56 protein-coding genes and 1 pseudogene (2 of these 57 running past the window's edge) are annotated in these 57,671 nt (G+C 38.8%); 34 read left to right on the top strand and 23 right to left on the bottom strand.

Annotated elements, in window-relative coordinates; translation table 11 throughout:
- The 5 genes from H5092_RS01945 to lpxC form a co-directional block, all read left to right on the top strand.
- On the top strand, nucleotides 1–710 hold the 3' portion of the coding sequence (locus tag H5092_RS01945) for a D-alanine--D-alanine ligase (RefSeq protein WP_182732804.1). Its footprint begins 211 nt before the window's first position; 710 of the gene's 921 nt are visible here — the last part of the coding sequence; its start codon lies beyond the left edge, outside the window; its stop codon occupies nucleotides 708–710.
- 1 nt (nucleotide 711) lies between these two features.
- Complete coding sequence (locus H5092_RS01940) at nucleotides 712–1,497, top strand: cell division protein FtsQ/DivIB (RefSeq protein WP_182723920.1); 786 nt, start codon at nucleotides 712–714, stop codon at nucleotides 1,495–1,497.
- Nucleotides 1,494–2,726 (top strand): cell division protein FtsA, encoded by a 1,233-nt coding sequence (gene ftsA, locus H5092_RS01935; protein WP_007582937.1) that lies wholly within the window; start codon nucleotides 1,494–1,496, stop codon nucleotides 2,724–2,726. Before H5092_RS01940 ends, ftsA begins: the two co-directional genes overlap by 4 nt.
- A 21-nt stretch (nucleotides 2,727–2,747) precedes the next feature.
- Nucleotides 2,748–3,992: a cell division protein FtsZ gene (gene ftsZ / locus H5092_RS01930; RefSeq protein WP_058154155.1), complete on the top strand. Its 1,245-nt coding sequence runs from the start codon at nucleotides 2,748–2,750 to the stop codon at nucleotides 3,990–3,992.
- A gap of 106 nt (nucleotides 3,993–4,098) precedes the next feature.
- Nucleotides 4,099–5,010 (top strand): UDP-3-O-acyl-N-acetylglucosamine deacetylase, encoded by a 912-nt coding sequence (lpxC, locus tag H5092_RS01925; RefSeq protein WP_002957999.1) that lies wholly within the window; start codon nucleotides 4,099–4,101, stop codon nucleotides 5,008–5,010.
- Between the two features lie 80 nt (nucleotides 5,011–5,090).
- On the opposite strand, the gene yjjG is transcribed toward lpxC, so the two are convergent.
- The 3 genes from yjjG to H5092_RS01910 all read right to left on the bottom strand — a co-directional run bounded on the left by yjjG (nucleotide 5,091) and on the right by H5092_RS01910 (nucleotide 7,287).
- Complete coding sequence (gene yjjG, locus H5092_RS01920) at nucleotides 5,091–5,765, bottom strand: pyrimidine 5'-nucleotidase (RefSeq protein ID WP_182711439.1); 675 nt, start codon at nucleotides 5,763–5,765, stop codon at nucleotides 5,091–5,093.
- 13 nt (nucleotides 5,766–5,778) lie between these two features.
- Nucleotides 5,779–6,324 carry an inosine/xanthosine triphosphatase gene (gene yjjX / locus H5092_RS01915; RefSeq protein ID WP_096040826.1) on the bottom strand — a complete coding sequence of 182 codons (546 nt, stop codon included), beginning with the start codon at nucleotides 6,322–6,324 and terminating at the stop codon, nucleotides 5,779–5,781.
- A 63-nt stretch (nucleotides 6,325–6,387) separates the two neighbouring features.
- The gene (locus H5092_RS01910) at nucleotides 6,388–7,287 is read right to left on the bottom strand and encodes a phosphoribulokinase (protein ID WP_002958002.1); all 900 of its coding nucleotides are present in this window, start codon (nucleotides 7,285–7,287) and stop codon (nucleotides 6,388–6,390) included.
- A 157-nt stretch (nucleotides 7,288–7,444) separates the two neighbouring features.
- Here H5092_RS01910 and H5092_RS01905 point away from each other — a divergent pair, with 157 nt between their 5' ends.
- The gene (locus H5092_RS01905) at nucleotides 7,445–8,320 is read left to right on the top strand and encodes a hypothetical protein (RefSeq protein ID WP_182732803.1); all 876 of its coding nucleotides are present in this window, start codon (nucleotides 7,445–7,447) and stop codon (nucleotides 8,318–8,320) included.
- Between the two features lie 75 nt (nucleotides 8,321–8,395).
- A complete protein-coding gene (locus tag H5092_RS01900; RefSeq protein ID WP_007376965.1) occupies nucleotides 8,396–8,761 on the top strand; it encodes a hypothetical protein in 366 nt (121 codons plus the stop codon).
- Nucleotides 8,762–8,843: 82 nt separating this feature from the next.
- On the opposite strand, the gene H5092_RS01895 is transcribed toward H5092_RS01900, so the two are convergent.
- The 6 genes from H5092_RS01895 to H5092_RS01870 form a co-directional block, all read right to left on the bottom strand.
- Nucleotides 8,844–11,417, bottom strand: coding sequence for a M1 family metallopeptidase (locus H5092_RS01895; protein WP_058154160.1), 2,574 nt, complete (start codon nucleotides 11,415–11,417; stop codon nucleotides 8,844–8,846).
- A gap of 148 nt (nucleotides 11,418–11,565) precedes the next feature.
- Nucleotides 11,566–12,246 carry a hypothetical protein gene (locus H5092_RS01890; protein WP_182732802.1) on the bottom strand — a complete coding sequence of 227 codons (681 nt, stop codon included), beginning with the start codon at nucleotides 12,244–12,246 and terminating at the stop codon, nucleotides 11,566–11,568.
- A gap of 99 nt (nucleotides 12,247–12,345) precedes the next feature.
- Nucleotides 12,346–12,696 (bottom strand): DUF2750 domain-containing protein, encoded by a 351-nt coding sequence (locus H5092_RS01885; protein WP_002958007.1) that lies wholly within the window; start codon nucleotides 12,694–12,696, stop codon nucleotides 12,346–12,348.
- A gap of 17 nt (nucleotides 12,697–12,713) precedes the next feature.
- Nucleotides 12,714–13,292 (bottom strand): glutathione S-transferase family protein, encoded by a 579-nt coding sequence (locus H5092_RS01880; RefSeq protein ID WP_024605976.1) that lies wholly within the window; start codon nucleotides 13,290–13,292, stop codon nucleotides 12,714–12,716.
- 64 nt (nucleotides 13,293–13,356) lie between these two features.
- Entirely contained in the window at nucleotides 13,357–13,638 is a 282-nt protein-coding gene (locus H5092_RS01875; RefSeq protein WP_002958009.1) for a peptidylprolyl isomerase, read from the bottom strand.
- A gap of 87 nt (nucleotides 13,639–13,725) precedes the next feature.
- Nucleotides 13,726–14,301: a glutathione peroxidase gene (locus H5092_RS01870; protein ID WP_002958010.1), complete on the bottom strand. Its 576-nt coding sequence runs from the start codon at nucleotides 14,299–14,301 to the stop codon at nucleotides 13,726–13,728.
- A gap of 81 nt (nucleotides 14,302–14,382) precedes the next feature.
- Here H5092_RS01870 and H5092_RS01865 point away from each other — a divergent pair, with 81 nt between their 5' ends.
- From H5092_RS01865 to H5092_RS01855, 3 genes are all read left to right on the top strand, one after another.
- On the top strand, nucleotides 14,383–14,871 hold the full coding sequence (locus H5092_RS01865) for a GNAT family N-acetyltransferase (protein ID WP_182732801.1): 489 nt from the start codon (nucleotides 14,383–14,385) through the stop codon (nucleotides 14,869–14,871).
- A 119-nt stretch (nucleotides 14,872–14,990) separates the two neighbouring features.
- Entirely contained in the window at nucleotides 14,991–16,985 is a 1,995-nt protein-coding gene (locus H5092_RS01860) for an ATP-binding protein (protein WP_154903871.1), read from the top strand.
- A 54-nt stretch (nucleotides 16,986–17,039) separates the two neighbouring features.
- The gene (locus H5092_RS01855) at nucleotides 17,040–18,167 is read left to right on the top strand and encodes a PleD family two-component system response regulator (RefSeq protein ID WP_154903872.1); all 1,128 of its coding nucleotides are present in this window, start codon (nucleotides 17,040–17,042) and stop codon (nucleotides 18,165–18,167) included.
- Nucleotides 18,168–18,201: 34 nt separating this feature from the next.
- On the opposite strand, the gene queG is transcribed toward H5092_RS01855, so the two are convergent.
- The 4 genes from queG to H5092_RS01835 form a co-directional block, all read right to left on the bottom strand.
- The gene (gene queG, locus H5092_RS01850; protein ID WP_182732800.1) at nucleotides 18,202–19,335 is read right to left on the bottom strand and encodes a tRNA epoxyqueuosine(34) reductase QueG; all 1,134 of its coding nucleotides are present in this window, start codon (nucleotides 19,333–19,335) and stop codon (nucleotides 18,202–18,204) included.
- 66 nt (nucleotides 19,336–19,401) lie between these two features.
- Complete coding sequence (locus tag H5092_RS01845; RefSeq protein WP_182715725.1) at nucleotides 19,402–20,622, bottom strand: methyl-accepting chemotaxis protein; 1,221 nt, start codon at nucleotides 20,620–20,622, stop codon at nucleotides 19,402–19,404.
- Between the two features lie 45 nt (nucleotides 20,623–20,667).
- Nucleotides 20,668–21,372, bottom strand: a complete 705-nt coding sequence (locus H5092_RS01840; RefSeq protein WP_182694311.1) for a glycerophosphodiester phosphodiesterase family protein — start codon at nucleotides 21,370–21,372, stop codon at nucleotides 20,668–20,670.
- Nucleotides 21,369–22,235 (bottom strand): DMT family transporter, encoded by an 867-nt coding sequence (locus tag H5092_RS01835; RefSeq protein ID WP_024594632.1) that lies wholly within the window; start codon nucleotides 22,233–22,235, stop codon nucleotides 21,369–21,371. The genes H5092_RS01840 and H5092_RS01835 overlap by 4 nt, the downstream gene beginning before the upstream one ends.
- A 159-nt stretch (nucleotides 22,236–22,394) precedes the next feature.
- Between H5092_RS01835 and H5092_RS01830 the strand changes: the two genes are divergently transcribed.
- The 6 genes from H5092_RS01830 to rlmB all read left to right on the top strand — a co-directional run bounded on the left by H5092_RS01830 (nucleotide 22,395) and on the right by rlmB (nucleotide 28,534).
- Nucleotides 22,395–22,565, top strand: coding sequence for a hypothetical protein (locus tag H5092_RS01830; RefSeq protein ID WP_164487629.1), 171 nt, complete (start codon nucleotides 22,395–22,397; stop codon nucleotides 22,563–22,565).
- Nucleotides 22,562–23,662, top strand: a complete 1,101-nt coding sequence (locus H5092_RS01825; protein ID WP_182732799.1) for a sensor histidine kinase — start codon at nucleotides 22,562–22,564, stop codon at nucleotides 23,660–23,662. Before H5092_RS01830 ends, H5092_RS01825 begins: the two co-directional genes overlap by 4 nt.
- Complete coding sequence (locus tag H5092_RS01820; protein WP_182732798.1) at nucleotides 23,662–24,276, top strand: DNA-binding response regulator; 615 nt, start codon at nucleotides 23,662–23,664, stop codon at nucleotides 24,274–24,276. Before H5092_RS01825 ends, H5092_RS01820 begins: the two co-directional genes overlap by 1 nt.
- A 98-nt stretch (nucleotides 24,277–24,374) precedes the next feature.
- Complete coding sequence (locus tag H5092_RS01815; protein ID WP_002958021.1) at nucleotides 24,375–25,109, top strand: enoyl-CoA hydratase/isomerase family protein; 735 nt, start codon at nucleotides 24,375–24,377, stop codon at nucleotides 25,107–25,109.
- Between the two features lie 189 nt (nucleotides 25,110–25,298).
- Nucleotides 25,299–27,794 carry a ribonuclease R gene (rnr, locus tag H5092_RS01810; protein WP_182719874.1) on the top strand — a complete coding sequence of 832 codons (2,496 nt, stop codon included), beginning with the start codon at nucleotides 25,299–25,301 and terminating at the stop codon, nucleotides 27,792–27,794.
- On the top strand, nucleotides 27,791–28,534 hold the full coding sequence (gene rlmB, locus H5092_RS01805) for a 23S rRNA (guanosine(2251)-2'-O)-methyltransferase RlmB (RefSeq protein WP_002958023.1): 744 nt from the start codon (nucleotides 27,791–27,793) through the stop codon (nucleotides 28,532–28,534). The genes rnr and rlmB overlap by 4 nt, the downstream gene beginning before the upstream one ends.
- A 210-nt stretch (nucleotides 28,535–28,744) precedes the next feature.
- On the opposite strand, the gene H5092_RS01800 is transcribed toward rlmB, so the two are convergent.
- On the bottom strand, nucleotides 28,745–30,901 hold the full coding sequence (locus H5092_RS01800) for a TonB-dependent receptor domain-containing protein (protein ID WP_182732797.1): 2,157 nt from the start codon (nucleotides 30,899–30,901) through the stop codon (nucleotides 28,745–28,747).
- A 212-nt stretch (nucleotides 30,902–31,113) separates the two neighbouring features.
- Entirely contained in the window at nucleotides 31,114–31,959 is an 846-nt protein-coding gene (locus H5092_RS01795; protein ID WP_002958025.1) for a LysR family transcriptional regulator, read from the bottom strand.
- A gap of 126 nt (nucleotides 31,960–32,085) precedes the next feature.
- Between H5092_RS01795 and H5092_RS01790 the strand changes: the two genes are divergently transcribed.
- The 6 genes from H5092_RS01790 (at nucleotide 32,086) to H5092_RS01765 (ending at nucleotide 39,660) form a co-directional block, all read left to right on the top strand.
- A complete protein-coding gene (locus tag H5092_RS01790) occupies nucleotides 32,086–32,685 on the top strand; it encodes a hypothetical protein (protein WP_002958026.1) in 600 nt (199 codons plus the stop codon).
- Nucleotides 32,686–32,783: 98 nt separating this feature from the next.
- Complete coding sequence (gene gcvT, locus H5092_RS01785; protein ID WP_002958027.1) at nucleotides 32,784–33,866, top strand: glycine cleavage system aminomethyltransferase GcvT; 1,083 nt, start codon at nucleotides 32,784–32,786, stop codon at nucleotides 33,864–33,866.
- 73 nt (nucleotides 33,867–33,939) lie between these two features.
- On the top strand, nucleotides 33,940–34,329 hold the full coding sequence (gcvH, locus tag H5092_RS01780) for a glycine cleavage system protein GcvH (RefSeq protein ID WP_002958029.1): 390 nt from the start codon (nucleotides 33,940–33,942) through the stop codon (nucleotides 34,327–34,329).
- Between the two features lie 175 nt (nucleotides 34,330–34,504).
- Nucleotides 34,505–37,396 (top strand): aminomethyl-transferring glycine dehydrogenase, encoded by a 2,892-nt coding sequence (gene gcvP / locus H5092_RS01775; protein WP_182715728.1) that lies wholly within the window; start codon nucleotides 34,505–34,507, stop codon nucleotides 37,394–37,396.
- Between the two features lie 946 nt (nucleotides 37,397–38,342).
- Entirely contained in the window at nucleotides 38,343–38,990 is a 648-nt protein-coding gene (locus tag H5092_RS01770) for a L,D-transpeptidase family protein (RefSeq protein WP_149606974.1), read from the top strand.
- The gene (locus H5092_RS01765) at nucleotides 38,968–39,660 is read left to right on the top strand and encodes a hypothetical protein (protein ID WP_149606975.1); all 693 of its coding nucleotides are present in this window, start codon (nucleotides 38,968–38,970) and stop codon (nucleotides 39,658–39,660) included. Before H5092_RS01770 ends, H5092_RS01765 begins: the two co-directional genes overlap by 23 nt.
- A gap of 142 nt (nucleotides 39,661–39,802) precedes the next feature.
- On the opposite strand, the pseudogene H5092_RS20590 reads toward H5092_RS01765, so the two are convergent.
- Nucleotides 39,803–40,048, bottom strand: a pseudogene (locus tag H5092_RS20590) (hypothetical protein); the annotation flags it as partial.
- Nucleotides 40,049–40,353: 305 nt separating this feature from the next.
- On the opposite strand from H5092_RS20590, the gene H5092_RS01760 reads away from it, so the two are divergent.
- The 4 genes from H5092_RS01760 to H5092_RS01745 all read left to right on the top strand — a co-directional run bounded on the left by H5092_RS01760 (nucleotide 40,354) and on the right by H5092_RS01745 (nucleotide 43,246).
- Nucleotides 40,354–41,376: a hypothetical protein gene (locus H5092_RS01760; RefSeq protein ID WP_182732796.1), complete on the top strand. Its 1,023-nt coding sequence runs from the start codon at nucleotides 40,354–40,356 to the stop codon at nucleotides 41,374–41,376.
- Complete coding sequence (locus tag H5092_RS01755; RefSeq protein ID WP_182723929.1) at nucleotides 41,376–41,735, top strand: hypothetical protein; 360 nt, start codon at nucleotides 41,376–41,378, stop codon at nucleotides 41,733–41,735. Before H5092_RS01760 ends, H5092_RS01755 begins: the two co-directional genes overlap by 1 nt.
- A gap of 27 nt (nucleotides 41,736–41,762) precedes the next feature.
- The gene (locus H5092_RS01750; RefSeq protein WP_182732795.1) at nucleotides 41,763–42,092 is read left to right on the top strand and encodes a hypothetical protein; all 330 of its coding nucleotides are present in this window, start codon (nucleotides 41,763–41,765) and stop codon (nucleotides 42,090–42,092) included.
- A 767-nt stretch (nucleotides 42,093–42,859) separates the two neighbouring features.
- A complete protein-coding gene (locus H5092_RS01745; protein ID WP_182732794.1) occupies nucleotides 42,860–43,246 on the top strand; it encodes a hypothetical protein in 387 nt (128 codons plus the stop codon).
- A gap of 226 nt (nucleotides 43,247–43,472) precedes the next feature.
- On the opposite strand, the gene H5092_RS01740 is transcribed toward H5092_RS01745, so the two are convergent.
- Both H5092_RS01740 and H5092_RS01735 read right to left on the bottom strand, forming a co-directional pair.
- Nucleotides 43,473–44,621, bottom strand: a complete 1,149-nt coding sequence (locus tag H5092_RS01740; protein WP_182732793.1) for a hypothetical protein — start codon at nucleotides 44,619–44,621, stop codon at nucleotides 43,473–43,475.
- A gap of 314 nt (nucleotides 44,622–44,935) precedes the next feature.
- Nucleotides 44,936–45,739 carry a DUF2306 domain-containing protein gene (locus tag H5092_RS01735; RefSeq protein ID WP_259398353.1) on the bottom strand — a complete coding sequence of 268 codons (804 nt, stop codon included), beginning with the start codon at nucleotides 45,737–45,739 and terminating at the stop codon, nucleotides 44,936–44,938.
- A gap of 359 nt (nucleotides 45,740–46,098) precedes the next feature.
- Here H5092_RS01735 and H5092_RS01730 point away from each other — a divergent pair, with 359 nt between their 5' ends.
- Nucleotides 46,099–47,115, top strand: coding sequence for an AraC family transcriptional regulator (locus H5092_RS01730; RefSeq protein ID WP_259398352.1), 1,017 nt, complete (start codon nucleotides 46,099–46,101; stop codon nucleotides 47,113–47,115).
- A gap of 446 nt (nucleotides 47,116–47,561) precedes the next feature.
- Here the strand turns inward: H5092_RS01730 and H5092_RS01725 are convergent, their stop codons facing one another.
- Together H5092_RS01725 and H5092_RS01720 are read right to left on the bottom strand one after the other, a co-directional pair.
- Entirely contained in the window at nucleotides 47,562–47,870 is a 309-nt protein-coding gene (locus H5092_RS01725; protein ID WP_024596321.1) for a hypothetical protein, read from the bottom strand.
- Nucleotides 47,871–48,254: 384 nt separating this feature from the next.
- On the bottom strand, nucleotides 48,255–48,500 hold the full coding sequence (locus H5092_RS01720; RefSeq protein WP_002958040.1) for a DUF4235 domain-containing protein: 246 nt from the start codon (nucleotides 48,498–48,500) through the stop codon (nucleotides 48,255–48,257).
- Nucleotides 48,501–48,850: 350 nt separating this feature from the next.
- On the opposite strand from H5092_RS01720, the gene H5092_RS01715 reads away from it, so the two are divergent.
- From H5092_RS01715 to H5092_RS01685, 7 genes are all read left to right on the top strand, one after another.
- Nucleotides 48,851–50,083, top strand: a complete 1,233-nt coding sequence (locus H5092_RS01715) for a cytochrome C (RefSeq protein ID WP_182732792.1) — start codon at nucleotides 48,851–48,853, stop codon at nucleotides 50,081–50,083.
- Between the two features lie 212 nt (nucleotides 50,084–50,295).
- Nucleotides 50,296–50,790: a general stress protein gene (locus H5092_RS01710; protein ID WP_002958042.1), complete on the top strand. Its 495-nt coding sequence runs from the start codon at nucleotides 50,296–50,298 to the stop codon at nucleotides 50,788–50,790.
- Between the two features lie 590 nt (nucleotides 50,791–51,380).
- Nucleotides 51,381–51,950 carry a superoxide dismutase family protein gene (gene sodC, locus H5092_RS01705; RefSeq protein WP_182721471.1) on the top strand — a complete coding sequence of 190 codons (570 nt, stop codon included), beginning with the start codon at nucleotides 51,381–51,383 and terminating at the stop codon, nucleotides 51,948–51,950.
- A 16-nt stretch (nucleotides 51,951–51,966) separates the two neighbouring features.
- On the top strand, nucleotides 51,967–52,200 hold the full coding sequence (locus H5092_RS01700; protein ID WP_039485228.1) for a ChaB family protein: 234 nt from the start codon (nucleotides 51,967–51,969) through the stop codon (nucleotides 52,198–52,200).
- Nucleotides 52,201–52,413: 213 nt separating this feature from the next.
- Nucleotides 52,414–53,028: an ACP phosphodiesterase gene (locus H5092_RS01695; RefSeq protein WP_182732791.1), complete on the top strand. Its 615-nt coding sequence runs from the start codon at nucleotides 52,414–52,416 to the stop codon at nucleotides 53,026–53,028.
- A gap of 85 nt (nucleotides 53,029–53,113) precedes the next feature.
- The gene (locus H5092_RS01690; protein WP_182721473.1) at nucleotides 53,114–54,049 is read left to right on the top strand and encodes a hypothetical protein; all 936 of its coding nucleotides are present in this window, start codon (nucleotides 53,114–53,116) and stop codon (nucleotides 54,047–54,049) included.
- A gap of 37 nt (nucleotides 54,050–54,086) precedes the next feature.
- Nucleotides 54,087–54,428 carry a YajD family HNH nuclease gene (locus tag H5092_RS01685; RefSeq protein ID WP_024604747.1) on the top strand — a complete coding sequence of 114 codons (342 nt, stop codon included), beginning with the start codon at nucleotides 54,087–54,089 and terminating at the stop codon, nucleotides 54,426–54,428.
- Nucleotides 54,429–54,431: 3 nt separating this feature from the next.
- Here the strand turns inward: H5092_RS01685 and H5092_RS01680 are convergent, their stop codons facing one another.
- The 3 genes from H5092_RS01680 to H5092_RS01670 form a co-directional block, all read right to left on the bottom strand.
- Nucleotides 54,432–56,609, bottom strand: coding sequence for a response regulator (locus tag H5092_RS01680; RefSeq protein WP_182721474.1), 2,178 nt, complete (start codon nucleotides 56,607–56,609; stop codon nucleotides 54,432–54,434).
- A gap of 295 nt (nucleotides 56,610–56,904) precedes the next feature.
- Nucleotides 56,905–57,582 (bottom strand): DUF799 domain-containing protein, encoded by a 678-nt coding sequence (locus H5092_RS01675; RefSeq protein ID WP_182732790.1) that lies wholly within the window; start codon nucleotides 57,580–57,582, stop codon nucleotides 56,905–56,907.
- Nucleotide 57,583: 1 nt separating this feature from the next.
- On the bottom strand, nucleotides 57,584–57,671 hold the 3' portion of the coding sequence (locus H5092_RS01670) for a DUF4810 domain-containing protein (RefSeq protein WP_008165258.1). Its footprint extends 260 nt past the window's final position; 88 of the gene's 348 nt are visible here — the last part of the coding sequence; its start codon lies beyond the right edge, outside the window; the stop codon is at nucleotides 57,584–57,586.

Here is a 57,671-nt window from a genome sequence, read left to right as displayed (position 1 = left end):
GTGGTGGCGAAGACGGCACAGTGCAGGGAGCACTTGAATTTATGGACTTGCCTTACACGGGCAGTAATGTACTAGGTTCAGCACTTGCTATGGATAAAGTACGTTGTAAGCACTTATTTAAATCAGCGGGTTTAAGCACAGCACCTTATACCGTAGTTGATGCTAAAAAAGGCTTTGATGCTAAAGCCATTATGGATGAATTTAAAAAGGTCATGGTTAAGCCATCGCATGAAGGTTCAAGCATAGGTATGGCGCAAGCAAGTACATCACAAGAGCTTGAAGATGCACTAGCTAATGCATTTAAGTTTGATAACCAAGTACTTGTAGAGCAGTGGATCACTGGTCGTGAATTTACAATCACGGTGCTTGGCGACGATGTACAACCAGTCATTGAGATGACGACACCTAATGGCTTTTACGATTACCAAGCTAAGTATCAATCAAATACAACCCAGTATCATTGCCCTGCAGATTTATCAGAGCAAGATACTAAGTACTTACAAGCCATATCGCTAGATGCGTTTGATTTAGTGGGTGCAAGTGGTTGGGGTCGTGTTGATGCTATGCAAGACGAGCAAGGGAATTTTTACCTGCTAGAAGTAAATACAGTACCAGGCATGACTGAAAAGTCACTAGTACCGATGGCTGCAAAAGCGAACGGGGCAACTTTTGAGCAATTAGTTGTTCGCATTTTAGAGCAAACGCTTTAATATGCATCCCCTTTTAGAAAAAGCTCAACAACTAAAACAGCAACTTAACTTTAATTGGTCGCTGATTTTTGGAGTGAGTTTTTTTCTGATTGTGGTTATAGGCTTAGTACAAATAACCACAGGTGTATCTGATTGGTTAGTTGAAAATAAAGATGCTCAAATTAAGCACCTTACAGTGCAAGGGCATCCCAAATACACAGATGAAACGGCAATTATAAAAGCAATTAAAAAAGCCGATTTAAGTAGTTTTTTTGAACTTGATGTTAAGCACGTGCAGCAGCTAGTTCAAGACTTGCCTTGGGTTGCTACCGCTTCGGTACGTAAACAATGGCCTGATACTATACAGGTGTATGTAGTTGAACATGAAGTAGTTGCTCACTGGAATAGCGACTTGTTGCTCAACCAAAGTGGCCAAGCATTTCAAGCCAGCAGCGATAAGTTAGATGATAACTTACCGCAGTTATATGGCCCAGAAGGTAGCGAAGAAGAGGCGTGGGTTGCTTTTAAGCAATTTGATGAAATGCTCAGAGTTAATGGTTTAACATTAACAAGTTTGGCATTATCGGAGCGTTTTTCGTGGCAACTTTGGCTAGATAACGGAATTCGCTTAAATTTAGGGCGTAAAGATAAAGCCAAGCGTGTACAACGTTTTATAGACGTTTATCCACGAATGGAACAACGTGCAGATGCACAAGTAGATACAATCGATTTACGGTATGATACCGGCCTTGCAGTAAGCTTTAAGCCAATGCAAGAAGAACAATTACAAAATAAGAGTAAGGCATGACTAAGTCAGCAGAAAGAAACCTAGTAATAGGATTAGACGTTGGCACCTCGAAAGTGGTTGCCACGGTAGGTGAAATCACCGCAGATAACAAGCTCAGCATTGTTGGTGTGGGCAGCCAAGTATCTCATGGTATGGATAAAGGCGGCGTTAACGATTTAAACTTAGTGTCTGAGTCTATTCGACGAGCAATAGACGAGGCCGAGTTAATGGCTGATTGTCGTATAAGCTCTGTGTATTTGGGTATTTCTGGCAAACATATACAGTGTCAAAACGAAAGTGGTGTGGTGGCAATTAATAACACCGAAGTCACTGACGAAGACATTGAAAACGTAATACATATTGCGCGTTCTGTGCCTATTTCAGCAGAGCGTAAAATGCTACATGCATTGCCGCAAGAATACAGCATCGATATGCAAGAGGGCATTAAAAACCCACTAGGCATGAGCGGCGTTCGTATGGAAGCGCGTGCACATATCATTACGTGCTCAAACGACATGGCAAAAAATATCGAAAAATGTGTAGAACGCTGTGGTCTTGAAGTCGATCAACTTATCTTTACTGCCCTTGCGTCTTGCTATTCTGTACTAACAGATGACGAAAAAGAGCTAGGTGTTGCAGTACTTGATATTGGTGGCGGTACTATGGATATCACCATTTATATTAATGGCGCACTTCGTCACTCTGCCGTTATACCTGTAGCGGGTAACCAAGTTACTGGTGATATTGCAAAAATATTTCGCACACCTATATCACATGCAGAGTCACTCAAAGTACAATACGCATGTGCTAGTAGCCAAATGGCAAGTAGCGAAGACACAATTGAAGTACCAAGTGTAGGCGGGCGACCAGCAAGGTTGATGTCGCGCCATACATTATCTGAGGTGGTAGAGCCTCGTTTTAGAGAATTATTTGAGCTTGCGATGGAAGAAATTCGTCGTTCAGGCTTAGAAGACCAAATTGCGGCAGGTCTCGTTATAACAGGCGGAACTGCTAAAATGACTGGCGCTATGGAAGTGGCAGAAGACATCTTCCAAATGCCAGTAAGAATAGGCAAACCAATCGGGATGGTTGGTTTGACAGACTATGTAGATGATCCTTCATACGCAACCGCTGTTGGTTTGTTACAATACGGGCGTACCATGCAATCGATGAATGCACAAAAGTCGAAAGCAGAGGATAACAATAATTGGTGGAACCGCATTACTAAATGGTTCCAAGGCGAGTTTTAAGACTCAAGTCGGAGAGTAAACATGTTTGATATAATGGAACAACACAGCGAAGAAGCTGTAATAAAAGTAATCGGCGTGGGCGGTGGTGGCGGTAACGCTGTTGAGCACATGGTAAAACAACAAATAGAAGGCGTGCGTTTTATAGCCGCTAATACGGATGCGCAAGCATTACGTAACTCTGCTGCCGATATTACAGTTCAACTAGGCACGCAAATAACCTCTGGGTTAGGTGCGGGCGCAAACCCTGAAGTAGGCCGTAAGTCGGCTGAAGAAGATGCAGATACAATTCGTGCCAGCCTTGAAGGCGCCGATATGGTATTTATTGCAGCCGGTATGGGCGGTGGTACAGGTACTGGTGCTGCACCGGTAGTTGCTAAAATTGCTAAAGAACTCGGTATTTTAACCGTTGCAGTTGTAACACGTCCTTTTGATTTTGAAGGTAAAAAACGTGCAGCAGCCGCTGAACAAGGCATTAATGAATTGTCAGAAATTGTAGATTCACTTATTACAATTCCTAACAATAAATTGCTTAAAGTTTTAGGGAAAGGGACTACACTTCTAGATGCCTTCGCTAAAGCTAATGACGTATTATTTGGTGCGGTACAAGGTATAGCAGAGCTAATTACACGTTCTGGTTTAATTAACGTGGATTTCGCCGATGTTAGAACAGTAATGTCTGCAATGGGTACTGCAATGATGGGAACGGCGTCTGCGTCAGGTCCTGATCGTGCACAAGAAGCTGCAGAAGCTGCTATCTCAAGCCCACTACTAGAAGACGTTGATTTAACAGGTGCTAAAGGTATCTTAGTTAATATTACCGCTGGTATGGACATTGCGATTGAAGAATTTGAAATTGTTGGTAATCACGTTAAAGCACTTGCGTCAGAAAACGCAACGGTTGTTGTTGGTGCGGTAATCGACCCAGAAATGACTGATGAGCTACGTGTAACGGTTGTTGCAACTGGTTTAGGCGGCGATCGTCGTCCACAGTTTGGTATTGTTGATAACGGCTTTAAAAAAGCATCAGGTTCTGATGTTGCAAGCACATCAAACCAAACGAGCAGCATGTACGTGCCAAGCTTTGCAAGCCAAGATACAAACGCTGAAGAAAACACGACTAAAGAGCAAGCGCAAAGTAAAGAGAAAGCGCCTTCAACGAGTTCAAGTAGTTCAAGTTCTTCAGCGCAAAATAGTAAAAAAGCAGATAAATCAGAAGGTGGTGATTATTTTGATATTCCCGCTTTTTTACGTAAGCAGGCAGATTAACATTTAATAATACTTTTGTTTGAAATATGTACAAATATTGAAAGGCAAAAGGATTTATGTTAAACTCCGCCGTCTAACTGTAACTGATTTAAAAGTGAGCATACCTATGATTAAACAGCGTACGATTGCACAAGTAGTCAAAGCCATAGGAATTGGACTTCATAAAGGTGAGAAGGTCACAATAACTCTCCGACCTGCGAGCGCAAATACTGGGATTGTATTTCGTCGTGTCGACCTTGATCCGGTTGTTGATTTTGAAACAACACCTGAAGCCGTTGGTGATACGCAGTTGTGTACCTGTTTAATTAACAAAGATGGTGTTCGCTTATCAACTACTGAGCATCTTATTGCAGCTGTTGCTGCAATGGGCATTGATAATCTAATTGTAGAATTGGACAGCTCAGAAGTGCCGATTATGGATGGTAGTGCATTACCATTCATATATCTGTTACAAAAAGGCGGAATTGAAGAACAAAACGTTGCTAAACGCTTTATCCGTATTAAAGAAAAAGTACGCATTGAAGAAGATGGTAAGTGGGCTGAAGTTGAACCATATGATGGTTTTCATATCGACTTTGAGATTGCATTTAACCACCCAGCTATCAATGAAAGTCGCCAACGTATTGGGTTGGATATAACAACGCAAAGCTTTATTGAAGAAATTAGCCGTGCGCGTACTTTTGGATTTATGAAAGATATTGAATACATGCATGCAAACAACCTAGCGCTAGGTGGTAGCATGGATAGTGCTGTGGTACTTGATGAATTCAAAGTTTTAAATCCTAATGGCTTACGTTATAGCGATGAGTTTGTTAAGCACAAGATATTAGACTGTGTTGGTGACATGTTTATGACAGGTCATAATCTTTTGGGTAAAGTAACTGCATTTAAATCGGGTCATGATTTAAATAATAAATTACTACGTAAAATTATGGCTACAGAGTCAGCATGGGAGTGGGCAACATTTGAAACGCCTGTGACGATGCCTGCACCCGGTCTTGAGTTAGCTCCAGCCTAAAAGCAGTAAAAGAACAGCTCGCAAACAGTTATAAAAAATGACGCTAATTAGCGTCATTTTTTTGCGTAAAATTTACTCTATTATAACTCTAAAAGAGCTTGTAACTGATTTAAATGAGTTACTGTATAGGTTGGTTTTATTCCATCGGCTAATTGCTCACCAGGGTGTTGTAACCAGCAAGTATCAATACCTGCATTGTTGCCGCCAAGTATGTCGCTTGCAGCAGTATCACCCACCATAAGTATCTCGCTTTTATCAGGGTTACCCATTAGCTCAAATGTGTGCTCAAAAATCGCTTTATTTGGTTTTGCTATACCCACAAGTTCAGATATTACTAACCATTCAAACATATCTTTTAAGCCAGTATGCTCAAGGCGTACGGTTTGTAAGCGGGCAAATCCGTTAGTAATAATACCTAATCGAGCATTTGGCTTAAGTTTATTTAAAAGCTCAATAGCACCAGGTAATGGCTCGCAAATTTGCGCCATAGCATCTAAAAAAGCATCGTTTAGCTCTTTTGCGGGCACATTGAGTTTTGAAGCCCATTCATTAAAGCGTGTTACTTGTAAGTAATCTGCGCTAATAGTGCCATTTTGATAATCAACCCACAGCTGCTTATTGGTTTTTTGATAATGAATATAGTCGTCTTGGCTAAAATCTACGTTGTAAGCTTTAAACATGCGAGTCATGCCCGCTAAAATATCAAACCTAAATAAGGTTTCGTCTGCATCAAACAATACATAGTTGTATTTCATTAAACTTCCTAAATTAATTTGTTTGGCTGTAGAGATCTACGTGTAGAAAGGGCGCCATAGCTAAAGTGAGTGCTTGTGTATAGGTGCTTTCGCGCGTGGCGTGATTGTTTGTAAGTAACCCAATAGCGCCCCCTTTTTGTTTAACGTTGGTGGTATTAAATGCTTTGTCCATTACATCGCCAAGCTCTTCGCCGTTAAGTAATGCGTTATAAAGCACTTGAGGCAAGGGGAGGTTGCTGCTGCGCCCTACAACCTGATTTAAGGCATTATCAATAACTACGTAAGCAAACGTTGCTGCACCATAGCTAAATTGCTCTGCACCGCCTTCCATTGCCACGTAGTAGTGAGCTTGGTAATGCTCTTTGCAATAATTAACACGGTTTTGTGCGCCAACACGTGTTTCTTCTTCGCCAATAGGTTGATCTGGCACATTGGATAGGGCATCAACACCTTGGCAATCAATTTCATGTTCAGGGAAATACATTGCAAAAATATGTTTAGCCGCGTTAATTTTTACAGGGTTTTTAGAACCCACAATAATTTTTAATGAGTACAACACAATGTCCCTTATTGTTACTAAAATCAGCAGTGTACGTGAGAGAGCTCAATCTTAGAAGAGGAGTTAAATAGGTATATCCAAAGGTGCTAAGTTTTCCAGTGCACGCTTTTTCAAAATAATATCTTTAATAAGTGGAGTAAGAACCAGCTCCATAGCTAAGCCCATTTTGCCCCCTGGTACTACAAGCGTATTAATACGAGACATAAAACTGCCTTCGATCATCCGTAAATAATAAGGAAAATCAACATCATCAATCCCCCTAAAGCGAATAACTACAAAGCTTTCATCAAGAGATGGAATATCTTTGGCGCTAAATGGGTTTGATGTATCAACGGTCGGCACGCGTTGAAAATTAATATGGGTACGAGAAAACTGCGGGGTAATATGATTTATATAGTCATCCATACTGCGCACAATAGAGCCCATAACCGCTTCGCGAGAATGGCCTCGTTCGGATGTATCGCGTATTAATTTTTGAATCCATTCAAGGTTAATAATTGGAACCATGCCTATTAATAAATCGACATGCTTTGCAACGTCTACATCTTGATCAACAACACCACCGTGTAACCCTTCATAAAACAAAATGTCAGTATTATGGTCAAGATCTTGCCAAGGTGTAAATGTACCTGGTAATTGATTGTACGGAACGGCTTCATCAAAGGTATGTAAGTAGCGGCGTAACTTTCCTTGACCTGTTTCGCTATAGTTTTCAAACAGCGTTTTTAAAGCGCCAAAGTCATTGGCCTCTCTGCCAAAGTAACTAATATGTTTACCTTCTTGTTGTGCTTCTCGAACTTTTTTATCCATTTCGGGGCGAGTGTAACGATGAAAGCTATCTCCTTCGACAAAAGCCGCTTGAATATTAAGGCTACGGAAAATATGTTTAATTGCATTCGTTGTGGTGGTTGTACCCGCACCAGATGAACCCGTAATCGCAATAATAGGATTTTTAGCTGACATGTTAATTCTCTTTTTTAGGACCAGGTTTTATAACCAGACTAAACTTAACATTATTTTAAGTCGTTTGGGTATCTTAAGAGTTGACTGACTTAGCTCAAGTGACGCCATCAGCAAATAACGTTATCATGAGGTGCTTAAAATTAAAACGAGAGAAAGCATGAAACTTATTAAACCATTACTTGGATTATTTTCTATAGCAGCGCTGAGCCCAATAGTGGTGCAGGCTAGCATGCCAAAAAGCCAAGTATTACTTGCTGATTTAAATACACCTTTCGGGGTACAAGTTAGTATTGTGAGCGATAAAAATAGTTATAACAACCAACCGCACTTAACAAGTACAGGTTTATACTTTACTCATGAAGTAATTAATAAAGGGCAAAGCCAAACTGATATTGCTTATTATGATTTCACGTCAAAAAAAGTTACCAATATAACTAACTCTCCCGTAAGCGAATACTCACCAACAGTTATGCCAAGTGGTGATGCGATATCAGCGATTGTTGTAGAAGCTGACGGTAAGCAAAAATTGTGGCAATACCCACTCAAAAATGAAGATGCGCCACGTCGTATTTTTGATTGGATTGAACCTGTTGGATACCATGCATGGGGTGTCCAAAATGATTTAGTGATGTTTATTTTAGGAAAGCCTCACACGCTTCAATATACTTCTGTTGCACAAGCGAAGGGGGAAATAGCTGCCAGTAATATTGGCCGAACGCTTATTTATAACAACTTAATGGCTGCATTTTTATTTAGTTACACTAAAAACGAGCAACACATTTTAGCGAGTTTTAATCCACAAGATAAACAAGTTGAAGACCTATTAAGGTTACCGGCTCAAGTTCAAGATTTTATTTTAAAAGATAATGCGACCATTGCTTATGCTATTAAAAACCGCGTTTATCAGCGTAAACTTGATGGAAGTGATGAAGTATCGCAATGGCTTAATTTAAGCACCTACTGCGAAACAAATATAACAAGAATGAGTTACAACAATGAAAAACTCGCTTTTGTATGTGATATAACAAAGTGAAGCAGACAAATAAATTCAGATTTTATTGTGTGTATGCGTTAATCTAATACGCAAATTAACTAATAGGGATTACACGTGGCTTATAGTGCAGACGAGCTGACAGAACAGCTCATTAAATTACAGTGCAGAAGTAATTTTAAGATTAAAAATATTGCAGAGTACATGTTAGTAAACTCTAAAGAAGCATTTTATACCCACAGCGAAAGCGGCAAGGGTAAAATAGTAATTCGCCCAGCATTTGAAGTGTTTAGCGATGATTTTAATGATATCGATGGCGTGACGCGTGCGCAAGGGTACTTCCATAGCAGTGAGATGACACGCTTTCCTACGCGCATTTTTAAAAGCGCTCAACCTATTCACTACGGTGTTGCGTTTAAAATAAATTCTGAGCAAGCAGCCAAAGATTTTATAGCCAAGCTAACTATGATTATTGGTAATTAATAAAGCAAAAATATAAACGTAAAAAGCCGCTGAATTTATTTTCAGCGGCTTTTGTTTTTTTATAGCTCAATAAACCTAATAATTACTTACTTTTTAAAAAGCTATTAACCGATTCAAGTTCACGTGTTTTAAGCGCGATACAATCGTTTGTGCTTTCTTCAAGCTTACTTAATGTACGAGCGTAACCAGCTACATCAGCTACTTTTTCGTTAAAGAAGGTTTTTGTTGTCGCTAAACTTTCTGCATCACAGCTTGCAGTTGTAAAGTACGGCAAGTTAGGTATAAAGAACGGCGGTAAGCTTGCTGTTACTTTATCGTAGTTACTGTAAACCCAATCAATAAATAATGCTTGGCGCTCATCTGTGTAACTTTGACCTGACAAAATAGTACGCATGTCAGATGCCGTTACTTCATCCGTTAAGCTATAAGCTAATACCGCTTTTTGTAACTCAGGTTTACCAAAAAAGCCCATAGCTGCAAGCATGTTTGTGCGTACTTGCGGATCTTTAGTCGTTTTAAACGTTGTCATGAATTGATCAAGCAGCGCTTTGTCACCATGAAAAGCAGCAAGAGTTAAGTACGTACCCGCTAAGTATGGGTCTACCTTTTGTGGATCATTTAAATAAACCTGCGTTTGTTCTTTGGCTTTATTGATGACATTTTGATCTTCACCATCAAAACCTAAGCGTGATACAACGGCTGCACGAAGTTGTGCAATAGCACCATCTTCACCCGCTTTTGCTTCTAAACCATATTTTTTAGCAGCAGGCGTTACTGCACCGCGAATAAATTCAGGCCATAGGTCTTTATTGCTATCGTCTTTAAAAGTGCGCTGTTGCGACACTAAGTAACCTAGTGCGGTATTTGCTACGCGAGGGTGGCTATCGCTTACGAACACTTCAAGTGTTTGCATTAACTTAGCAGCAGATATAACACCAGCATCAAGTAGCGCATCAGTAGCAGATAGTAACGCTAAGCGTTCACGGTCACTCAGTACGCTTGGCGCCTTTTTAACAAGTGCGCTAAATTGTGCATCATCCATTACCCAGCGGTAGTAGCCTAATGCACCTTGGTCGGGATAAATCCACTCTGGTTCAAAGTCTAAATCTAGTGTTTGGCTTTGTTTATTAAGTAATACGTTTGCTGTTTTCACTTTATCGCCAGCACCATATTTAATTGCCACCGGTACATTCCATAACTGCTCTGGCGCATCAACGCCTGCGTTTACAAAGCGGCTTTGTGAAATAGTTACTTTGCTACCTTGTTGAGTTACTTTAACTAGTGGGAAAGAAGATTGCTCAATAAACGATTTTAAAACACTCGCTACGTCTTTATTTGACGCTTTACCAAGTGCTTCCCATAAGTCGGCCGCTTCAGCATTTTTATATGAAAACTCTTTTAAGTAGCTTTGAATACCTTTTTGAAATGCATCTTCGCCAATCCAGTTTTCAACCATAGCAAGTACTGAACTACCTTTACTGTAAGCAAGACCTAAACCGTCCATAATGTCGGCTTCGGTTTTAATTGGCTTACGAATAGGCTTGGTGCTTAGGCGTGCATCAAGTGCCATTACGTTGTTTTGTGGCAGGTCTAAGTGCGATTCAAACTCAGGGTTAAGCTGCTTAGTAATTTTTGCAGCCATCCAGCTAGCAAATGCTTCGTTTAACCATAAGTCGTTCCACCATTTCATGGTTACTAAATTACCATACCATTGGTGAGCAAGTTCATGAGCAATAATTGATACATTACGCTGTTTTTTACTGCGTGTTGCTGCAGCTAAATCAACTAATAAAATATCTTCTCGGTAGGTTACTAAGCCTGAGTTTTCCATTGCGCCAAATGGAAACTCTGGTACCGCTACTGAGTCTAATTTTTTGTAAACGTAAGGAATACCAAAATACGCTTCAAGTGCGCCCAGTACTTTTGGCATGTTTTCTTTTGCGTATTGGGCTAAGTGAATTTTACCTTGAGGGGTAATTACACGACCAGGAATTGGCATGCCTTTAATATCTAATTCTTCAAATGGGCCAACAGCCATCGCGACTAAGTATGAAGGAATTGGCGGCGTTTTATCAAAAAAGTGTGTGGTCATATCGCCATCAACCGTTGTTTTTAGTTCTGGCGTATTTGAATATACTTTTTGTGATGTAGGCGCGGTAATCGTTAACTGAAATGGAATTTTGTAACTTGGCTCATCAAAAACAGGAAATGCACGGCGTGCATCACTCATTTCAAATTGAGTAAATAAGTAAGGTGTGCCTTGGTCTAACGTTTTGTATAAACCAACACTTTGACGGTTATATGGCGCTGAAAAATCAACTTTAAGGGTGTATTTACCTGGTTGAATTTGCTCATCACAGCTAAATTTAACTTTACCTGTTTTAAGCATTTCGTTGTTTAAGTCACAGTTTTCGTCGCCAAGCAGTTGCGCCATTTTAACAGCGTAAGCTACGCCATTTAATTCAATGTATTTTGTTGGTTTTAGTACTTCTAGGGAAATCTCAGTCATCCCTGTGAATGTATCTTGGCTCGGATCGAGTGTTAACGATACCTGTTGTGAACTTGGTTTTGCGAGTTTTTCAATAACGAATTCGTTAGCGTTTGCAGCACCCATTGCCAAAGCAACGCTCACTGTTAAGAGGCTTTTAAGAAACATAGTGATCCCTAGATTGTTGTTGTTAGAAACTACCCTAAATAGGCTTTTTTATGCTCATATTATTAGGGGGTTAGATATCCTAACAGTTTTTTTTAATAGAGTAATTGATTATAACGATGACTTTAAGGGGAAATAGTAACAAAGTTTGTCAGTGGCTTTCGCGTGTTATAAAACGCTGCCAATGCAGGTGTGAGTTAATAATACGTATTTTTTGGATCACGTTATTTAATAAAAGCACGTCCTTAAATTCATTATGTGGGTATTCGTTAAATCCCATGAGATAATTAAAGGCGTCTTTAGAGTTGGCTTGCAGAGCATGTATACGCACTTGTTGCTCAAAGTTAAGACGAAGGCTGCTTATGGCTGTTTTCATACCGAGTTGATCAACGTTTGGTATATCACACTTTTGTAAATAGCCGGTTCGCTCACCTTCACCTGAAAACCAAATACGGACTTTTTCACTGTATCTGCCAGTTTTAGCGGGTAAGTCGAACATTAATCGTTGTTGATTTTGTGATTTTATGAATGCTAAATATTCATTAAACCCGGCATCTATAAGTGCCTGATGCACTGGAACTAAGCGAGGTTTTATCTTACCGTGAGTATGAAAATTAAAACATAAGACATCTTTTTCAAGGGACAGATCATCAAGCGTTAGATAGCCAATTTCATCGCTATATGCACCACTGTAGTATGCAATTAGAGGAAGCCAAAAATGCCAGTGTTTTGGTTGCTCACGTGCAACTTTAAAATCACCGTATATATATCCATTATAAAGAGTGTGCAGTTCCATGGCTGAAAAGGGCCGGCGACCAAGATGGGTTTTCAACGTAATACCTTGAAAATAATGATGTGTTTTATTTTATACCCAACTAGCAGTAGATGCTAGTCGGGTTTTATCCGCTCTTAAAATAAAGCGTATAAAGTATTATTCACTTAATGCGCGAGCTAAACCAGTAGGTTCAATCTCTGTACATACTTGGTCATCATTCCAGTTAATGCCAACAAGTGCGTTATCTTCATTTAAATCTTCAACCCATGCATCTAAAAATTCATCAAGATTTATTTCTACAGGGCTGTAGTCTTTCCACTCTTCTTTACATTGCGCTTTAGCTGCTTCTTCACTTTCCCAAAGCAGTAGTACGTCAGTTTCGTCAAATTGGTTAGAATCGCACACTACAAAGCCATTATCTTCTGCACCAAGTGCCCAAATTACTTCGCTAACACGTACTTTTTCTACAAAGTTAACTAGTTGTGATTCAATTTCGATATCGCTCATGTGTTTACCTTTTTAAATTAGTGACGAGGATTAGTATCTATTGCTGCTTGACGCTTGCCATATTGCTTATGAAAAGCAACAAGCTCTGAATACTGACTAAAGTCAGTTAATTCACGAAAGCAAATCCAATCAAGCAGGCAGTATAAACTGATGTTGAGGTATTCACAGCTTTTAAATTCTTCATCGCTTAAATGGGTATTTAAAAAGCTTAATGTTTGTTCAATTCGTTCGTTTTGCAAATTAAAAAAGAGTTTATCGCTTTTGGTGTCAAATCCAGAGCGTTCACATAGCAACATTTCTACTAGCGAATCGTTACAGGCATTTATAGTCGTAAGTAAGTGCTCTTGCGGCCACGTTAGTTTTGGTTGACCTGTTTTTTCAAGTAAATAGCGCAATATAGAATTAGAGTCACTAAGTGTTAAGTCGCCATCTACCAGAATAGGAATCTTTCGAGCTGGATTTTTACTGGCCATAGTAGGGCGATCTTGCTCAGAAAATATATCAAGACTCACAAGCTCTAGTTTACAGTTGTTTTGTTGTGCCCAAATTCTAATTCGGCGCACGTAAGGTGAAGGTACAGAACCAATTAATTGCATAATTACTCCATAAAAAAGCCGCATAAGCGGCTTTTATAAAACGTTACTTACGATACAGTTAAATTTATTCTGAACGGCTAGTAACTTCAAGTAAATGATAACCAAATTGAGTTTGCACAGGGCCTTGTACTTGGTTAATTGGAGCTGAAAACACAACTTTATCAAACTCTGGAACCATCATACCAGGACCAAACTCACCAAGAGCACCGCCATCTTGACCTGATGGGCAGTTTGAATGCGCTTTGGCTAATTCAGCAAAGTCTTCGCCTTGCTCAATTTTTGTTTTTAAGTCTAAGCATTGTGCTTCACTGTCTACAAGTATATGTCGTGCGCTTGCTACTGTCATAAAATCTCCCGAGTATAGTGTGGTGTTTTTTTTAACCGAATTAAAATATCATTCTAGTTAGTTTCAACTAATTGTACCAGTATAAACTTATTTATCAGAAAGCACAGTTTCAATTGCAGCAATCATTTGTTCTGAATCAGGTGCTGCTTTGCTGTTAAACCGTAAAACCGTCTCACGATCAGCAGACACTAAGTACTTATAAAAGTTCCAATTTGGAGAGCTAGTTTGCTCATTCAAATATTTAAAAATTGGATTCGCTTTACTACCACGCACTTCGCTTGTAGCAAACATAGGGAAGGTTACACCATAATTTACAAAGCATACTTTTGCAGTTTCTTTTTCACTATCCTCTTCTTGAAAAAAATCATCAGAAGGGAACCCTAATACGACTAAACCTTGTTCTTTGTATCGTTGATATAGCGCTTCAAGGCCTTTAAATTGGGGTGTAAAACCACAGTTGCTTGCCGTGTTTACTATTAATAAAGGCTTATTTTTAAATTGGCATAAATTAATAGATTCTTTTGAGCGAAGCTTTCGAATATCGACATTGGTAAAATCTTGACAGTCTTGGGTAGAGGTTTGGTTAATAGTTGATGATGTTTCAGCGTGGAGTGGGGCATTAATAAATAAAGCCATTAATCCTATTATAATTTTTTTTAGCATTACATTACCTAAACTTTTCAATTGTTTGATTGGATAATCATACGCTAATATGAAACAAATTGATCAACCTTTGAATGACCTATGACAACCCGTTTAGCAACTATTGATGATCTTAGTGAAATTGTAGCCATTTATAACGAAACCATTGCAGGGCGAATGGTAACTGCAGATACCGAAGAAGTTACTGTTGACGAAAAGCGTGACTGGTTTAATAGCCATAACGATAAAAGGCCTATTTATGTTTACTGCGAAAATAACCAAGTACTTGCTTGGGTAAGTTATAAATCATTTTATGGGCGTCCTGCTTACGATGGCACAGTAGAGATGAGCATTTACCTTACCCGTAAAGCACAAGGTAAAGGGCTTGGTAAAAAGCTAATGATATTTGCTCAAACACAAGCTAAGCAATTAAATATTAAAGTATTGCTTGGTTTTATTTTTAGTCATAATTTACCCAGTGTTAAATTGTTTAAGCATTTTGATTTTGAAATATGGGGCGAGCTACCAAGCGTTGCCATAATGGATAACAAGCCCTACAGCCTGACTATTTTTGGAAAGCATCTTAAATAAACTGTTTTATGAAACCTTGTAATATTTTTTTACAAAAAAACGATAGGGCTTTATGCCAATTAAATAAAAATAGACTACGCTGTTAGGATATTAAGTTTATTAATTTGAAGTGTGGCTTGATGATTCGAAAAATATTAATTATTGATAGTAGTAGTGTCATCGCGATGCGTGTGAAAGTGCTTTTAGAATTAATAGGGTGTGAGGTCGAATTAATTCATTTCAGCATGCTAGACATGTATACCAATATAGGCGATTACGACTTAGTTGTTGTTGCCCATGGTGTGCCTGTTGATTCTATAAAACCGCTTGTAAGCGAAGTAGCGCAAGAGCGCTTTATGCTGCTTGCGCCAAAAGCACAAAGCGGTGAACAACTAACTGCGTTTAGCGAGCTAAATCATATTGCGCCTGACGCAACCGTGGTCTACCCATTTTTTTCTAATAAAGAAATTACTTCTCTTTTAGAGAGCCTATTAGAATTGGGCTCTAACCATATTTTGCAATTACCTACTATTTTACTCGTCGATCATGTTCCTGAACGTCTCGAAAAAATGAAAAGCAGCTTGATCGGTGCTCATATCGAGACTCATACAGCAACCACCTCTGCAGAAGCTTTAGAAATTACGAAAGAAAAGCAAATAGATATACTGATAAGCGATTTTATTTTAGATGACGGAACAGGTTTAGGAATTTTTTCAAATTTAAAAGTAACCCAACCGCATTGTCGTTGTTTGTTATTTACCTCACGCCCTGATCAAGTTTCAATGATTGAAGCTATTCGTCAAGGTGTAGAAGACGTACTTATTAAGCCATTGAACGACAGCTCATTATTACAATCAATACATAAACTGTGGCAAACAGAGCTATTAAAACGCCATAACGCAGAACTTGTCGAAAGGCTACAAGATACGGTTGATGCCCTAATAGAAAAAGACAGCCTACTTCAGGTTATTTATAAACATACGCCCGATGCAATTATGTTATTTGAAAAGTGCGGTAGAGTGATAGAAGCTAATGATGCTTGCTTGAGACTATTTAACTTACCGTTTAATGAACTCGAAGGTAAATCAGTATTTGATTTTTTAGATGATGATTCAATTTTAGGTATTAAAGATAAGATTTCGACATTAAATAGTAATCGACAATTTAGCTGCGATTTACGTTTATCTAAAACAGCAGGAGGTTACATACCCTTAGTTGGCTCTTTTAATGAGATAGATCACCATGGCGAAATAGCACTTGCGGTCATATTTAAAAATGTAACCCATCTTAAGCAAAAAGAGGATTTATTACTTGAAGCAAAAGATGTTCTTGAAGAGCAAGTAAGAGCGCGTACTTCACAACTCGAGCATGCTAAAAATGTGGCTGAGGCTGCAAACTTAAGTAAATCAGAATTTTTAGCAAACATGTCGCATGAACTTCGAACACCTATGCACTCTATTTTAAGCTTTTCTCGTTTTGGTTTAAGTAAATTAGAAGCTGGAGATTTTGCAAAAGAAAAACTCATTAAGTATTTATCGCGAATAGAGAGTAGTGGTGAGCGTTTACTGTCGTTACTAAATAATTTACTCGACCTATCTAAGCTAGATGTAGGCAAGTTTCCATTTAACCCTCGTCCCTATAATTTAGCGAATATTATTAAAACAAGTATTGATGATGTGTCTGGTACGGCAATGGAAAAAGAAATTGAGATTATATTTACCGCACAGCCATTACCTGTAATTGCACAATGTGATGAAGAGCAAATAAACCAGTTACTTCGAAACGTACTAGGTAACGCACTTAAATTTAGCGAACCTAAAAGTAAAATACGGGTAAATTTAGAGTCAGATAATAAGCTTGCTACTATAGAGGTTACCGATAATGGGGTCGGTATACCAGAAGATGAGTTGGAGCATATTTTTACTAAGTTTGTGCAAAGCAGTAAAACAAATAGTGGTGCTGGTGGCACAGGGTTAGGCCTTGCATTGTGTAGAGAGTTTGTATCTTTACACCAAGGTGAAATCACTGCACGTAACAACGAAAATGGTGGTGCAACTATATCTATACAAGTGCCATTAGAAATAAACTTAGACGAGCATTTAGCTGAAGATCAGTTAATACAACACACTAATTAATTGTTTTTTGGCATACCAAGTAACTTTTTAAAGAATTTGAATGGATGATAAATTATGGCCTTAACTAAAATACTTGCCGTTGATGACGAACCCTTTAACCTTGAAATTATTGAGGAAATTTTAGAGGAGCTTGATTTTGAATTACAAGTAGCAACAAATGGTCCTGAGTGTTTAAACATGGTTGAAGGTTATATGCCTCAGGTTATATTACTCGACGTAAGTATGCCGCAAATGAACGGCTATGAAGTATGTAAAGCACTTAAAGCAAATCCAAATACCGCACACATTATTGTTATGTTTGTTTCTGCTCGCGGCACTGTTGAAGAACGCATGGAAGGCTATTCTGTTGGCGCAGAAGATTATATTGTAAAACCTTTTGGCCATGACGAACTTAAATCTAAGCTTAAAAATTTAAATCAAGTACTCGTTGAAAAGCAAAGCCTAGAAAAGCAAGTTGAAGATGCAACATCAACTGCATTTAATGCAATGGCCAATAGCAGTGAAATGGGGCAAATAGTTAACTACGTTGAAAACATAGGCTTTATTAACGATCCTCAAGAGCTAGGTAAAGCGCTTGTAGATTGCCTTCAGTCTTTTGATTTACAAAGCAATGTAGAATTTAGAGAAAATAATGAAATTAGCCACTTTGCGCTAAACGGCGTGTGTTCACCTATTGTGGTGGAGCTATTTGAAATGCTGAAAAACAAAGGGCGCTTACATGAGTTTTCGCACCGAATTTTAGTTAACTATGAATTGATTAGCTTACTCATTTTAAATATGCCCGATCATGACCCTGACAAGCATGGTCGTATACGCGACCACGTATGTTTTATTGTCAGTGTTACCGAGCAGCAGCTACGCGCCATCATGACCAAGAAAATGCTTGAATCACAACGAGCGAAACTTAATGCCGTAGCAAGTACTGTTCATAGTAAGTTTCATAGCTTAATTAGCTTGTTGAATGAAAACCGTCAAAACAACGAAAAAGTGTTTAAACAGTTACAAGAAGAGCTCGAAGAACGTATCCCATCAATGGGACTGGATGAAGATCAGGAGGTGTTTATTTATAAAAAAGTAGATGAAACTATCCAAAACTCAGTAGCAAGAGAAGAGTCTGTTAAACAAGTCAAAGCAGCCTTTACAGAGATAGAACAAGATCTATTGTTACTTTTGAAAAACTAGTTACTTCGCAATATAAAGGTTTACTTAAGCGGTGCTATGCATCCCTTGGTAAGCCTTTTTCTACAATTCTAATTAACCTAGCTGTTTTACGAATTTGTAATCGTTGTTTATCGTTTTGCTGAGCAAGTGCCCATTCAATATGTTCTAAAACAAGTTCGCTGCATATTTGGCTTTTATCTTGTAGGGCATTAATAATAGCGGGGCTGAACTCTGCATTACCTAAACCAACTGCTAAATTACGTAACCAACGTTCGTGGCCAATGCGACGAATAGGGCTGCCTTCGGTGTTTTTTAAAAATGTAGGCTCATCCCAAGCAAACAGCTCAAGTAAATCTTTATCTTTTAATTGAGTGCGAGGATGAAAATCATTTTCGTCAGTTATTTGTCCATAACGATTCCAAGGACATACCAACTGGCAATCATCACAACCATAAACACGATTGCCTAATAAAGTTCGGTACTGCTCTGGTATTGGCCCTTGGTGTTCTATGGTTAAATACGATATACATTTACGTGCATCAACAACGTAGGGCTCTACAATTGCACCTGTTGGGCAAAGAGTAATACAAGCAACGCATTTTCCGCAGCCTTCAAAGGTGTTTTCTGCATCAATTGGTAGAGGTAAATCAATAAATAGCTCGCCTAAAAAAAACCATGATCCTGCTTCTTGGTTTATTAATAACGAATGCTTACCACGCCACCCTAAACCGGCTTTTTCGGCAAGTTGACGCTCAAGTACAGGGGCTGAATCTACAAAGGGTCTAAAGCCATACTCGCCAACTTCTTGCTCTATTTTTTGGCCGAGTTTTTTTAAACGATTACGCATTAATTTATGGTAATCACGACCTAATGCATAGCGGCTTATATATGCTTTTTCTTTATTTTTTAAGGTTTTTGCAAAGCCAGCATCGGGAGGCAGATAATTCATTTTTACGGATATAACACGCTGTGTACCAGGCACTAATTCAGCAGGGCGGGCGCGTTTCATACCGTGGGCAGCCATATAATCCATCGAGCCGTGGTAGCCTGCATCAAGCCAACGTTGCAATTGGGCTTCGTGCTTAGATAAGTCAATATCAGTAATGCCCACTTCGCTAAAGCCAAGCTCTTGCCCCCAGGTTTTTATTTGCAGGGCTAATTTTTCATAGTCTGGGGTAGGGTTGCTCACACGCTTTACACACTTAAATTAATAGCTGCGTAATTTACCATATTTCTCTGAGCCCGAAAACGCTTCTTAGTGCACAAAGCGCTTTAACTGTTGTTGGGTTTGTAAGCTTAGCTGTTGAGATTGCTCGCTATCGGCTAATGCCGTATCTATTTGTTGTTTAGCTTGCTCCCCTAAAGCTACGATTTGCTCTACCGATTGGTGAGTCGTACTTTGGGTGCCCTCAAGCAAATGTACAGCACTGGCTATTTGTTGCAGCTGCTGCTGGTTGTGCTCAAACTCACTAAGCATTTTAGTAAAGCCATCACAGGTTGCACTAATTGAACTTTGTGCGTTATTAGAGTGAGTCATTAATTGCTCAGACTCTTTATTTGTCTCGTTTACCAAATCATTCATCTGATTTATAAAGTCGCTAATCTGCCTAGTTGCGCCACTTACCTTTATTGAAAGCGTGCGTACTTCGTCTGCAACTACGGCAAATCCTCTGCCTGCTTCACCCGCTCTAGCTGCTTCTATTGCGGCGTTGAGGGCTAACAAATTAGTTTGATCAGAAAACTCTTCAACCATTTTTAAAATACTACGAATGTTTTCACTGTTCTCTTTTAGTCCCGCAATTGTATTTGAAAAGCTACCTAGCATATTAGTAATAAGTTTTACCTGCTCTACTAAAGCAGCGAGTTCTGACGCAGATAGTTTTACAAAGTTAAGGTGTTCATTATTAACGTTATGTACGCTATCTGTATTATTTACTATGTCTTGTAAGCTTTGGGTTATTTGCATACTGGCATTAATAATACTGTGGCTTAACTGTATTTGTTGCTCACTTGATTGCTCAGTATTTTTCATTGATTCAGTGACTTGTGTATTGCTGTGTGCACTCGCTTGAGCACTGTTATATGTTGTGCTGAGTAACTCACTTAAATGGGCAGTAAATATATTGTATTGTGAACTTAAATCTTTAAATTCGTCATACGAAAAGTGGGGAAGTTTTGCTGCTAAATTTGCATCTTGTTGGTTTATTTCTATCAAAGTATCGCGCATAGCAGTAACAGGGCGAACAATTAAAAAACGCATATAAAAAAGAGTAAAAATAAAACCAGATATAATCACAAGCGTAAGCAGCCAAAATAGCCCTGTACTTTGCTGTTGTTCGCTTAAACTCTGATGCAGCCAAAATAACGTAATTGCTTGGAACAATAATACAAAACTTAAATTACCGACTATTTTACGGGTTAACGTAAAAAAGAATGTTTGCTCTATATAGTTATAAATTTTCATGAAACCACTCATTATGCTCAAGCCCTACGATTGTTATTTAAGTGAGGGGAATGTAAGTTAGCCTTTTTGTAACGACAACAAGTAAGCTTTGGTTCGCGCTGGGTAATTTGTAAAAATTCCGTCTATGCCATACTCAAGCATTAGCGCTATATCTTCTTCCCTATCGACTGTATAAGCATAAATCTTTAGGCCTCTTTTTTTTGCATCCTCTGCAAAGGCCTTATTTATAAAGGTTTTATCTGCATGTACGCTATAAGCGTTTAAATCACTAGCAAACTTTGCATAGTTAATTGGAATAGAAGAAGTAAGGGCGCCTATTTTAAGCCATGGTAGCTTGTTTTTAAGCCACTGTAGTTGATGATGATCAAACGATGATACTAAAATATTGGTTTTCGATATTTTTTTAGCTTCAATGTTTTGTTCTAATAGAGCCACAAACCTTTCTAGTGCAAACGTGTGTTTAAGCTCAATATTTAATAAAGATTTATTGTTATTCCAATCAAACAGCTGCTGAAGAGTAGGAATTTTTTCACCATTTCCAGCATCAAGCTTAGAGAGCTCATGAGCGGTAAAGTTACTCACCCTGCCTTTACCGCTGGTGGTTCTATCAAGCCATGAATCGTGTATTACCATGTAATCATCGAAGGAACTTTGAATATCTACTTCAATACCATCAACACCTACTTTTAACGCTTCTAAAATAGCGCTTTTGGTGTTTTCAGGAAAATCCCCACTGGCACCACGGTGTGCAAATACTTTCATTGTCGAGCCTTTTTAGTGATTGACCACGTTTCAAAACAAGCGGCACTCACTATGAGTGCTCCACCAACTAACGTCATAACAGTAGGACGTTCATGAATAATTACTATAGCCAGTATGGTGCCATAAAGTGGCTGCAAGCAAGAAATTAACCCCGCAGTTGCCGCTGATAAATGCTTTAAACTTGCTGCAAATAACGAGTGCGGTGTAGCTGTAAATATAACACCCGCTACAGCAATTAAAATCAGGTCATGATTACTAACCTCATACACTGGTACTTCTATAAATGCACACAACATAATGCTTGCCACTAAGGTTTGATAAAACATCGTTTGCGGCCCGCCATATTGGCTAAAGTAGCGCTTATGAGTAATGTTTCTTATTGAAAAAAACAATGCTGATATCACACCTGTTATTACACCTAGGGTTACATCATCGCCCAAGTTTGCACTTGGTACTAATAAGTAAATACCTAAAACAACCACCGCTGCACTTATTATATCTTTTGCTTTTGGCCTGCTTTTATTAAATAAGGGTTCTAAAAACACCGTCATTACGGGGTAGCTAAAAAATGCCAGCATTCCAATAGTTATACCGGCCATTTGCATACCAGCAAAATAGGTAACCCAGTGAATACCCACCGCAACACCTAAAAATAACGCAATAAGATAGTCTTTAGGTTTGTTGAGTTTAATTTGTTTTTTTTGAAAATAAAGCATGGCTAAAATAGCCATTCCTGCAATTGCAGTTCTGTAAACGGTAATATCTAAAGCATTTAAACCAATAAGTTTGGCAAATAGAGCGGTCCCGCCAAAAAGTAATACCGCTATGTGTAAATAAATTAAACTTTGTTGCTGAGGCTGCATTTAGTTTCCTTGTTGTACTTTTTGAATATATTAACATTGCTTAAAAATTCTTAAGATGAATTTTTTACCGCATGACAAAAGTCATTAAAGTTGATGACACTTCACACTCTTATTATTTTTGTATGTGGGCATAGTTACCTTACTCAACAGGAGGTAATTATGAATTCTTTAATTTTAATCAGCTTAACTATTAATGAAGTGCTAGAGGCGTTAAGTTTTACTATTACGTACGCAGATTGCTTTATGCTGGTATGCATTTTTATGTTATTTATATTTATTAATAAAAATAGTGCTATAAGTAAAAATAATATGCCAGAGGTATTAGTATGAGCTCGTTAAGCAGCTTTTCTCAACAAAGCGATAAAGGTTTTTGGAAATATGGACATTTAATTTTTACCGGCTTTTATTTACTCCCGCTAATAATTAATTTTTCGAGCTTTACAGTTAACCAAATTGTTATGTCTTTAGCCTTCTATATTGCTTTTATTCTTTTGTATGTAAAAGCAATAAACTGTAAAAGCGCAGGGGTGACTAAGTTATTTGTAGCCATGCTCTTAATTTGTTTTTGCGCTACTTTTTACACCACAGGTACGCCTACTTTATTTGGTTTCGTAGCCTATATAGCAGGCTACTCTTACAGCTACCGTCAAAGAATTTATGCTGCGATCGCAATTATATTCACGGTTTTATTAAGCACATATATTGGAGATATAGGTAAGGTTCAATACTTTTTAGGCGTTGCTTTGATTCTATGCGCCACATTATTTAGTTACGGTATTGCAGCAAAAAGAGAAAGCTTATACAAAAAGCGCGAACAAGAAAGCGCTAACCAACTAGAGCAATTAGCAGCTATTGCAGAGCGAGAACGAATAGCTCGCGACTTGCATGATATTTTAGGTCATTCACTTTCATCTATTGCTTTAAAAGCTGAGCTTGCTAATAAATTAAACCAAGGAGAGCGCTACGCTCAAGCAAATAGCGAAATTGCACAAGTGGCCGATTTGGCAAGGCAGTTACTTAGCGATGTAAGAAGCGCCGTAAGTGATTTAAAACAGCTTAATCTTGTCAGCCAAGTAGCACAGTTAAAGCAAAGGTTAATAGAGCAAGGATTTAACGTTTCATTTAATGTGGTTTTAAATGCTCTGCCCGCTAAAGTAGAGGGTATAGCAGGCCTTGTAATTAAAGAGGCAGTTACTAACTTATTACGCCATAGCAATACAAAAAATTGCGAAATAAATATAGAACAAACAGCGCAGCAGTTACTTATAACCGTAATTGACCATGGTCCGTGCAGTACATTGAATTCGGGCAATGGCCTAAATGGTATTAAAGAGCGAGCAGAGCAACTAAATGGCAGTGCAGTATTTGCCTGTGGCGATAATTTTACTTTAAAAGTAGTGCTTCCAATTACAGCTAAGGATTTATAATGATCAGAGTATATTTAGTGGAAGATCAGGCGCTTGTACGCGACGCAGTAGCAGCATTGTTAGGGCTTGATTTTAATATTGAGATTATTGGTCAAGCAAGTAACGGGCAAGATGCACTTAATGCAATTGAGGCGCTTGATAGTGATTTGCATCCCGATATAATTTTAACCGATATAGAAATGCCAACCATGAATGGTATAGAGCTTAGCGAAAAAATAGCCGCTAAATTTCCTGCTATAAAAATGGTTATTATGACTACATTTTCTCGTGCGGGTTATATTAGGCGAGCGCTTACGACTGGCGTTAAAGGTTTTATTTTAAAAGAAGCACCAAGTGAAGAGTTAATAAATGCGCTTAAAAAAGTAATGCAGGGACAAAAGGTAATTGACCCAGAGCTTGCTATTAATGCATTAGACGACGCAGATCCACTTACGGATAAAGAACGAAAAGCCCTTAAACTTGCAAGCGATGGCCTTAAAACAAGCAACATAGCCAAGCAGTTATTTATTAGCGAAGGGACTACGCGTAACTACCTATCGGATGCCATTGCAAAATTAAACGCTACTAACCGCATAGATGCTGCGCGTATAGCTAAACAAAAAGGGTGGCTTTAATTAGTGGGTTTATAAATTATAAGCAAAGTATTACTATGATATGTAAAAGTAACGAACAGCGCTTAAAATTGGCTTAAAAAGCGCTAAAAGAGGTTTTAATGGCAAATTTAATAGAACTAACAACTAAAAATAATATCGCTATACTCACCATGAATACTGCTGAAAACCGCCACAACCCAGCGTTTTTGGCTGAGTTTAATTTACACCTAGACCACATTGAAGCAGAACAAAATATTAAGTCAGTTATTTTAACGTCTTCAAGTGATAAAAACTGGTCATTGGGTATCGACCTTCAATGGATGTCTAATCCAAGTATTTTACCTGCAGCAATTTCAGACTTTATGATTCAAATAAGTGACTTATTTAAACGTATAGTTACTTTTCCTATGCCTATTATTGCTGCGTTAAACGGGCATACCTATGGTAATGGTTCTGTACTTGCGTGTGCGTGCGACTTTAGATTTATGAAATCAGACAAAGGCTTTTTTTGTTTTCCTGAAGTGGATGTAATGGTGCCGTTTGTTCCATCGATGTTTCCTATAATTAATAAAGCAATTTCGCAAACATTCTTTAATCGCCTAGCTATGTCAGGAGAGCGGGTTGGTGCACAGCAGTTGCTAGAGAACAAAGTAGTTGAAGCTGTGTTTGCAAATAACGACGAACTACAAGCGGGTGTACTTGAGTTTGCCCAGCAGTTTAATAAAAATCGTTGGATTTACGCTCAAAATAAAACACAAATGAATAAGCAGATTTTACTTACGATGAAAGAAGAAGACCCAAGCTTTATTGATAATATAAGTAAACTGCTGTGGAAAAACCTACAAAAAAAATAGTATAGGTTTTAGCATTGCTACGAGATGACTAAACACTTTGCAGTTAAGGGATCGTTAAGCCCCATTGCGCTAGATTTTTAAACTATACAGCAAGGTAAAAGTGCTTTCTTAAAAGTTTAATAGCTTTTACCTGTCTCATTATAACTATATGGGTTAAAATACCTACATAACCAACTAACAAGATAGTGAATGTCAAACCAAGATCCAAATCTCAGTCGAGAACAAGAAAAGTACGAAAACCCAGTCCCTAGTCGTGAGTTTATACTTACTCACCTTCAAGAGCGTTCAAAGCCTGCTAACTACGCGCAATTATGTGAAGAACTAGCAGTAAACGATGACGAACGCCAAATAGCATTTAAACGCCGCCTTCGCGCTATGGAGCGTGACGGACAGCTGTATTTCAATAAATTTAAATGCTACGCCCTAATTGACGAAGCCGGTTTAACCAAAGGCAAAGTAATAGGCCACAGAGACGGTTTCGGCTTTTTAGAAGTTGAAGGCGAGAGTAAAGATTGGTTTATTGCTAAGCACCAAATGAATATGGTGTTACATGGCGACATTGTACTAGCTAAAGGCACTAAACGTGGTTCTGGCTCAAAATGCGATGCACGTATTATAAAAGTGCTTACTAACGAGCGCGCGCCAATTGTTGGCCGTTACTTTGTTGAGCACGGTGTTGCTGTTGTAGTCGCTGAAGACCCGCGCATAACGCAAGATATAATGATTTTACCAGGCAACGAAAACGGTGCCCGCCATAACCAAATGGTGCAGGTTAAAATTACGCAAAATCCAAGCCGTAACATGAACGCGGTAGGTAAAGTTATAGATGTACTTGGTGAGCATTTAGCCCCAGGTATGGAAATTGAAGTTGCACTGCGCAATCACGATATTCCACATGTATGGCCAGAAGAAGTTGAAGCACAAGTTGCTCACCTAGGTGAATTTGTTGAAGAAGCTGACAAAAAAGGTCGCGTAGATTTACGTGATTTACCACTTGTAACTATTGATGGCGAAGATGCACGCGACTTTGATGACGCCGTATATTGTGAACCTAAAAAATCAGGTGGCTGGCGCTTATGGGTTGCCATTGCTGATGTATCGCATTACGTAGGAATGAACACGCCGCTTAACAAAGAAGCAATTTTGCGTGGTAACTCAGTGTATTTCCCTGAGCAAGTAATTCCGATGCTACCAAAAGTGCTTTCTAACGGATTATGTTCGCTTAATCCAAAAGTAGATCGCTTATGTATGGTTGCCGAAATGACCGTGTCGAGTGCGGGTAAACTTTCGGGTTATAAGTTTTACGAAGCGATAATGAACTCGCATGCACGTTTAACTTACACCAAAGTAAATGCCATTTTACAAAACGACGAAAAACTACGCGAAGAATACTCAGCCGTTGTGCCACATTTAACTGATTTACAGCAAATGTACATGGCACTTAAAGCTGCACGCCAAGACCGTGGTGCCATAGAGTTTGAAACCCTAGAAACACGTTTTGTATTTAACGCTCAGCGTAAAATAGAATCAATAGTGCCTGTTATTCGTAACGACGCGCACAAACTCATTGAAGAATGTATGATTTTAGCCAACGTATCAGCGGCTAAAATTCTTGAAAAGCACGAAGCAAGCGCGCTTTATCGTGTGCATGACGAACCAGACCAAGAAAAACTAGGTAACTTTACTAAGTTTTTAGGCGAGTTAGGTATTGAAAGTACATTAAGCGACGAGCCAACACCAAAAGAAATAACGCAAGTATTAGCGCGACTAGGTGACCGCCCAGAAGCTGAACTTATTCAAACTATGTTACTGCGTTCAATGAAACAAGCTGTATATCAGCCAGATAACATTGGTCACTTTGGTTTAGCGTTATCGGCTTACGCGCATTTTACATCGCCAATACGTCGTTACCCAGATTTAGTAGTGCATCGTGCTATTAAAGCAGTAATAAAAGCACAAGGTCAGCAAACGTCTGGCGAATACGCTTATACCGACGATGAAGTTGATCAACTAGGTGAGCAGTGTTCTACAACAGAGCGTCGTGCTGACGATGCAACTCGCGAAGTAGCTGATTGGCTTAAATGTGAGTTTATGCAAGACCATGTAGGTGAAGAGTTTGATGGTGTTATTTCATCGGTTACCAATTTTGGTTTGTTTATTCGTTTAGACGATTTACAAATTGATGGGCTTATTCACGTTACTAATTTAGGCGACGAGTTTTTTGCGCATGATGCTGCAAAACACACCCTAATAGGTGAGCACTCTCACAAAATTTATCGCCTTGGCGATAAAGTAACAGTAAAAGTTGCGTCGGTTAGTTTAGACGATCGCCGTATAAACTTAACGCTTAAAGGCGATGTTGCACAAGACAGATACTCACGTCGTCGTGCACCAAAAAAAGGTTCAGGTAAGTCTGAGCATGCGCCAGCAAGTGTGCGTTCGCAATTAAAAGCAGGCAAAGTACCAGGTAAAAAGTCGCACAGCGATGACAAACCAAAAGGTAAAAAAAAGCCAGCAAATAAAGATAAAGGCAAGCCTGCAAATAAGTCTGCAACAAAACCTGCAGATAAAAAAGCAGCAGACTCTGCCGTAAAGAAAAAACCAAAGAAGAAGGCCGTTAAAAAGCCTAAAAGAGCAGGCAAAAATGCCCGCAAACGTACTAGCCCAGGAGCAGACAATACGTGAGTAATGAATTAATTTTTGGCTTTCATTCTGTTGAAGCAATTTTAGAAAGCGAACCAGAGCGCTTTGTAGAAATTTACGCCCTTAAAGGTCGTGACGACAAACGCTCAACTCCGATTATTGATGAAGCACGTAAATTTGGTATTTCAGTACAGTTTATGCAGCGTAAAGCCCTTGATAGCAAATCAAAAGGTGAGCAGCATCAAGGTATTATTGCTAACGTAAAAGCAGCGCCAACGTTTAATGAAAAAGATCTTGATGCGATAATCGCTCGTGAAGACACACCGTTTTTACTTGTGCTTGATGGTATTACCGATCCGCATAACTTAGGCGCATGCCTACGTAGTGCAGACGCGGCAGGTGTCCACGCTGTGATTGTACCTAAAGATAAGTCGGCTAAGCTTAACGGTACTGCACGTAAAGTGGCCTGTGGTGCAGCCGAAACAGTACCGCTTATTCAAGTGACTAACCTTGCACGTACGCTTCGCGAAATTAAAGATGCAGGCGTATGGGTTGTAGGTACCGCTGGCGAAACTGATAATCACGTATTTGATGCAAGCTTAACAGGGCCAATGGCTATTGTTATGGGCGCAGAAGGCGAGGGCATGCGACGCTTAACGCGTGAGCATTGCGATATGCTCGTTAAAATCCCAATGGCGGGTACTGTTTCAAGCTTAAACGTATCGGTAGCCACGGGTATTTGTTTGTTTGAAGTATTACGCCAACGTAACGCAAATAACTAATATATAAAACGATAAGTTTTATGTATTAAAAAGCCGAGATTGAAATTCAATCTCGGCTTTTTTGTGTCTGTAATTTACGCTTTTAATTTTATATCAATTGATACTCTATTATAGCGATAGGAAAATAACTCTATAGCAAGACAAAAATAACGAAATATAGTTGTTCTTATATGAGTTATTTTTAACGCTGCTAGAGAGCTATTTAACTCGTTAGAATGAGTAAGTGTAGCCCATCTGTACAGTCCTCGGCTTACCTGGCTGAATGCCACCGTTTGAACGGTTAGCAACGTATGTTTTATCAAACAAGTTATCAACGCTTAGGTATACTTTTTGATTTTCATCGATTAAGTATTTAGCAGCTAAATCCCATACTACGCGGCTATCAATTGCGTTTAAGCCCGCCTCAGTTAAGTTAGCATGCGCATCAGATACGTAACGTATTTGGCTGTTAACTACAAACGCAGAAAACTCAGCACCTAACGATAACGCTACTTGGTTTTCTGGTACGTAAGGCATTGCATCGCCTTTTTCTACCGCGCCCCAAATTTCTGAATCAAAATCGTTTTTAAACTCAGAGTCTGTGTAGGTATACGTTAATTTAACTGGGAACATAGCTGTATCAGTTGCAAACGTACGTGCTGCACTAAATTCAAAACCCGCTACTTCTACTTCACCGTAGTTGTATTGGTCGCCAATGTTGTCGTCGCTACAACCAACCGCTGCAGTACAGTTACCGTGCATGTTGTCGTAGTCTGAGTAAAAGGCAATTACTTCACCGCTAAAGCCATCCATATTAAAGCGAGAGCCAAACTCAATGTTTACACTTTCTTCTTCTTCTTGGTCAGCATTACCAGGTGCTGCTGGTGCATACCCTTTTTGAATGCCCGCAAGTAGCGTTACGTTTTCGTTAAGCGTGTAAGTAGCACCTAGTGACGGCACTAAAATTTCAGTGTCGTTCGACACATCTTTAGTTAAACCGTTGCTGCGTGTTGGATCTGATTTAGACCACTCTTCACGCGTAATAGTAATGTCTTCATAACGAAGGCCTGCACTTACTACTAATGCATCAATTGTCCACTCGTCTTGAATAAACAAGGTGCTTGCTTCTGCGCTATCTACGCGGTTGCTGTCTGAGCCCGGAACGCCTTGCTCTGTAAGTGTTAAGCTTAGGTCTTGATTAAGTGTGTATTGGTCTTCCCACTGAAAACGATCCATTTCGTCTTCGTGGTAACGTACGCCAACAGTCACATAGTGATCGCCTGCAGGAATATGTAATTCAGACTGAATACCTTTAGCTTGGTAGTCGCGGTTATTAGCTTTAACGCCAATACCTTCAATACCTTCGCTTGTAGGGTTTGCTTCAAAATCGCTGTACTGCTCAAGAGTACTTAAGCCTACGCTGCTGGCTTTATACCAGTTACGATGAAAATCGTTTAAGTAAGCCGTAGCTAAAAACTCATAGCCATCACCAAAACGGTACGCGTAGTTAAGTTGGTATGCGTTGTGGCGCGTATTCATTTCATCGTTTTGCGATGCAGCATAACGACGGTAAGGACTTTCTTGATAGTCTTCGTCAGTTAAGCCCATGTATGTTTCGTCTGATGTTTCGTCAGAGTACTTAATTTTTAGCTCAAGATTATGCGCATCGTTTTGACCAAACGTATGGCCAAACTTTAATAGTAAATCTGTTTTTTCAAAGCCGGTGTTGTCATTGCCTACTGGCAGCTCTTTAAAGCCGTCTGCGCCGTAAGTAAATACTTCAATTAAACCCGCTGTGTTATTTTTTTCTTTACCAAAGTAAGCGTGGCCTTTGTAGTAACCGTCGCTACCAAGGGCTGCATCTACCATACCTTTTGAGCTATTTGGCTCAGTTGGTAAACTGCGCGAAAGTAAGTTTAAAACACCACCTGTAGTACGCGGGCCGTACTTAACTGAGGCTGCGCCTTTTAATACTTCAATAGATTCCATACGACCCATAGTAGGGAAGTAGTATGCAGAAGGTGCTGAATATGGTGCTGGTGCAACTAATACACCGTCTTCCATTACTGATATTTTATCGTTACGGCCAGTACCTGTACCGCGCATACCAATATTAGGACGAAGGCCATAACCGTCTTCTTCTTGCACGTAAACGCCCGGAACAGACGCTAAAACGCGAGAAATATCGGTAAACTGGAATTTTTGAAGATCTTCTTCAGAAATAAACGTAGCCGAACCAGGAATATCGTTAATTGCTTGCTGAGAGCCAATAACAGTAATTTGTTCAAAGCGTTGTTCTTTATTGCTGGTGTCTTTTGCTATTGCAGTAGCACTAAAAGACAAAGCAACCGCAGTTGCTAAAGTAGATACTAAAAACTTAGGGTTCATTGTGTTCCTAATCATGTCAATTATCTTAATTGGCGCAATTTGAACACGTTAACGAATACGAATCAATGTTATTAACTATTTAATTATTCAGTTTAATAGAACTAAAAACACCTGCTTATGCAACTTAATTAACTAAATTGTTTCTTTTGTATTATTTTGTAATTGCTTTACTAGCTATAAAGGCTGAACGAATTATATGTGCTACGTAAGCGCTAGCCCAAGCGTAGAGCTATAAATTCAGCGAGTTTATCTACCGCATTTTCCGACTCACCCGAACTTTTAACCAAACTAATACCAATATTACCAAGAGCTGGTAAATGCTTGGTTTGAACCTGATAGTTAAGCTCACTCGGTACTGTACTTTTGGCAAGTACCGTAATACCTAAGCCTTCTTTTAATGCAGCAATAAGGCCGGTTAAATCGGCGTTGCTATAAACTATTCGGTATTTAATGCCTGCACTTTTTAATGCATCAGTAGCACGGCGACGATAAATACATCCCTCTGGTGCGGTAACTAGGGTAACCACCTCATTATGCGCAAGTGACAGGTCGCCCACCCACACTAGTTCGTCTTGCATAAAAATAGGAAACTTATCAGAGTTGAGTCGCTCATTTAGCGCAAGTACTAAATCAAACTGATCTTGGCGAGAAGCCGAAAGCAAATGCTTACTTAAACGCGACTTAACCTCTAACGACACCTCAGGGTAGAGCGCCACAAAGTCGCCAATAATTGAGGGTAAAATACGCGCTGCAAATTCGCTCGGAATACCCAAGCGCACTTTACCTGCAATGTTTTCTGAGGTGAACTGCTGCAAAATAGCATCGTTGTGTTGCATCATTTGTTTTGCCATAGGCAATAATAGCTCGCCGTACTGGTTTAATACTTGGCGCTGCCCTTGTTTTTTAAATAGTTTATAGCCAAGCACGTCTTCTAAGCGCTTGATTTGCAAACTTACAGCAGGTTGCGACAGGCCAAGTAAATCGCCTGCTTTAGCAAAGCCACCTATTTCAACTACCATTACAAAAGTACGTAAACCGTCTGTTGATATGTTTTTCATATTTAAAATTACAATTTATATAGCCATATATATAAGTATTATTTATCAATTGATAAATAATTACAATTTGTTGTTGATAGACGTGGGCAATATACTTTTGTAATCGAAAATACACAGGTGTCTGTTATGACTTTTAACCCAATAATGTTTGCCCGCCACAGCAACGCAAGTAGTGCGGTTACTAACGCTTTGCAAACTAACAACAATCACGTTGTAATGGATTTTAGCGGAACCGAAACCAGTGTATTTTTAAGCACTATTTTAGGCCTTGATTTAACTAAGCTTACCGCCAGCGGTTTAGGCTTAAAAGGCACGCTTGATGGCGACTATAATTCTGACTACAGTTTTGCTGTTTATTACTTTAGCGAAACCGCCTTTAGATTCGTACTACCACACAACGCAAGCCTTCAACTACAAGCGCTTATAAACGAGCAGCAATTACGTTTTGATATTGATTATGTAGTACGCACCGACCTAGCAAGCTTTATTTTAAGTGGCGACAACGCATTTGATACCCTAGTTAATGCTTTTAAATTAACACCAGGTTTGCGCCTTTCTGACGCGCAACTTTGCTACGGTGCACAAAGCGGTGATGTATTTATTACCGCCATTGATAAAAACGACGAACAACACTTTGTATTAGTAGCTAAACAACAAGAATTACAAAAATGGCAAAGCTACATGCAAGCGCAAGGCTTTGCACTTATGCATAGTGAAGCCGCATAACGAATAAAAACAACAGGCGAGCATAACAATGTTTACCTGTTTTTATATCTATTTAAGCCACGCCCTAAACAGGGTTAATTTAAACGTGAAGGAATGTTATGACTTCTAAAACTGTACTACATGCTAAGCACCTAGAAGCGGGCGCAAAAATGGTTGATTTTCATGGCTGGGAAATGCCAATCAACTACGGCTCACAAATAGAAGAACACAATAGCGTACGTACCGACGCTGGTATGTTTGACGTATCACACATGACTATTGTTGATATTGAAGGGCCTCAAGCAAAAGCATTTTTACGTAAGCTAGTAGCTAACGACGTTGCAAAATTAACCGTACCAGGCAAAGCGCTTTACACAGGCATGCTTAACGAGCAAGGCGGTGTAATAGACGACTTAATTATTTATTTCTTTAGTGAAACGTTTTACCGCCTAGTTGTTAACTCAGCGACGCGCGAAAAAGACCTAGCGCATTTAGCTAACGTATCGAGCGACTTTGACGTAACTGTTACAGAGCGCCCAGAGTTTGCAATGATTGCAGTGCAAGGCCCTAACGCTAAAGCAAAAACAGCTACTCTTTTAAATGCTGAGCAACAAGCCGCTGTTGAAGGTATGAAGCCATTTTTTGGTGTTCAAGTAGGTGATTTATTTATTGCCACAACGGGTTATACTGGCGAAGACGGTTACGAAATAGTAGTACCGAACGACCAAGCAGCCGATTTATGGCAACAACTGCTAGACGCAGGTGTTAAGCCTGCTGGTTTAGGTGCACGCGACACGCTACGTTTAGAAGCAGGTATGAACCTTTACGGCCTAGATATGGACGAAAGCGTATCACCACTTGCAGCTAACATGGCATGGACCATTGCATGGGAACCAGAAGATCGTGACTTTATTGGTCGTGACGTACTTGTTAAGCAACGCGCAGAAAAAAGCACTGACAAACTAGTTGGCTTAGTGTTTGAAGAAAAAGGCGTTTTGCGTAGCGGTTCTAAAGTAATTGTTGATGGTGGTGAAGGGGTTATTACCTCAGGTACTTTCTCACCAACACTTGGTTTTAGTGTAGCCCTTGCACGTGTACCACGTTCAACAGGCGATACAGCTCAAGTAGAAATGCGTAAAAAATTAGTAAACGTTAAAGTAGTAAAGCCTAGCTTTGTACGTAACGGTAAATCAATAATTTAAATAATTTGGTTATATCAATCAGTGTAATTACAGTGATTGATATCCTCCCAATATAAACCAAAGGACAAATAAAATGAGCAACATTCCTAGCGAGTTAAAATACGCACCTTCACACGAGTGGGTTCGTAACGAAGGCGACGGTACATTTACTGTTGGTATTTCTGAGCATGCACAAGAACTTCTTGGCGACATGGTATTTGTTGAATTACCAGAAGTTGGCGACGAAGTAGACGCTGGCGAAGACTGTGCAGTAGCAGAGTCAGTTAAAGCAGCATCAGACATTTACGCACCTATCAGTGGCGAAATTGTTGCTATTAACGAAGAACTTGAAGACTCACCTGAAACAGTAAACAACGACGCTTACGGCGACGGTTGGTTATTCCGTATTAAAGCATCTGACGAGTCTGAGCTAGACAACTTATTAGACGCTGAAGGTTACTCGCACACTATCGACGAAGAATAATTATTCTTTGTAGATAACTAAAAGCCCCGCGTGTTTTATTTAGATATCGGGGCTTTTATGATTTTACAGTTAACTTTTCCATACAAAGTAAGCTGTTAAATCATAAGAATTTTAAGTTATTGCTGTTTACCCATCAGCAGTAGCCACATTTTTTGGATCATAGGAATCTGGACACATGTCAAACGCCAAATCTCTTGAAGAACTAGAGCAAAAGCAAGATTTTATTCGTCGCCATATTGGGCCAAGCCCAGCACAAGTAAGCGATATGCTAAGTGCTTTAGAAGTATCGAGTGTGCAAGAGCTCATTGACCAAACTGTACCGGCTAGCATTCGTCTAGAGCAACCGCTAACAGTTGGACAAAGCCGTACTGAAGTTGAAACACTAAGCTACTTAAAATCAGTAGCAAGCAAAAATAAAGTTTTCAAATCGTACATTGGCCAAGGCTACCACCCAACTAACGTACCGCACGTAATTTTACGTAACGTACTAGAAAATCCAGGTTGGTATACAGCGTACACACCGTATCAGCCAGAGATTGCTCAAGGGCGTTTAGAATCATTATTAAACTTCCAAACTATGACCCTAGATTTAACTGGTCTTGATTTAGCAAGCGCGTCACTACTTGACGAATCAACAGCGGCTGCAGAGGCTATGGGCCTTGCAAAACGCGTATCAAAAGCTAAAAAAGCCAATGCCTTTTTTATTGCCGACGACGTACACACACAAACAATCGACGTAGTAACAACGCGTGCCGAGCAGTTTGGTTTTGAAATAATTGTAGGTAAAGCAGAAGATGCCGTAAACCACGACATTTTTGGCGCATTGTTCCAATACCCAACTACATCAGGCGAAGTGGTAGACATAACTGACCTAATTGCTGGCGTACAAAGCAAAAAGGCCATTGCCTGTGTTACTGCCGACATAATGAGTTTATTACTGTTAAAAGCGCCGGGTAAACTAGGCGCAGACGTAGTACTTGGTTCGGCTCAGCGTTTTGGCGTACCTATGGGTTACGGCGGTCCACACGCTGCATTTTTTGCAACACGTGACGCATACAAACGTTCATTACCAGGTCGTATTATTGGTGTATCTAAAGACCGTTTAGGTAACGACGCACTACGTATGGCAATGCAAACGCGCGAACAACACATTCGCCGCGACAAGGCCAACTCAAACATTTGTACAGCACAAGTATTACTTGCCAACATGGCAGCGTTTTACGCGGTGTACCACGGCCCACAAGGCTTAAAAACTATCGCGCAGCGTATACATCGCTTTGCTGATATTTTAGCAAGTGGCCTTAAAGCTAAAGGCATCGCACTTAAGCACAGCACTTGGTTTGATACCCTTACAGTAGTAAGCGACAACAAAGACGACGTAATAGCGCGTGCAATTGCAAAAGGCGTAAATTTTGCAACAAACCACGAAGGCGAGTACTCAATTTCGGTATCAGAGACAACAACACGTGCCGATATTACTGAGTTATTTGATATTATTTTAGGCGAAGGCCATGGCCTAAGTGTTGACGCTATTGCAGCCGACGTTGAAGCAAATGGCAGCGAGTCTATCCCTGCAAGTTTAGTACGTGATGACGAAGTACTAACGCATCCAAACTTTAACAGCTACCACAGCGAAACAGACATGCTTCGCTACATTAAGCGACTAGAAAGCAAAGACTTATCGCTTAATCACTCAATGATCTCGTTAGGCTCATGTACCATGAAACTAAACGCGACCGCAGAGATGATCCCAATTACGTGGCCTGAGTTTGCAAACCTTCACCCATTCTGCCCGCTTGATCAAGCAGAGGGTTACCAAATAATGATTGGCGAGCTTCACGACTGGCTAGTAAACATTACCGGTTACGATGCAGTATCGCTTCAGCCAAACTCTGGCGCGCAAGGTGAATACGCAGGCTTAATCGCGATTCGTAAATACCACGAGTCACGCGGCGACGTACACCGTAATGTATGTTTAATCCCAAGCTCTGCGCACGGTACTAATCCTGCATCAGCGCAAATGGCGAGCATGAAAATTGTGGTAGTTAACTGCGACAAAAACGGTAACGTAGACATGGCAGACCTTAAAGCAAAAGCTGAGGAAGTGTCTGAAAACTTATCGTGTATCATGATCACATACCCGTCTACGCATGGCGTATATGAAGAAACAATTCGCGAAATTTGTGACATTATTCATGAGCACGGCGGCCAAGTTTACATGGATGGCGCAAACATGAACGCGCAAGTTGGCGTAACAAGCCCAGGCTTTATTGGCTCAGACGTATCGCACTTAAACTTGCATAAAACATTTTGTATTCCACACGGTGGCGGTGGTCCAGGTGTAGGCCCAATTGGTGTTAAATCGCATCTTGCGCCGTTTATGCCAAACCACAGCGTAATTAACGTACCAGGTACTAACATCGGTAACGGTGCGGTATCGGCAGCGCCTTATGGCTCAGCTGCTATTTTACCTATTTCATGGGCTTACATCACCATGATGGGCAGCGAGGGCTTAAAGCAAGCCACTGAAATGGCAATCGTTAATGCTAACTACTTAACGCATGAGCTAAGCAAGCACTTCCCAATTTTATACCGTGGTCGTAACAACCGTGTTGCTCACGAATGTATTGTTGACTTACGCCCGCTTAAAGAGCAATCAGGCATTACTGAAATGGACGTAGCTAAGCGCTTGCAAGATTACGGCTTCCATTCACCAACTATGTCGTTCCCAGTAGCTGGCACATTAATGATTGAGCCAACTGAGTCTGAATCAAAAGGTGAGATTGATCGCTTTATCGAAGCAATGGTGTCAATTAAAGGCGAAATTGAAAAAGTAATTTCTGGCGAATGGTCAATCGAAAATAACCCGCTAGTGTTTGCACCGCATACACAAGGCGACGTGTTAGGTAACGAATGGGACCGCGCATACGACCGTTTTTACGCTGCATTCCCAGTGCCTGCAGTAGCTAAAAACAAGTTCTGGCCAACCGTTACACGTATTGATGACGTATACGGCGACCGTAACTTGGTATGTTCATGCCCAGCGGTAGAGACTTATCGCGACTAAGAGCAGAGATGTTCATGATAAATAAGTTTGCGAATGCGTATAAATAAGTTTGCGAATGAACAAAGAAGGTGAGCTTTTATAGCTCACCTTTTTTTATTGTTGAATGTAGCTCTCGTATAAAGAATGAAACTATTTGAATTAAGTTTGTCATTGGTACCTGTATTTCTTTATCTAAATAAAAACATTTAAATTTATAATTATTATTTAAACCGATAATTATTTATCTAAATTCACAGTTACAGTCGCAATTACTTATAGCTAAAGCTTGAGATAATACAGTGCTCCTGCAAAGCTCTTTTTTAAAGTTAATTCGATACTATTTATGTGTGCTTACTTTATGGATTAATTAGCCCTAACAATCATTTGAAGCAAAAGTTAGCTAGTTTAATTGATACTTATAATGTAGACGTAACAGAAATGGGCTTTCCAGATAATTGGCAAGAGTTACCTATCTGGAATAGCATTAAATAAATTAAGAGTTAATTAAGCCCTCAGTTAACTGTAAAACCAAAGGCACTAAATTTTTATTACACATCAAATATCTAGCTTTTTAGTTTATTGCTCATCGAGTCAATTACTCTGTCTAGACCACGACGAATAGAGTTTAAGAATGTGTTTACCATGTGATTAACCGTGGGAGAGTGCGTGAGAAAATAAAAGGCAATGTTATTGCCCTTTTTTATGCGCTTAAATTGGTAGTTATAAACTATAAGGAAACCAAAGGGGGCACCCCCCTGTTGATTTTCTGACGAATCCAAGCATAAGATTATTTTCCTAGGATAAAAGATACTAGATGTGGCATAGGCTTTTTTTATGAGTTATTTACGTGTACTAGGTTATTAGGTACAGTAATGTTGTATAAAAAATTAGCTGTCTGACCTAATGTAAATACCTCTATTTAGGTCTCAGGAAAATAAAATTATAAGTAAATGGAGTTTAAGTTCATATGGAAGTTCATTTTTATCCAGGTCAGGACCTTTTGGTTATAAAGCAAAATGGTTTGAAATTCGCTCAATTTGAAGCGATGGGAGGCCCTCCACAAATTGGTAATGATCCCAATATGGCCGAAGAGCCGACTACGGCAGGTCATTATATAATAGACAAAACAGAAGCTTATAGAACACCTACTTGGCCTACATCAAAACTAACTTGGGGTACTAAGTTGAAAGATATGCCTGCAAAAGGAGATATTTGGTATGCCTTACCAAGTGGTAAGTGGGGAAGTCTAAATCAGTTATATAAACTACCTGTACGTAGTGCGATTATGGAAATGCATAAAGAATTGTATGGAGAAGAGGTGGTACCTGACAAGTGGGTGTTCAATGATTTCGGGCCTACTGCTATTCGTTGGTTTAAAGATATTAATGGGAATAAAATACTTGATGGAAAAGAGCGTCTATCAGGGCAAATGTTTCACACTACGCCAGAGAACGAAGCCGAAAAAACAACCGGTTCGACTGTTCGATTGGTACCTTCACATGGGTGTATTCATTTAAAACCTAACGATAGAGATCGCTTATTCACCATAGGTGCTTTTAAACGAGGCACTTCATTTACGGTATATAAATATCATGAACGTTATAAATCAAATTAATAAAAGTATCTGCATTTTATCAGTGACGATGAGTGCTTTTTTTTTATTTAGTAATAACCTGCTTGCTGCAAGTATGTACTTGCTACCTAACGGTAATGAAGTATCTATTGAACTTGATAGCGTATCTACTGTTTTTGACTCAAATAATGGCTGGTTACTCGGAGGTTATAAAATAATAAATGGTAGTAATGCATCATATGTGAGTTTTATTCCCTATAACAAGGAACCAATAAAATACTGGTCTTTAACAAGAGGTTATGCGTCACAATTTTTCAAAGCTAATAATAACTTTTATGTTATTAGTTCAGCAGGAGATGCTCTTCAAATTGAAGAGAATGGTCTAACCTCAACAGACTTTAAAGTTAAGCCTAAGTCTACAGTGGTAGCTGTAAAACCTTATTTAATTGCTTGCCATCCACGCGGGTGGGCAAAGCTTAGCTCTATGAATACAGGCAGTTGCTATAGGCTGGATGGTACATGGGATATTGAATTATCTTGGACTGAAATAAACATTCCACCAAAGCTGTGTAAGGGGAACTTAAAAGTATTAATAACAACCAATAAAAACCAAAATTGGGATGTTATAACCCTTGATACAGAAACAGGAAAAACACTAACAAGTAAAAAAATAGCAAAACCAAAACATGAAATGTCGTTGTGTGAGCTATAGAAGTTAATAGATTAAAATACTGTATCTATTTTAATAGACTAAATGATCTTGGATTTTGATGTATTGAACACTTTGCTTAATGCGGGTTATAAAAGGGCAATGTTATTGCCCTTTTTTACGCCCTTAAATTGGTAGTTATAAACTATAGTGCGACTAAGCTTTGCTCTAGCATTGCCTTTATTTGCTTTACTATTTTAGCTTCTGTTTCAGGTTCGAATTGTTGTATTCGTGGAGTATGAATATGCCCTGTAGGTATACTTGAATTAAGCGCATCGCGCAGGCGAATACTTCGGTACGATATTTCGTTAGATAGGTAACCACCGCCGCCGCCATTAACCGCAATACTATTTTTAAGCTCGCCGTACGAACCGGCTTTATAGGTTTTATCATGCGATGAACATTGGAATAGGGTGTGAAAATACCTTCTTGAGTGATGACGATTTTAGATGTTTTTTTTACTGCATTGATCAAGCAAGCCTTTGCTTTAATATTGAAGTGCATTCGTATTGTTTAATGACGTGAACAGCTCTCATCTCCTTTGTACAAATTAATATAATTTTTATAGATTGTATTTCTAATTATCCTAGGGTGTTTTATTGATTCATTTTTTAATATATGTAAGCATTGAGATATGTAAAAAAACTACATGATGTAGTATGCTTTTTAGAGTAATTAATAACGCAAGGAGCGAATATGACTGATCAATTCTTAGTACCAAACGACTACGCGATTCATATTGTAGAAAAGCGAATGAGTATAGATGCTTTAATAATCGCACTTTATAACACCCCTTCTGAAAAGACATTTAAACACTTTAAATTTGTAAACTCACATATTGTTGATGGCTATGCAAAGCCAGGGCAGATCGTGTTGATATCGCCAATCAATACAATGGAGTGCACTGAGCTAGAACAGCAATTTCAGGCTTCAGCTCTTGAAGTAGATAAAAAGCTAAGAGAGCTCGATGAGCATGAAAAAGAAATACTTTCTAAGCGTTATGAGCTGCTTAGTAATGTCGCTAAGTATAATGGGTTGTATTTAGGTGTTGCTAACAACTCTTGGAATTCACACGTTGGGCAAGTTAAAGCGATTTTAAAGGAGTTAGAAAAGACATATGTTAATCAATACAATGCGCATGGCAATTTAAATAACCAACAGTTTTTCCATAGGCGCAAACTTCTTTTTACTCGTTTAGATACAGCCCTAAGCCGCTTTGCTCAGCCAGCCTTAGGCGGAAGTTTAGTGGCGGGTGATATAAGGCGAAATTTAGGATTAAGCTCTAAAAGCATGATACATCATTGGCAACAACAAGGTGGGATGGCTAAAAGTATTCCTGAATTTGCCCAAAACTATAAAACAGTAGCCAATATGGCCAAAAACCTGAAAAGAGTTGGGTATGTTGGGATTGCGCTGACAGGTGTCGAGGCAAGTGCAAATATTGTAAAAGCATGCACAGAAGGAAATGAGCAAGCTTGTACTAAGGCTAAGTATGTTGAGACAGGCAAAGCTGGAGGTGCAGTTTTAGGAGGTGCAGCGTTAGGCTATCTTGGGTCCTATACATTATGTAGTGTAGTTTTTGGTTTACCATCCGGAGGAACGAGCCTTTTGTGGTGTGGTATCGTAGCGGGTGGAACAGGTGGTGTACTTGGAGGTTTTGGTGGAGGCCATGCTGGAGGGGTTGCTGGCGAGTTAATATATGAGGTTGTTGAACAGTAATGGAGCCTATTAAATTGTGGTTCTTAACTCTATTTCTTACATCTGCGGGTCTTTTCTTTTTTTTAATATTACCAATATTAATAGCTATAAAAGATAAAAAAACACGTCTGATAGAGGATGCTCTAGATGATGGAAACCGTTTTTATTCATTAAATATCATAACTGCTGGTAGCGGAGCATTACACTATGGTTCTATATTTCTATTCGACTGGTATGCAAGACGTTATAAAGTAATAGAAAAAAGAAAAGAGGTCCCGAAAAATTTACAGGTGTGGTTTAAGCTTTATTATATTTTATTTATAATATTTAGCTCTATGTTTTTATTAGCATGCATTATTGCATATTTGGGTTTAGATTGACTGTTTTTCTTCTTTGTTGATTAAATAATGGATTTGATATTTTTCGGTGTTGGCCTAGGTGTCATTTTTATCATTATTTTACCTTTAACCTTTTATTTAAAAGAGAAAAAGCTCAGAACAGTTGAAGATATTTTAGAGTCAGGAAACCGCTATTATTCCCTAAATATTTTTATGGTGCTCCATGGTTTACTTCATTATGGCAGTGTATTTTTATTTGATTGGTATGCAAAATGTTATAATTTATTAAGTGATAGAAATAAGGTGCCAGCTCAAGCCTCGATACTATTTAAAGTGTATTTTGTAATTTTTATGCTTTGCGTACTTTTAATGTTTTTATCTACATTATTTTTTGAATAATGACTTTAGGTTATAGAAAAACCAGAGGGATCACCCATTAGAAAGTTCCAGTCAAGCAGGCAGCTGTGTTTTCTTGATATTTTTATTCAAAAACCAAGTGTTCTTATTATTTAACTCAATTTAAATATGACTATGCACCTAGTAATAACGTCGATTGATGTGAATATACACCATGGCTTGAATAAAGAACGCCATATGAGTTTAAGCGTTTTAATTGAGCATCATTGATGTTTAATTAAGGCTATTGGTTTGCGGCTCAGTCATCGTTTAGTGCCAATATCAGCCAAGCTACAAATATCTTGAAGTTAAACTTTTAAGCCCTATAATTACCCGTAACAACACCCCTCCCGCTACCCGTAAGCTCAGCGCCCTGCGAGGGGTTAATTATTTCTATAGTATGGTAAAAGGATTTAGCTTCATGCAGATCCCCAAAGCCCTATAATATTTGTGCAGCAAGTCGACTTTCTATTGGAACCAAAGGCGCCAAATTTTGACTACATATTAAAGGTCTAGATTTATAGTTTGTTGCTCATTAGGTCAATTACTATCTCTAGGCGTTGCGAAAAGAGTATGAAAATGCGTTTTACCAAGTTATGAACCGTGAAATAAGGCGCGAGAACATATTTTTTATTTCATGTTCAGCTTTGCTGAACATCGCAATTAGACAGATATATGAGGGCTGGTAAAAGTCATAGTATTTTTTTCATTTAACTTCCCCTAAAATGCAGAAGTTTAAATAATTATATTAATAAAAATAGGTTTTAATAATGAAAAAAATACTGACTGTTTTAAGTTTATTCATATTTGCAGGGTGCTCTAGTTATCACAATATAAATGAAGACGGTGAAAGCTCATTAGGTGGGGGCTTCAAAGACCGTATTATTGCTGATGGTGTCTATAAAATTACTGCTCAAACAAATTTTTCACCATGGACTAACTTTGATGCAGCCAATGAAACGTTTAACCGTAGAGCTAAAGAGTTATGTGCTGGCAATTATGACGTAATCAAATCAGCAGAAGATGAGTTTGAGCATGTTGAAACTGCTGGAGCCGCAAAGTATATAATTTCGAGGGTAAAAGGTTATGTTCGTTGTGAGGCTTCAAAATTGTCAGACGAAGAAGCTCTAAAAGAAGTTGAATCAAGCTTCTATTAATAAAAACCTTATCCAAGGCTTTATTGAAACCAAAGGCACTAAATTTTGACTAGACATCAAATACCTAGCTTTTTAGTTTATTGCTCATCGAGTTAATTACTCTGTCGAGACCACGGTGAATAAAGTTTAAGAATGCATTTACCATGTGATTAACCGTGGGAGAGTGCATGAGAATAAAGGGCAATATTATTGCCCTTTATTACGCGCTTAAATTGGTTGTTATAAACTATAGCGCTACTAAGCTTTGCTCTAGCATTGCCTTTATTTGTTTTACTATTTTAGCTTCTGTTTCAGGTTCGAATTGTTGTATCCGTGGGGTATGAATATGTCCTGTAGGTATACTTGAATTAAGCGCATCTCGCAGGCGAATACTTCGGTACGATATTTCGTTAGACAGGTAACCACCGCCGCCGCCATTTACCGCAATACTATTTTTAAGTTCGCCATACGAACCCGCTTTATAGGTTTTTTCAAGCGTGGTGACTTCGTGATTGTCGATAACCTTATAAGGGCCTTTAGCTTGTTGCATGTAAGTTACAGGCAAGCTAAATTTTACAAACTCATTGCCTGGGAGTGGTCGGCCATTAAGCTTTGGTATTACTGGGCTTGTTTGCGTTCCACCATATACAATATTGGCATTATCTGGGGCGGTTACACTGCGACGTTTACCTGGGAAACGCTCTAAATCAAATTCTGTTCTGCCCATACTTACGGTTACTACCATGTCCACATTATTAAGTGCGTAGTAGGGGGCAAGTAGCGACTCTATTATACCTTGATCAAAGTCTTCGTAGCGTACAGGCACCATAACGGTGTTTATTTCTGCGCTTATGCCGTTATAATTAATAACTTGGCCGTCGAGTAATAACGCCGCAACACCTGAGGGGTTACTTTGGTTTATGTTTTTATCGAGTAAAAAAGGGTCAAAGCCTGTTAGTAATATTTTTTTAGTGCTGCCTGATGAAAAAGCAAGGTCGGTACGGCCTCTACTGCCTTCCTCAAGTAGGGTTAGTAAAGTATTTAGTTGAGCCTGCGTAATTGAGAATTTAGGTGAAGTTGTGCGTATTACTTTACTTGAAAGCAGGCGTGCCCAGTAGAGCTCTCGGTCGTCGTAGTTACTGGTTTTTATTATGCGTTGCTTGGCGTTTTCCCACAGTTCAAAGCTAAAGTTTTGTACTAATGCTTTTGCACTTTTAAAGTCGTTTAATTCTTTAAATTGTTGCTCAAAACTTGATACTTGTGAGGTAAATGCATTTAAAACATTTGGCATTGCCGATTGGGCTTTGTTGATACGCTGTTCTTCAACAGTTAAAGGATTACTTAAAGCAGCGAATGAAGAGGCAATTAAGCTGGTCGCTAATAATACTTTGATCATAATACTCCTAAGATAAAGCTATTGTTTTATATGTAATTTACTATCCTACTATTGCTAACTTAGGGCAACCAATTAACGTTGAATCGACTGAAATTTGCTTTTGTTGTTTGTTAAAAACCAAGGGGAGAGAAATTTTGCTTAATATATCAAGGGTCTAAATTATAGTTTATTGCTCATTGAGTTACTTACTATGTCTAGACCGCTATGAATAGAATAAAAAATACACTTTTTAAGTGATGACGTTTTTTAACTGTTTTTTACACTGTATTTGTCCACTTACATCGTTCTCTCTTCTTTAATGATTATTGAGTATGTTAGCCAACTATCGCTGGGTACCAACTTGCAAACACTACACCAAATAAGCCGACTAAAAATACAATGGATATCAACATCATTAAAGCAGCGGTGGCGATTATTATTACTCTATTAGACGTTTTACCTGCATACCTGACTAACTCAGCTATGAGCAGCGGCATAATATAAGAACATACGCTAATAGTTAACACGGTTGGACCTGTAAACGTTGCAGTATCAATTCCTAGTGAGCCGAACATTAAAAACCAGGCAAAAATCATCAGCCTAAAAAATAAAACGCCGTTTGCTGCAAGATATAAACGTATCGCCCAAATTTTATGTTTAGTGATATTACGCTTTCTGGCCGCTTGTACGGCTAATATACTCGCTAAAATAACCACGCAACCACTAAGCATAGTCAACGCATGCATTAAGGTGTTACCAACGGTTCCTCTGGCTATCATAAGGTACATACCTGCTAAAGAGATGGTACAGGCTAACATTACGAACACGCGACCATTGTAGCGGTGAAACTTAGTATACTTTGCTCTTATTGTAGGTATTAGCTGTAAGCTACCACCAATTATCATTATGATGGCGAGTAACACATGCAGAGCGTACATTGAATTACCGGTGGGATCGCTGGCAACATAGGCGGAGCTATTTATACGACTCCAGCCAGATATTCCCGTAGTGACCCCCGTAAGCCCGTATCCCAAGGAGAGGTAAATAACAAAGCAGGTTTGTGCCATTAAAAGGCACGTGAACCACATTTTTTTACTCATCTCAAGTAGCTCATTGGGCGTTTTTTTTATTGTTTGCATTAACATGTGCTTTTCCAGGAAATCTTTTCAATAGCCCAAATATAAAGACTTTCATGGTGATTTCTTCTCAAATTCGGAATTTGAGCAACGATATATTGATAATTTTTTGTAATTAGCTAGGGTGGTATAGACACATTCACTAACAAAGTTTTTTTGCCAACATACATGTTAATTTGTACCATGTAATTCAGGCCACGTTGTTGGTTAAAACGTCATTTTAAGAGCACGCTATTATGCAAAATTATTCCCCTTATTATCTTCTTCTTTTTGTTTGTATGGGGTTAATGTTTTTAAATGCGCTGAAAAAAGATAAGCAGCTGGTTAATTATTTATTTGTGATTTTTTGTGGTTCCCTTTGTATGGTGGCAGCACAAAAGCTCAGTGCGCAAAGTATTGGCGCGTATCAATATTTAATCGGGTTGTTCACTTGCGCAACATGTAATGTTTCATGGCTGATTGCAAGAACGTTATTTCGTGAGCATTCGCCAATTTCCCGCAGGCATGTGGCTTTTGCTGCAACCATTGCCGGCTTGATCATGTTTAATCAAACATGGCACTACTTAGTGAGCCTTGATCCTCAGCCTTTACCTACCAGTGATATAATGTGGCGCTTAAAGCAAGGGGTGAATGAGATCACCATATTGCTTTCATCAAGTATCCTTGCGCTTTCTTTTTGGGAGGCGTTTAGAGGTTATAGTAAAAAAACACAGTCACAAAAAATGCAATCAGTCATCTTTGGGAGCGCTTGGGTTTTAGCTGTGTTTAATGCAAGTATTTTTCCTAAGTTTATTTTTAGCGCGGCTGAAATTGAGCTGTATAACCCCATTATCATAACTTCATCTGCACTTTTAATAGTATTTGCAATGCAGGGAGTTATGCTGCTTCAAGCAATTACTACTAATAAGCAAAAGTTAAATCACAATAGTAAGAGCAAGACTGCTTTTGATACTGATGATGTAAAAGAGTCTTGTGGTAGTGTTCATCACCAAGAGCAAGTGCCCTCAGAATTAATAGGAGGTATTGCTGAACTGATGAGCGAGCAGCAGTTATTTTTACAAACTAGCCTTAAAATTTCGGATTTTGCACAAGCGCTCAAAGTGCCGGAATACAAAATTAGTAGAGCAATTCGCTATCACTATAAAGTAGCTAACTTTAATCTGTTTATTAACCAATACCGTGTAAATTATGCGAAGACATTATTAGCAAGTGAACAAGCCAAAGAGTGGAGTATTTTGAGCATTGCACTTGAAAGTGGTTTTTCTTCTCTTGCTACGTTTAATCGTGTGTTTAAAGATATTGTCGGCGGTATTCCTAACGAATATCGAAAACAAAACGATGACTACTATAATAAAGGTATACGGGAGCTTGTTGATTAGCCAGCTACGTTAAATTATCTGTAAATAAACCAAAAGGGTCTAATTTTAACTTCATATCAATGGTCTAGATTTATAGTTTATTGCTCATTGAGTTAATTATTATGTCTAGACCGCTGCGAATAGAGTATGAGAATACGTTTAACCGTGTAATGAAACGTTGAGAAGGCCGTGAAAATACCTTTTTAGTGATGAGGGTCTGAAGTGTTTTTGATACTGCATTGAGCAAGCAAGCCTTCGTTTTAATATTGAAGTGCATTCTTATTGTTTTATGGCCAATTACCATCATCTGCTAATAAAAATCCCCGAGTCGAAATTGGTTTTTATGGGTTCTATTTTAAGTGCTCATAAAAGTAAAAAGCCGTTGCAGTAATGCAACGCTTTTCATTATGGTTTTATGTGCTTAGGCAATACGAGCGTAAGGCTTTATAGTCCTTTAAGACCCTCTATTAATCATCTGGCCCTTTTAAGGTAAACACTAAATGTTTACGCATATCCTTTAAAATCACGCCTTTTTTAAGCATTGCGCCGCTTAAGCGTTTTTGCCATTTTAATAAATCTGGCTCTGCGGCTGCTAAGGCTTGCTCGTTTTCAAACTGAAAACACAGCAGTAGTGAACTTGGAAATAAGTGATATTCCACATCAAACCAGCATTGCAGCATGCCTGGGAGCTCAGCGCGGCCTTGCTCTTCTAATTTTTCAGCAGTATTGAGTACAAGCGCTTGCTGTTTTATTTGCACTGCAGAGAGTTTTTTCATTATTAAAATCCAAGTTAGCGGCTAAAAAATGCAGCCGGAATGTGGGCATTATACGCAAGCTTGTAGGCAGGCAACAACTTTGAAAGGGAGTTAATGTCCAATAGAGTGTATCTGCTTAAAATAAAGGGTCATGTTGCAAGGCACCTCCAGTTTTTCAACCTATGTAGATCGGATAAGTGGCGCAGCCGCGCCATCCGACTTTTTAAGTTTCATCACTGAACTCCGATTTGGGTATTAATATATTTTTTAGCTCAATAGTTAAGTAACCTTAACCTAAGCTTTTGCCAAGTTGCTTGCGACAACTGGGGAGTGGTTGTCGCAAGGCGCCTTTAGCGCCTCACCACACTACGCTTAATACTTATAAGAGGTATTAATTGGGTAGGTTTATTTGGAGCGGCGCTTGTCTAGTACGTAGCGTACGGCCATTCTTGCAACACCCGCACCAATACCTGAGACTACTGCCCATGTAACGGCCTCTTTAAGATCTGTTTCTTCGCTTGGTCTATCTTTTGGAGCTGGTTCGTTGGTAACCTTTTCCCACGATTTTTGTAAGGTTTTCCTTGTTAACATACCTGCAGATGCAGCGGCGAGACCTATACCTATTGTCGTAATTAGTTGTTTATTACTCATAATGTTCTCCTTTTTATAAATAACGGCAGCGTTATTTATGTATAACTCTTTAAGTAAGAATATTAATAACAGCAATTTACGTACCGATAGGCTGAGGCGTTTTTAAATCAGGGCGTTCTTGTTTTATGCAAATTAGTCGTTTAAAACCATACTCACATCACACTTTCACCACATTTACACACAAGCTAAATAACCACTGTAGAGCGTGCGCAACTCTGCTCAAAATCTTCTTTTTAGATATTAACTCTGCAATTTAACTTACCTTCTAGGCGGCTTATCGCACTCATTGCTGTACAGATAGTAAACACTTCCACCCTATGCTTTAATATTAAAAAACAAGGGAGGGCGTTATGAGTAAAAATCGATTTTTATTTAATAAATACGTTTTGGTAATGACAGTGTCGGGCACTTTGGCAGTGCCGCTACCAGTGCTGAGCAACGATAAGGGGCCGCTAGTTGAGCAGCTTTGTGCTAGTTGCCATAGTTTAACTAATCTTGAGCGCAGTGCGGGTTATAGCCAGCAGGACTGGCAAACATTAATAAGCTATATGGTTGATGCGGGCGCAGATACTGCGCTTAATAAAGATATAAGCGCTTATTTAGCTGAGCATTATCCTGTAAACACTAAGCGCGAATCTAAGGTTGTTACCGGCGATTTAAAGCTTAGCTTTAAGTACTGGCAAGTGCCAACGCTTGGGCAGCGCGCTCGCGATCCGGTGCAAGGTAAAAATGGCATTATTTGGTGGGTTGGCCAGTGGGGTAATATTTTAGGCCGGTTAGACCCTCAAACCGGCGATATGAAAGAGTATACACTGCCAAGTGGTACATATGCGCACAGTGTGTCGCTTGATAAAAATCAAACCCCTTGGTTTTTAGGCAATAAAAATGGCACGGTTGGATATTTAGACTTAAAAACCGAAAAATTTAAAGTGTATAAAATGCCAAATAAAAATGCCCGCGACCCGCATACTGGTGTATTTGATGAAGCCGGAATATTTTGGTTTACCCTCCAGCATAGCAATATGATTGGCAAGCTAGACCCTACAACTGGCGATATTCAATTGGCTACTTTACCCACTAAAGGCTCACGGCCATATGGTATTAAGCTTGATTCAAAAGGCACGCCGTGGGTGTCGTGTAATGGTAGTAACTGTTTGGTTAAAGTTGATAAAAATACCATGGAGCTTAGTGAGATAAAACTCCCAGGCGCTAAAACGCATACTAGGCGATTAGCCATTACGCCTGACGATATAGTTTTTTATGTTAACTCTGGTATGGGTAAACTTGGCCGCTATAACCCCAAAAACGGTAAAATAACGCAGTGGGATAATCCCAGTGGTGAAAACAGTCATCCGTATGCAATTGAATATGCCGATAACGCCATTTGGTTTAACGAGTCAGCCAAGCGTCCTGAAACCTTAGTAAGGTTCGACCTTAATACCGAAACTATGCAGAGCTGGCAAATTCCGAGTAAAGAAGGAGTTTACTCTGGCTTAATTAGGCATATGCGCATGGGGAATAATGGGCTGATCATTCATCAAACAGCAACTAACCAATTAGCTGAAATTACGTGGAGTAAGTAATAATTTATTTTATGTTAAAGCTGCGTACTGCTTACTAGTAAGTTTTCTTATATTAGGTAGGAGTTTTTTACAAAGCTTAGCAACTTTTACCTTTTAAATAAGTAAATTGATACAATTATTTATTTAAGGTATTGATTTTTATTAGTTAAATTTGTGGTTTGGGTTTTGCTTGGTAGTAAGTGTATTTTCTTAAATAAAATAAAGGAGTTATTATGAGTACCGTTATTACTGGGTTATTTGAAAGTGCATCACAAGCAACACTCGCAATTTATAGATTAGAAGCTTTAGGTATTAATGAAGCTGACATAAGCATTGTAGCCAACGACTCATACGCAAAGGAAGATTTTGCTGTAGACGAAGGTACAAAAGCCGCTGAAGGTGGCCTTGTAGGCGCGGCTTCAGGTGGTATTCTTGCTGCAATTATTGGCGGTTTTACTGCAGTAGGTACTGTAGCAACAGGTGGTACGGGCTTATTAGTTGCCGGACCATTAGTCGCAGCATTTGCTGCTGGTGGCGCAGGCGCCGCAGTAGGTGGTACTTTAGGTGCTGCAATTGGTGCGTTTATTCCTGAGCACGAAATTAAATATTATGAAGATGCCATTGAAAAGGGCTCTATATTAATTGGTGTTAAGTACGATAGTGACAACAAAAACGCTATTGAAGAAATACTTAACAATGCAGGCGCAAGTAACGTTTCTACGGCTTAATGCTAACTAATTAGTTTCAAAATTAATTAAAAAGGTGAAACTTAGTTTCACCTTTTTTTTTCGTTTTTAACGGCGGAGCAATTATAAATATTAACGTAATTTTTTATCATTAAATAAACTCCATATATAAGTAAATTGGTTTTAAACATGCTTTGATTATAGAAAAGACTTATTTAGATAGGCGCTTTTTATTACATGTCGTAAGGCCTCTCTAACAACACCAACTCTCGAAACTACCGCCTATATAATAACGGCCTTTTTAATAGCTACTTTTTAACTTGGCTTGTCTTTTTGGGTTGGATCGTCGGTAATCTTCTTTTATGAGTTTTGTAAAGTTGCCATTCTGTTTGTAAATATGCCTTGGTTTTTGTTTAACTTTTGGGTGAAAGTCAGTTTTTTTAATTAACTAGCTATTTATTTAAAATTAATAAAAATTATAAATTTACTTTTTAATCAATAGATTAAAAATAAATAATACATAAATTCATGTTTACGCGTAGGGCTGGTATATACATTGAAACTACTTGTTTAATAGTCGCTTAATTTAGCGTTATTGCTTTATTAATTTGATACTAAACGAGGAGATGATGATGAATTGTTTGCAGTTTGATTCAAACGCTAAAAGACCTTTAACCCGCGTTTTAAAACCAGCTTTTGCGATACTACTTACCGGTGTGTTACTACAAAATAGTGCACTGGCTAATGTAAAAGTTCAAATGCACCAAGTAACTAAGTCCGGCCAAGGGCAATCACTAGGTACTATTACACTAACAGAAAATGATAACGGTGTTGTTTTTTCACCAAGTTTAAAAGGTTTAACACCGGGGCTGCATGGTTTTCATGTTCACCAATTTGCTAGTTGTGAGCCCAAGAAAAAAGGCGAGAAAGTTGTGCCGGGGGGCGCCGCTGGTGGGCATTTCGATCCAAAAGCTAGCGAGCATCATGATGCTCCTTGGGGGGATGGCCATTTAGGCGATTTACCGGCGTTGTATGTAAATGAAAGTGGCCTAGCTAAATCGCCTGTTTTAGCGCCAAGGCTCACGCTTGAAAAACTTAAACAACACGCAGTAATGATTCACGAAGGAAGTGATAACTATGCAGATAAGCCAAAGCCATTAGGTGGCGGTGGCAAACGTGTTGCTTGTGGCGTAATTGAGTAAATATAAGGAGGAAGTTATGCCATATAAAAATCGTGATGAATTACCTGAGTCGGTAAAAAGTAACTTACCTAAACATGCTCAAGAGATATATCAAGAGGCGTTTAATAGTGCGTGGGATACCTATAAGGACCCTAGCGATAGAAAAAACGATGATGACCGCGAAACAACAGCGCACAAAGTAGCTTGGTCGGCGGTTAAAAATAGTTATAGCAAAAATGATAATGGAAATTGGGTAAAGTCGAGTAACTAAACTAACAACAAAGCTTAAGCATTAAAAAGCCGCCATAGCTGATATAGCGGCTTTTTATATAGACGTTTTATAGTTGCGCTGTTTATACAATACTTTGCAGTCTGTTTGAGTAAAAACTGGTAAGCAAAACCATAAGTACTGCTTTAAACACGAATGTGAGTTTGGTTTAAATTTGCGTTATTATTTATTTGTATTAGCCAATCAGAGAACACTTTGAATTATTTAGCTCATCTTTATTTAGCGCAGCCCACAGCCGATTCTCACTTTGGGAACCTGTTGGGTGACTTTGGTGGAAAAAGACATGTAAAGCACTTACCAAACACAGTTAAAAATGGCCTCGATAACCATTATTTAGTTGATAAATTTACCGACTCTCACCGCGCAGTTAAACACGCTAAACAATACTTTTCACCCGAGCGTAAACGCTTTGCTGGTGTGGCTATTGATGTGGTGTTTGATCACTTTTTAATTGTGCATTGGCAACGATTTAGCAAGCAACCTTTAAGTGATTTTAAGTACACCAGCTATCAGCTTTTAAATAACCGTATACCTGTTATGCCAGCGCGAATGCAGCATGTTGTAACAAGTATGACTAAAAACGATTGGTTTAAAGAGTACGAAACCGTTGAGGGAGTAGGGCTTGCGCTTGATAATATAGCCAAACGCATTCGTTTTACGAACACTTTTTCGGGCGCGGCTGATGACATAGCACAGAATTACGATGAATTAGAAGCCGTGTTTTTAGCGTTCTTCCCGGAGCTAATTAAGCATGTGAATGAGTTTGACCTTGAAAGCCCCTCAAAAAATGGCATAAAGCGCATTATTTAAAGTTTTCATCAATTGTTAATCTTTTGTGATAAGTTAAGGTGAAAAACACGCTACTCTAATACAAATTAATTTTTGAGTGTTTTTAATGAATCGCAATTACTTGGTTATTGTGGGCTTTGCTGTTTTAGCGGCATTTCAATCCGGTGCTGTATTGGCTTTCGACTTCGACTTAAAATCGGTACGCACAACTATTTCAAACCCAAGCACTAGCCACGCGCTAATATACGATGACTTGGCGCAGAGTAATCAAAAAATACTGTTTTCGTTAGATCCCATAAATAACCAGCGTGTGGGTGTGTTTTTTGATATTAACGACATTGAAATTGGCTACTCTGCCGACATTTTTGAAGATGACGTTGAAACAAAAACACTAGATATACTGCTCTCGTATAGAAAATTTAAAAATTACAAAATCACATTTAACTATCAAACGCTTGAAGGGCTGCAAAGCACGGCTAGCAATTTAAGCGGCAATCAAACGGATCAAATTTTCTCGCAAAATACACGTTCAACCAAGTTTGAGCTATCTGGCCAACACAACTTTTATACCTTCAATAATAAAGAGTCTTTGTTTGAGCATTTTTTTCTTAATAGGCCAAAGCTAAGCAGCAAATTTGATTTGTCGTTAAGTGTTGTTGGCGCTTGGTCTTTCAAGCATGTATCTCTTGAGAATAAAGATAATATTGTGTTTCAGGCTGATTTTTTAAGTTCACCTGTGCCACAGATCACTAAGTTAATTTCTAATTCGTATGGGGCGAGTATTGGCTCGCTTTTATCATTTTCGTTACCGCATAATGTTCACGTATTTGCTGAATACAAAGTAGGTAAAGGGCATATTCAAAACACAAACCCTGGGCTGGGGTTAAAAGATTCGGGCGCCGAAAAAGTTGAAGCATACGGTGGTGGAATTTCTTGGACTTCCGACAATAAAAAACTTATGGTCGTACTACGCGCGTGGGAGCAAACAGGCCGGCATATAGATACTTCTTTTGGTGATTTGTCAGTAATTAAGTTTTTTTAGTATTGATCACCAAAATAGTAAATTTACCAGGAATACTATGAGTAAGAATAACGCAGTACCTCAGGCTTATGTGAAGCAAGAGGAAGGTTACCGAATTAAAGCCTTAAGATTGTACCCTTGGGTATGCGGGCGTTGTGCTCGTGAGTTTGAGTACTCTAATTTACGAGAGTTAACGGTGCATCATATAGATCATAACCATAGTAATAATCCAGAGGATGGCAGTAACTGGGAGTTATTGTGTATTTATTGCCACGACAATGAGCACAATAAATACCACGAACATATTATGTATGGCGGGTCGACTACAGAGCGAAAAGTTGAGGCTGCAACGCATTCTCCATTTGCCGATTTAAAAGCGATGCTTAATAAATCAAAGTAGCTACTATGATTTCAACTGTTTGGATAAAAACAAGGTTGTTACATCAGCTACTTTAATAAGTGACAGTTTATCTGCATGGCTCCATGAAATTTTTGAGCCAACACTTTCACAACAAATAACACCTAGTGGTTTGTTATCAATAAAGTAGATGTAATCAAGCAAGGAGTAAATGTTTGATGGTTCAAAATAAACCTTGGTTAAGTTTTTAGTGATTTCGTGGTTTCTCGCATCTGATGCGTCTAATACTTTATGCTCTAAAATATAGTCAAAGTATGCAGGAAAGTCTTCAGCTTTTAAAACTGCATTACTTACTATCTCATTTTTTTCATCAAGGCAAATTAAGCTATTAATGGCAGTATAGTCGTGATTAAACAACCATAGACTGACTCTGTCGGCATTTGAAATTAACTTTTTTAGCTCATTGCATATCTGTTTTAGCTTACGTTCACTCGTAATGTTTGGGTTACTAACTTTAACTGCTAAATTTTTGAGATTTGAGTTTTTTGGATTATAGACATTGAGCAAGCTATTTAAATGATCTTTATTAAATGGCTTCGTTAAATAGCCATCCATACCAATGTCTAAATAGTGTTCAATATCTGGTTTCATGGTGTTGGCTGTCATGGCAATAATTGGCGTTGTTTTACCTGTTTGTTGCTCCCTAATTATCTTAGTGGCTTGCACTCCATCCATCACTGGCATTTGAATGTCCATAAAAATTAAATCAACATGGTTGGCAAAAAAGTAATCAACGCATTCTTTGCCATTTTCGGTAAATATTACTTTCGCATTATGAGCTTGTAGCATTTTACTTACGACAACTTGATTTACTTTATTGTCTTCGGCAACCAAAATAGTACACCCTTGTAAATCGGTTATTTCTTTATTTGGTTTTAATAATTCATCGAGTTCTGATGTTTCAAAGCTTTGTTGGTAAGTAAATACAGAACCTTTATCTTCTTTACTCGTGAAGTTGATTTTGCCATTCATTAAATCACTTAGCTTGGTGCAAATGGAGAGGCCAAGTCCCGTGCCCCCGTACTTTCTAGATGTAGATGAATCTGCCTGATGAAACTCTTGAAATAAATTTTGCTGTGCAGCTTTACTAATACCAATACCCGTATCGATTATTTCAAATACAATATTTTGCGTGTTTAAGAGGTTCTCCTTTACAGTGACTTTAAACTCTACCTGGCCTTGTTGTGTAAATTTAATCGCATTTGAGCATAAGTTATTTAAAATTTGAGAAACTCTGACAGGGTCGCCTTTTAGGGTTGTAGCGATATTTTTATCTATAGATGGAATAAATTTTATGCCTTTATCTGTGGCTTGTTTCATTAGTGGATTAATTACATTGTTAATGACTTCGCTCAGGTTAAAGTTAATATTCTCAATATTTAACTTACCCGCTTCAATTTTTGAAAAGTCTAAAATGTCATTTACAATATTTGAGAGTATATTCGCGGAGCTTAAAATACTTTTTAGGGCGTTATCTTTTTGTATATTTGAAGTCTCTGCTAGTCCAAACTCAGCTAAATTTAAAATGCCATGCAGCGGGGTTCTTAGCTCGTGAGACATATTTGCTAAAAATCGACCTTTTAGAGTGTTAGCTGTGTCAGCTTCTTTTTTTAGTTCTTCAAGATTTTTATTATGTATTTGTTGCTGTTTTAATGCAGTGGCCAGCTTTCTGTTGTTTAACCTGAGCTCAAGTTGTGCGATAACTTCTTTGCCAAGTATTTTCAGTGCGTTAATTTGTGTTTGAGTTAGCTTTTTTGGCTGGTCGCTGATAACACATAATGTACCAATTGTGCTGCCACTAGGTGTAACTAGCGGTGTGCCCGCATAAAACCGAATGTTTGGATCGCTGGTTACTAGGGGGTTATCATAAAAACGTTCATCAAGTAGAGCGTTTTGTATTTCAAATACTTGGTCTTGCAGTATTGTATGAGAGCAAAATGCGATATCTCTTTCGGTGGAGTCTACATCGATACCATACTTTGATTTAAACCACTGCCTTTGTGGATCAACTAAGCTTATAAGTGATATGGGGGCTTCACAAATATCAGAAGCAAGTTGAGTTAAATCATCAAATACTTTTTCGGCTTCAGTATCTAATATTTCATACTCGTAAAGGGCCTTTAATCTAGATTCTTCGTCAGCTGGTATTTGTGCTTTTATCATAGTATTGCTCAATATTTATATAGATTCACTATAAGAGTAATTTAGTGATAATGACAACTTTAACATGTAGAACCGGCTAAAAAAAAGACATTGCATTTTGCTACTCTATTATTATTTTTTGAAATGTTTTTTCTATTGTGACTAATATTGGTTTTTAAACTCTTATTTTAAAATCTGCTCTAAATATTTAAAAGTAACTTTGCTAAGATTTTTAGCTAGGTAAGCTTTTATTAAAAAGGCCGAATCCCATTTAATGATTCGGCCTTTTTAAGATTTAGGTTAATAACATTAAGAGTTATTTTTTCTTTTCGCTTGGTGCTGGTTGGCCATAATTAGGTGAACGAGGTCCATATAATAAGCCGTTGTAAACATCTGAAGAAAGTAAGCGTGTTGAAGTCATTGCTGCGATTTCAAAGCCTTTATCGGTTACAGTTTCAGCAATTTGATTGATTGCTGCAATAACAAGCATACCTACAAGGCCACCACCGCCATTTCTTTGTTGTTCAGCTGAAGAGGCTCTTGCTTTGCCTTGCCATAATTGCTCGCCAGTGCGTAAATCAACTAATGAGGCTGATACAGTTACAGCTGTTTCGCTAGAAATTACAACATAGCTAGTGCCGTATTCTTCAATAGTGATGTAAAGCGCAGAGTCTGCACCAAAAATTTCATGTAATTTATTCGCCGGTACTTGGTGTACGTCGCTTGCAACAGTGAGGCCATTACCTTTAAAGGTTTGATCAACTAAAGCAACAGGAAAAACATAAAAACCCGACTCAGCTATAGGCGCGACCATTTGAGTCATCACACTGTATGGTGCAATTACTTCAGGTGTATTATTTAGCGGAGGTAAAATAATAACTGAGTGAGGGTCTGCTTGTTTAAATGCTGTGTAGTCATGTGCTGGTGGAGGTGAAACACAACCAGCGAGTAATGCGACTAATGCGATCGCTGTGTATGATTTTAAATTAAGCATATTAAGCGCCTTTCGCAGATTTTAGAAGGAAGTCGATGTAATGAACTGATTCCGGGAAAAGTGATTTCTCAGTTTCGAAGTGAGTAGTG

Source organism: Pseudoalteromonas sp. SR41-7 (assembly GCF_014163935.1).
Taxonomy (GTDB): domain Bacteria; phylum Pseudomonadota; class Gammaproteobacteria; order Enterobacterales; family Alteromonadaceae; genus Pseudoalteromonas; species Pseudoalteromonas distincta.
Note: the sequence above shows the minus strand (reverse complement) of the source record. Positions and strands in the feature narration are given on the sequence as shown.

Bases quoted from the DNA above. Each gene is read 5' to 3' on its own strand.
- H5092_RS01940 (WP_182723920.1), top strand. From the start codon at position 712: ATGCATCCCCTTTTAGAAAAAGCTCAACAACTAAAACAGCAACTTAAC.
- ftsA (WP_007582937.1), top strand. From the start codon at position 1,494: ATGACTAAGTCAGCAGAAAGAAACCTAGTAATAGGATTAGACGTTGGC.
- ftsZ (WP_058154155.1), top strand. From the start codon at position 2,748: ATGTTTGATATAATGGAACAACACAGCGAAGAAGCTGTAATAAAAGTA.
- lpxC (WP_002957999.1), top strand. From the start codon at position 4,099: ATGATTAAACAGCGTACGATTGCACAAGTAGTCAAAGCCATAGGAATT.
- yjjG (WP_182711439.1), bottom strand. From the start codon at position 5,765: ATGAAATACAACTATGTATTGTTTGATGCAGACGAAACCTTATTTAGG.
- H5092_RS01910 (WP_002958002.1), bottom strand. From the start codon at position 7,287: ATGTCAGCTAAAAATCCTATTATTGCGATTACGGGTTCATCTGGTGCG.
- H5092_RS01905 (WP_182732803.1), top strand. From the start codon at position 7,445: ATGAAACTTATTAAACCATTACTTGGATTATTTTCTATAGCAGCGCTG.
- H5092_RS01895 (WP_058154160.1), bottom strand. From the start codon at position 11,417: ATGTTTCTTAAAAGCCTCTTAACAGTGAGCGTTGCTTTGGCAATGGGT.
- H5092_RS01885 (WP_002958007.1), bottom strand. From the start codon at position 12,696: ATGAGCGATATCGAAATTGAATCACAACTAGTTAACTTTGTAGAAAAA.
- H5092_RS01880 (WP_024605976.1), bottom strand. From the start codon at position 13,292: ATGCAATTAATTGGTTCTGTACCTTCACCTTACGTGCGCCGAATTAGA.
- H5092_RS01875 (WP_002958009.1), bottom strand. From the start codon at position 13,638: ATGACAGTAGCAAGCGCACGACATATACTTGTAGACAGTGAAGCACAA.
- H5092_RS01870 (WP_002958010.1), bottom strand. From the start codon at position 14,301: ATGCTAAAAAAAATTATAATAGGATTAATGGCTTTATTTATTAATGCC.
- H5092_RS01865 (WP_182732801.1), top strand. From the start codon at position 14,383: ATGACAACCCGTTTAGCAACTATTGATGATCTTAGTGAAATTGTAGCC.
- H5092_RS01860 (WP_154903871.1), top strand. From the start codon at position 14,991: ATGATTCGAAAAATATTAATTATTGATAGTAGTAGTGTCATCGCGATG.
- H5092_RS01855 (WP_154903872.1), top strand. From the start codon at position 17,040: ATGGCCTTAACTAAAATACTTGCCGTTGATGACGAACCCTTTAACCTT.
- H5092_RS01845 (WP_182715725.1), bottom strand. From the start codon at position 20,622: ATGAGTGGTTTCATGAAAATTTATAACTATATAGAGCAAACATTCTTT.
- H5092_RS01840 (WP_182694311.1), bottom strand. From the start codon at position 21,372: ATGAAAGTATTTGCACACCGTGGTGCCAGTGGGGATTTTCCTGAAAAC.
- H5092_RS01835 (WP_024594632.1), bottom strand. From the start codon at position 22,235: ATGCAGCCTCAGCAACAAAGTTTAATTTATTTACACATAGCGGTATTA.
- H5092_RS01830 (WP_164487629.1), top strand. From the start codon at position 22,395: ATGAATTCTTTAATTTTAATCAGCTTAACTATTAATGAAGTGCTAGAG.
- H5092_RS01825 (WP_182732799.1), top strand. From the start codon at position 22,562: ATGAGCTCGTTAAGCAGCTTTTCTCAACAAAGCGATAAAGGTTTTTGG.
- H5092_RS01820 (WP_182732798.1), top strand. From the start codon at position 23,662: ATGATCAGAGTATATTTAGTGGAAGATCAGGCGCTTGTACGCGACGCA.
- H5092_RS01815 (WP_002958021.1), top strand. From the start codon at position 24,375: ATGGCAAATTTAATAGAACTAACAACTAAAAATAATATCGCTATACTC.
- rnr (WP_182719874.1), top strand. From the start codon at position 25,299: ATGTCAAACCAAGATCCAAATCTCAGTCGAGAACAAGAAAAGTACGAA.
- H5092_RS01800 (WP_182732797.1), bottom strand. From the start codon at position 30,901: ATGAACCCTAAGTTTTTAGTATCTACTTTAGCAACTGCGGTTGCTTTG.
- H5092_RS01795 (WP_002958025.1), bottom strand. From the start codon at position 31,959: ATGAAAAACATATCAACAGACGGTTTACGTACTTTTGTAATGGTAGTT.
- H5092_RS01790 (WP_002958026.1), top strand. From the start codon at position 32,086: ATGACTTTTAACCCAATAATGTTTGCCCGCCACAGCAACGCAAGTAGT.
- gcvT (WP_002958027.1), top strand. From the start codon at position 32,784: ATGACTTCTAAAACTGTACTACATGCTAAGCACCTAGAAGCGGGCGCA.
- gcvH (WP_002958029.1), top strand. From the start codon at position 33,940: ATGAGCAACATTCCTAGCGAGTTAAAATACGCACCTTCACACGAGTGG.
- gcvP (WP_182715728.1), top strand. From the start codon at position 34,505: ATGTCAAACGCCAAATCTCTTGAAGAACTAGAGCAAAAGCAAGATTTT.
- H5092_RS01770 (WP_149606974.1), top strand. From the start codon at position 38,343: ATGGAAGTTCATTTTTATCCAGGTCAGGACCTTTTGGTTATAAAGCAA.
- H5092_RS01765 (WP_149606975.1), top strand. From the start codon at position 38,968: ATGAACGTTATAAATCAAATTAATAAAAGTATCTGCATTTTATCAGTG.
- H5092_RS01760 (WP_182732796.1), top strand. From the start codon at position 40,354: ATGACTGATCAATTCTTAGTACCAAACGACTACGCGATTCATATTGTA.
- H5092_RS01755 (WP_182723929.1), top strand. From the start codon at position 41,376: ATGGAGCCTATTAAATTGTGGTTCTTAACTCTATTTCTTACATCTGCG.
- H5092_RS01750 (WP_182732795.1), top strand. From the start codon at position 41,763: ATGGATTTGATATTTTTCGGTGTTGGCCTAGGTGTCATTTTTATCATT.
- H5092_RS01745 (WP_182732794.1), top strand. From the start codon at position 42,860: ATGAAAAAAATACTGACTGTTTTAAGTTTATTCATATTTGCAGGGTGC.
- H5092_RS01740 (WP_182732793.1), bottom strand. From the start codon at position 44,621: ATGATCAAAGTATTATTAGCGACCAGCTTAATTGCCTCTTCATTCGCT.
- H5092_RS01735 (WP_259398353.1), bottom strand. From the start codon at position 45,739: ATGCAAACAATAAAAAAAACGCCCAATGAGCTACTTGAGATGAGTAAA.
- H5092_RS01730 (WP_259398352.1), top strand. From the start codon at position 46,099: ATGGTGGCAGCACAAAAGCTCAGTGCGCAAAGTATTGGCGCGTATCAA.
- H5092_RS01725 (WP_024596321.1), bottom strand. From the start codon at position 47,870: ATGAAAAAACTCTCTGCAGTGCAAATAAAACAGCAAGCGCTTGTACTC.
- H5092_RS01720 (WP_002958040.1), bottom strand. From the start codon at position 48,500: ATGAGTAATAAACAACTAATTACGACAATAGGTATAGGTCTCGCCGCT.
- H5092_RS01715 (WP_182732792.1), top strand. From the start codon at position 48,851: ATGAGTAAAAATCGATTTTTATTTAATAAATACGTTTTGGTAATGACA.
- H5092_RS01710 (WP_002958042.1), top strand. From the start codon at position 50,296: ATGAGTACCGTTATTACTGGGTTATTTGAAAGTGCATCACAAGCAACA.
- sodC (WP_182721471.1), top strand. From the start codon at position 51,381: ATGAATTGTTTGCAGTTTGATTCAAACGCTAAAAGACCTTTAACCCGC.
- H5092_RS01700 (WP_039485228.1), top strand. From the start codon at position 51,967: ATGCCATATAAAAATCGTGATGAATTACCTGAGTCGGTAAAAAGTAAC.
- H5092_RS01690 (WP_182721473.1), top strand. From the start codon at position 53,114: ATGAATCGCAATTACTTGGTTATTGTGGGCTTTGCTGTTTTAGCGGCA.
- H5092_RS01685 (WP_024604747.1), top strand. From the start codon at position 54,087: ATGAGTAAGAATAACGCAGTACCTCAGGCTTATGTGAAGCAAGAGGAA.
- H5092_RS01680 (WP_182721474.1), bottom strand. From the start codon at position 56,609: ATGATAAAAGCACAAATACCAGCTGACGAAGAATCTAGATTAAAGGCC.
- H5092_RS01675 (WP_182732790.1), bottom strand. From the start codon at position 57,582: ATGCTTAATTTAAAATCATACACAGCGATCGCATTAGTCGCATTACTC.